At 43.2% G+C, this 57,372-nt stretch carries 54 protein-coding genes, 1 tRNA gene and 2 rRNA genes (1 of these 57 running past the window's edge); 32 read left to right on the top strand and 25 right to left on the bottom strand.

Annotation, left to right across the window (positions count from 1 at the left end):
- The 6 genes from DK415_RS03795 to DK415_RS03770 form a co-directional block, all read left to right on the top strand.
- A 23S ribosomal RNA gene (locus DK415_RS03795) occupies positions 1-181 on the top strand; the annotation flags it as partial.
- A 150-nt stretch (positions 182-331) separates the two neighbouring features.
- Positions 332-447 (top strand): 5S ribosomal RNA (gene rrf / locus DK415_RS03790).
- 187 nt (positions 448-634) lie between these two features.
- On the top strand, positions 635-1,561 hold the full coding sequence (locus tag DK415_RS03785) for an SPFH domain-containing protein (protein ID WP_109432533.1): 927 nt from the start codon (positions 635-637) through the stop codon (positions 1,559-1,561).
- Between the two features lie 19 nt (positions 1,562-1,580).
- A complete protein-coding gene (locus DK415_RS03780) occupies positions 1,581-2,027 on the top strand; it encodes an NfeD family protein (RefSeq protein ID WP_109432532.1) in 447 nt (148 codons plus the stop codon).
- A gap of 8 nt (positions 2,028-2,035) precedes the next feature.
- Positions 2,036-2,647 carry an NAD(P)H-dependent oxidoreductase gene (locus tag DK415_RS03775; RefSeq protein ID WP_109432531.1) on the top strand — a complete coding sequence of 204 codons (612 nt, stop codon included), beginning with the start codon at positions 2,036-2,038 and terminating at the stop codon, positions 2,645-2,647.
- Positions 2,647-3,207 (top strand): TorD/DmsD family molecular chaperone, encoded by a 561-nt coding sequence (locus DK415_RS03770; protein ID WP_109432530.1) that lies wholly within the window; start codon positions 2,647-2,649, stop codon positions 3,205-3,207. The genes DK415_RS03775 and DK415_RS03770 overlap by 1 nt, the downstream gene beginning before the upstream one ends.
- Before the next feature lie 50 nt (positions 3,208-3,257).
- Here DK415_RS03770 and DK415_RS03765 read toward each other — a convergent pair whose 3' ends face one another.
- On the bottom strand, positions 3,258-4,193 hold the full coding sequence (locus DK415_RS03765; RefSeq protein ID WP_109432529.1) for a Kdo(2)-lipid IV(A) acyltransferase: 936 nt from the start codon (positions 4,191-4,193) through the stop codon (positions 3,258-3,260).
- Positions 4,194-4,310: 117 nt separating this feature from the next.
- On the opposite strand from DK415_RS03765, the gene hldE reads away from it, so the two are divergent.
- The gene (hldE, locus tag DK415_RS03760) at positions 4,311-5,741 is read left to right on the top strand and encodes a bifunctional D-glycero-beta-D-manno-heptose-7-phosphate kinase/D-glycero-beta-D-manno-heptose 1-phosphate adenylyltransferase HldE (RefSeq protein WP_109432528.1); all 1,431 of its coding nucleotides are present in this window, start codon (positions 4,311-4,313) and stop codon (positions 5,739-5,741) included.
- 37 nt (positions 5,742-5,778) lie between these two features.
- Here hldE and DK415_RS03755 read toward each other — a convergent pair whose 3' ends face one another.
- The 4 genes from DK415_RS03755 to DK415_RS03740 form a co-directional block, all read right to left on the bottom strand.
- Positions 5,779-6,159, bottom strand: a complete 381-nt coding sequence (locus DK415_RS03755) for a SufE family protein (RefSeq protein ID WP_109432527.1) — start codon at positions 6,157-6,159, stop codon at positions 5,779-5,781.
- On the bottom strand, positions 6,156-7,355 hold the full coding sequence (locus DK415_RS03750; protein ID WP_109432526.1) for an aminotransferase class V-fold PLP-dependent enzyme: 1,200 nt from the start codon (positions 7,353-7,355) through the stop codon (positions 6,156-6,158). The genes DK415_RS03755 and DK415_RS03750 overlap by 4 nt, the downstream gene beginning before the upstream one ends.
- A gap of 5 nt (positions 7,356-7,360) precedes the next feature.
- On the bottom strand, positions 7,361-7,837 hold the full coding sequence (locus tag DK415_RS03745) for a thermonuclease family protein (protein WP_109432525.1): 477 nt from the start codon (positions 7,835-7,837) through the stop codon (positions 7,361-7,363).
- Positions 7,838-7,950: 113 nt separating this feature from the next.
- Positions 7,951-8,036, bottom strand: a tRNA-Leu gene (locus DK415_RS03740).
- A gap of 249 nt (positions 8,037-8,285) precedes the next feature.
- On the opposite strand from DK415_RS03740, the gene DK415_RS03735 reads away from it, so the two are divergent.
- From DK415_RS03735 to DK415_RS03700, 9 genes are all read left to right on the top strand, one after another.
- Positions 8,286-8,696 carry a CidA/LrgA family protein gene (locus tag DK415_RS03735; RefSeq protein WP_109432524.1) on the top strand — a complete coding sequence of 137 codons (411 nt, stop codon included), beginning with the start codon at positions 8,286-8,288 and terminating at the stop codon, positions 8,694-8,696.
- Positions 8,693-9,388: a CidB/LrgB family autolysis modulator gene (locus DK415_RS03730; protein WP_204098394.1), complete on the top strand. Its 696-nt coding sequence runs from the start codon at positions 8,693-8,695 to the stop codon at positions 9,386-9,388. Before DK415_RS03735 ends, DK415_RS03730 begins: the two co-directional genes overlap by 4 nt.
- A gap of 1 nt (position 9,389) precedes the next feature.
- Positions 9,390-10,742, top strand: a complete 1,353-nt coding sequence (locus DK415_RS03725; RefSeq protein WP_109432522.1) for an anti-phage deoxyguanosine triphosphatase — start codon at positions 9,390-9,392, stop codon at positions 10,740-10,742.
- 103 nt (positions 10,743-10,845) lie between these two features.
- Positions 10,846-12,789 carry an ABC transporter ATP-binding protein gene (locus DK415_RS03720; RefSeq protein ID WP_109432521.1) on the top strand — a complete coding sequence of 648 codons (1,944 nt, stop codon included), beginning with the start codon at positions 10,846-10,848 and terminating at the stop codon, positions 12,787-12,789.
- 221 nt (positions 12,790-13,010) lie between these two features.
- The gene (locus DK415_RS09455; protein ID WP_162540462.1) at positions 13,011-13,262 is read left to right on the top strand and encodes a hypothetical protein; all 252 of its coding nucleotides are present in this window, start codon (positions 13,011-13,013) and stop codon (positions 13,260-13,262) included.
- Between the two features lie 18 nt (positions 13,263-13,280).
- Positions 13,281-13,550: a PTS sugar transporter subunit IIB gene (locus tag DK415_RS03715; protein ID WP_109432520.1), complete on the top strand. Its 270-nt coding sequence runs from the start codon at positions 13,281-13,283 to the stop codon at positions 13,548-13,550.
- 17 nt (positions 13,551-13,567) lie between these two features.
- Entirely contained in the window at positions 13,568-14,923 is a 1,356-nt protein-coding gene (locus DK415_RS03710; protein ID WP_109432519.1) for a PTS ascorbate transporter subunit IIC, read from the top strand.
- A 10-nt stretch (positions 14,924-14,933) separates the two neighbouring features.
- Complete coding sequence (locus DK415_RS03705; protein WP_109432518.1) at positions 14,934-15,758, top strand: transketolase; 825 nt, start codon at positions 14,934-14,936, stop codon at positions 15,756-15,758.
- Entirely contained in the window at positions 15,748-16,692 is a 945-nt protein-coding gene (locus DK415_RS03700) for a transketolase family protein (protein WP_109432517.1), read from the top strand. The genes DK415_RS03705 and DK415_RS03700 overlap by 11 nt, the downstream gene beginning before the upstream one ends.
- Positions 16,693-16,740: 48 nt before the next feature.
- On the opposite strand, the gene DK415_RS03695 is transcribed toward DK415_RS03700, so the two are convergent.
- From DK415_RS03695 to argR, 10 genes are all read right to left on the bottom strand, one after another.
- A complete protein-coding gene (locus DK415_RS03695; protein ID WP_109432516.1) occupies positions 16,741-18,111 on the bottom strand; it encodes a sodium-dependent transporter in 1,371 nt (456 codons plus the stop codon).
- Positions 18,112-18,127: 16 nt separating this feature from the next.
- Positions 18,128-18,763: an endonuclease III gene (gene nth / locus DK415_RS03690; RefSeq protein WP_109432515.1), complete on the bottom strand. Its 636-nt coding sequence runs from the start codon at positions 18,761-18,763 to the stop codon at positions 18,128-18,130.
- 211 nt (positions 18,764-18,974) lie between these two features.
- A complete protein-coding gene (locus DK415_RS03685) occupies positions 18,975-19,682 on the bottom strand; it encodes an electron transport complex subunit E (RefSeq protein WP_109432514.1) in 708 nt (235 codons plus the stop codon).
- Entirely contained in the window at positions 19,682-20,293 is a 612-nt protein-coding gene (gene rsxG, locus DK415_RS03680; RefSeq protein ID WP_109432513.1) for an electron transport complex subunit RsxG, read from the bottom strand. The genes DK415_RS03685 and rsxG overlap by 1 nt, the downstream gene beginning before the upstream one ends.
- A 10-nt stretch (positions 20,294-20,303) precedes the next feature.
- The gene (gene rsxD / locus DK415_RS03675) at positions 20,304-21,395 is read right to left on the bottom strand and encodes an electron transport complex subunit RsxD (protein WP_109432512.1); all 1,092 of its coding nucleotides are present in this window, start codon (positions 21,393-21,395) and stop codon (positions 20,304-20,306) included.
- 9 nt (positions 21,396-21,404) lie between these two features.
- Positions 21,405-23,942 carry an electron transport complex subunit RsxC gene (gene rsxC / locus DK415_RS03670; protein ID WP_109432511.1) on the bottom strand — a complete coding sequence of 846 codons (2,538 nt, stop codon included), beginning with the start codon at positions 23,940-23,942 and terminating at the stop codon, positions 21,405-21,407.
- A complete protein-coding gene (gene rsxB / locus DK415_RS03665; protein WP_109432510.1) occupies positions 23,943-24,536 on the bottom strand; it encodes an electron transport complex subunit RsxB in 594 nt (197 codons plus the stop codon).
- Positions 24,536-25,117 (bottom strand): electron transport complex subunit RsxA, encoded by a 582-nt coding sequence (gene rsxA / locus DK415_RS03660; RefSeq protein WP_006718494.1) that lies wholly within the window; start codon positions 25,115-25,117, stop codon positions 24,536-24,538. Before rsxA ends, rsxB begins: the two co-directional genes overlap by 1 nt.
- 153 nt (positions 25,118-25,270) lie before the next feature.
- Complete coding sequence (locus tag DK415_RS03655) at positions 25,271-26,164, bottom strand: TIGR01777 family oxidoreductase (protein ID WP_109432509.1); 894 nt, start codon at positions 26,162-26,164, stop codon at positions 25,271-25,273.
- 24 nt (positions 26,165-26,188) lie between these two features.
- Positions 26,189-26,656, bottom strand: a complete 468-nt coding sequence (argR, locus tag DK415_RS03650; protein WP_109432508.1) for a transcriptional regulator ArgR — start codon at positions 26,654-26,656, stop codon at positions 26,189-26,191.
- Between the two features lie 254 nt (positions 26,657-26,910).
- Here argR and mdh point away from each other — a divergent pair, with 254 nt between their 5' ends.
- Positions 26,911-27,846: a malate dehydrogenase gene (gene mdh / locus DK415_RS03645; RefSeq protein ID WP_109432507.1), complete on the top strand. Its 936-nt coding sequence runs from the start codon at positions 26,911-26,913 to the stop codon at positions 27,844-27,846.
- A gap of 115 nt (positions 27,847-27,961) precedes the next feature.
- On the opposite strand, the gene DK415_RS03640 is transcribed toward mdh, so the two are convergent.
- Complete coding sequence (locus DK415_RS03640) at positions 27,962-28,981, bottom strand: branched-chain amino acid aminotransferase (RefSeq protein ID WP_006718485.1); 1,020 nt, start codon at positions 28,979-28,981, stop codon at positions 27,962-27,964.
- Between the two features lie 459 nt (positions 28,982-29,440).
- On the opposite strand from DK415_RS03640, the gene DK415_RS03630 reads away from it, so the two are divergent.
- The 6 genes from DK415_RS03630 to yfbR all read left to right on the top strand — a co-directional run bounded on the left by DK415_RS03630 (position 29,441) and on the right by yfbR (position 34,766).
- The gene (locus DK415_RS03630; protein WP_109432506.1) at positions 29,441-30,346 is read left to right on the top strand and encodes a transcriptional regulator GcvA; all 906 of its coding nucleotides are present in this window, start codon (positions 29,441-29,443) and stop codon (positions 30,344-30,346) included.
- Complete coding sequence (rlmM, locus tag DK415_RS03625) at positions 30,339-31,427, top strand: 23S rRNA (cytidine(2498)-2'-O)-methyltransferase RlmM (RefSeq protein WP_109432505.1); 1,089 nt, start codon at positions 30,339-30,341, stop codon at positions 31,425-31,427. The genes DK415_RS03630 and rlmM overlap by 8 nt, the downstream gene beginning before the upstream one ends.
- A 133-nt stretch (positions 31,428-31,560) precedes the next feature.
- Complete coding sequence (gene nrdR, locus DK415_RS03620; protein ID WP_006718479.1) at positions 31,561-32,013, top strand: transcriptional regulator NrdR; 453 nt, start codon at positions 31,561-31,563, stop codon at positions 32,011-32,013.
- Positions 32,013-33,137 (top strand): bifunctional diaminohydroxyphosphoribosylaminopyrimidine deaminase/5-amino-6-(5-phosphoribosylamino)uracil reductase RibD, encoded by a 1,125-nt coding sequence (ribD, locus tag DK415_RS03615; protein ID WP_109432504.1) that lies wholly within the window; start codon positions 32,013-32,015, stop codon positions 33,135-33,137. Before nrdR ends, ribD begins: the two co-directional genes overlap by 1 nt.
- 7 nt (positions 33,138-33,144) lie before the next feature.
- Positions 33,145-34,158 carry an outer membrane-stress sensor serine endopeptidase DegS gene (degS, locus tag DK415_RS03610; RefSeq protein WP_109432503.1) on the top strand — a complete coding sequence of 338 codons (1,014 nt, stop codon included), beginning with the start codon at positions 33,145-33,147 and terminating at the stop codon, positions 34,156-34,158.
- An 11-nt stretch (positions 34,159-34,169) separates the two neighbouring features.
- A complete protein-coding gene (yfbR, locus tag DK415_RS03605) occupies positions 34,170-34,766 on the top strand; it encodes a 5'-deoxynucleotidase (protein WP_109432543.1) in 597 nt (198 codons plus the stop codon).
- 106 nt (positions 34,767-34,872) lie between these two features.
- On the opposite strand, the gene DK415_RS03600 is transcribed toward yfbR, so the two are convergent.
- Positions 34,873-35,652: a TOBE domain-containing protein gene (locus DK415_RS03600; RefSeq protein WP_109432502.1), complete on the bottom strand. Its 780-nt coding sequence runs from the start codon at positions 35,650-35,652 to the stop codon at positions 34,873-34,875.
- A 205-nt stretch (positions 35,653-35,857) separates the two neighbouring features.
- Between DK415_RS03600 and modA the strand changes: the two genes are divergently transcribed.
- The 3 genes from modA to modC all read left to right on the top strand — a co-directional run bounded on the left by modA (position 35,858) and on the right by modC (position 38,466).
- On the top strand, positions 35,858-36,622 hold the full coding sequence (gene modA / locus DK415_RS03595; protein ID WP_109432501.1) for a molybdate ABC transporter substrate-binding protein: 765 nt from the start codon (positions 35,858-35,860) through the stop codon (positions 36,620-36,622).
- Positions 36,623-36,689: 67 nt separating this feature from the next.
- Positions 36,690-37,418 carry a molybdate ABC transporter permease subunit gene (gene modB, locus DK415_RS03590; protein WP_109432500.1) on the top strand — a complete coding sequence of 243 codons (729 nt, stop codon included), beginning with the start codon at positions 36,690-36,692 and terminating at the stop codon, positions 37,416-37,418.
- The gene (gene modC, locus DK415_RS03585; protein WP_109432499.1) at positions 37,405-38,466 is read left to right on the top strand and encodes a molybdenum ABC transporter ATP-binding protein ModC; all 1,062 of its coding nucleotides are present in this window, start codon (positions 37,405-37,407) and stop codon (positions 38,464-38,466) included. Before modB ends, modC begins: the two co-directional genes overlap by 14 nt.
- Before the next feature lie 116 nt (positions 38,467-38,582).
- On the opposite strand, the gene DK415_RS03580 is transcribed toward modC, so the two are convergent.
- From DK415_RS03580 to fdnG, 3 genes are read right to left on the bottom strand one after another with little or no spacing between them, the layout of a single operon-like run.
- Positions 38,583-39,296 (bottom strand): formate dehydrogenase subunit gamma, encoded by a 714-nt coding sequence (locus tag DK415_RS03580; protein WP_109432498.1) that lies wholly within the window; start codon positions 39,294-39,296, stop codon positions 38,583-38,585.
- Positions 39,289-40,221: a formate dehydrogenase subunit beta gene (gene fdxH, locus DK415_RS03575; RefSeq protein ID WP_109432497.1), complete on the bottom strand. Its 933-nt coding sequence runs from the start codon at positions 40,219-40,221 to the stop codon at positions 39,289-39,291. The genes DK415_RS03580 and fdxH overlap by 8 nt, the downstream gene beginning before the upstream one ends.
- A gap of 1 nt (position 40,222) precedes the next feature.
- Positions 40,223-43,306: a formate dehydrogenase-N subunit alpha gene (gene fdnG / locus DK415_RS03570; RefSeq protein ID WP_162540461.1), complete on the bottom strand. Its 3,084-nt coding sequence runs from the start codon at positions 43,304-43,306 to the stop codon at positions 40,223-40,225.
- Between the two features lie 236 nt (positions 43,307-43,542).
- Here fdnG and fdhD point away from each other — a divergent pair, with 236 nt between their 5' ends.
- Together fdhD and gntR are read left to right on the top strand one after the other, a co-directional pair.
- The gene (gene fdhD / locus DK415_RS03560) at positions 43,543-44,367 is read left to right on the top strand and encodes a formate dehydrogenase accessory sulfurtransferase FdhD (RefSeq protein WP_109432494.1); all 825 of its coding nucleotides are present in this window, start codon (positions 43,543-43,545) and stop codon (positions 44,365-44,367) included.
- 50 nt (positions 44,368-44,417) lie between these two features.
- Positions 44,418-45,416 (top strand): gluconate operon transcriptional repressor GntR, encoded by a 999-nt coding sequence (gene gntR / locus DK415_RS03555; protein ID WP_109432493.1) that lies wholly within the window; start codon positions 44,418-44,420, stop codon positions 45,414-45,416.
- 61 nt (positions 45,417-45,477) lie between these two features.
- Here gntR and DK415_RS03550 read toward each other — a convergent pair whose 3' ends face one another.
- Positions 45,478-45,996 carry a gluconokinase gene (locus DK415_RS03550; protein ID WP_109432492.1) on the bottom strand — a complete coding sequence of 173 codons (519 nt, stop codon included), beginning with the start codon at positions 45,994-45,996 and terminating at the stop codon, positions 45,478-45,480.
- Between the two features lie 213 nt (positions 45,997-46,209).
- On the opposite strand from DK415_RS03550, the gene DK415_RS03545 reads away from it, so the two are divergent.
- Positions 46,210-47,559 carry a GntP family permease gene (locus DK415_RS03545; protein WP_109079691.1) on the top strand — a complete coding sequence of 450 codons (1,350 nt, stop codon included), beginning with the start codon at positions 46,210-46,212 and terminating at the stop codon, positions 47,557-47,559.
- Positions 47,560-47,727: 168 nt separating this feature from the next.
- Positions 47,728-49,902, top strand: coding sequence for a DNA helicase II (gene uvrD / locus DK415_RS03540; RefSeq protein WP_109432491.1), 2,175 nt, complete (start codon positions 47,728-47,730; stop codon positions 49,900-49,902).
- Positions 49,903-49,951: 49 nt separating this feature from the next.
- Here the strand turns inward: uvrD and DK415_RS03535 are convergent, their stop codons facing one another.
- The 4 genes from DK415_RS03535 to sfsA all read right to left on the bottom strand — a co-directional run bounded on the left by DK415_RS03535 (position 49,952) and on the right by sfsA (position 54,644).
- Complete coding sequence (locus DK415_RS03535; RefSeq protein WP_109432490.1) at positions 49,952-51,403, bottom strand: glycoside hydrolase family 32 protein; 1,452 nt, start codon at positions 51,401-51,403, stop codon at positions 49,952-49,954.
- Between the two features lie 72 nt (positions 51,404-51,475).
- Entirely contained in the window at positions 51,476-52,402 is a 927-nt protein-coding gene (locus tag DK415_RS03530) for an aminoimidazole riboside kinase (RefSeq protein ID WP_109432489.1), read from the bottom strand.
- Between the two features lie 89 nt (positions 52,403-52,491).
- On the bottom strand, positions 52,492-53,679 hold the full coding sequence (gene tyrS, locus DK415_RS03525; RefSeq protein WP_109432488.1) for a tyrosine--tRNA ligase: 1,188 nt from the start codon (positions 53,677-53,679) through the stop codon (positions 52,492-52,494).
- 233 nt (positions 53,680-53,912) lie between these two features.
- Positions 53,913-54,644, bottom strand: coding sequence for a DNA/RNA nuclease SfsA (gene sfsA / locus DK415_RS03520; RefSeq protein WP_109432487.1), 732 nt, complete (start codon positions 54,642-54,644; stop codon positions 53,913-53,915).
- A gap of 299 nt (positions 54,645-54,943) precedes the next feature.
- On the opposite strand from sfsA, the gene pntA reads away from it, so the two are divergent.
- Positions 54,944-56,479 (top strand): Re/Si-specific NAD(P)(+) transhydrogenase subunit alpha, encoded by a 1,536-nt coding sequence (gene pntA, locus DK415_RS03515; protein ID WP_109432486.1) that lies wholly within the window; start codon positions 54,944-54,946, stop codon positions 56,477-56,479.
- Between the two features lie 10 nt (positions 56,480-56,489).
- A protein-coding gene (pntB, locus tag DK415_RS03510) for a Re/Si-specific NAD(P)(+) transhydrogenase subunit beta (RefSeq protein ID WP_006718444.1) crosses the window boundary here: on the top strand, positions 56,490-57,372 show its 5' portion. Its footprint extends 542 nt past the window's final position; 883 of the gene's 1,425 nt are visible here — the first part of the coding sequence; the start codon lies at positions 56,490-56,492; the stop codon falls past the right edge of the window.

The following is a 57,372-nucleotide window of genomic DNA, read 5'->3' as shown; positions in this document are numbered from 1 at the left end:
TAGCTACATGCGGAAGAGATAAGTGCTGAAAGCATCTAAGCACGAAACTTGCCAAGAGATGAGTTCTCCCTGTCTTTAAGACAGTAAGGGTTGTTTAAGACTAAGACGTAGATAGGTGCGGTGTGTAAGTGTAGTGATACATTGAGCTAACGCATACTAATTGCCCGAGAGGCTTAGCCATACAACGCTCAAGTGTTTTTGGGGTTACCCTGGACATGAGCGAGTTGGAAGGATAACAGTTAAGAGAGTGGACGTAGAAGAGAGAGTTAAGAGAAGGCTTGTTTTTAGATTAAGAAGACGCGAATAAGAAGAGATAGAAATCATAAAGAATATTGGCGGCGATAGTGCGGTGGGCCCACCTGACTCCATACCGAACTCAGAAGTGAAACGCCGTAATGCCGATGGTAGTGTGGGGCATCCCCATGTGAGAGTAGGTCACCGCCAAGCCTAATATGAACCCCTGATGTGAGAGCATCGGGGGTTTTTGCTTTTGGGGGAATAGGAAAGAAGATAATAATAAACAGAAGAAGATAGTATAACTGCAGACAATAAAACCTAGCTGAATTGTTATATACAAATTTTATGCTAATTGTTATTCTTTAACGGATGCTATTGATGCTTTAAGGAGAAAATTATGTATTTTTTAGATGGCTTACCAATTGCCGCTATTGTTTTTGTCGTTCTTGTTGGCGTTGTGCTCTATTCTACGCTTAAGACTGTTCCTCAGGGATATAACTGGACTATTGAGCGTTTTGGTCGTTATACCCGTACTTTAATGCCTGGTTTGAATTTTGTTGTTCCATTCGTTGATCGTGTAGGTCGTAAAATTAATATGATGGAACAGGTTTTAGATATTCCATCACAAGAAGTTATTTCAAAAGATAATGCCAACGTCGCTATTGATGCGGTATGTTTCGTTCAAGTTATTGACGCACGTAATGCCGCTTATGAAGTAAATCATCTAGAGCAAGCTATCATTAACCTTACTATGACGAATATTCGTACAGTATTAGGTTCTATGGAATTGGATGAAATGTTATCTCAGCGCGATTCTATTAATAGCCGATTACTGTCTATTGTGGATGAAGCCACAAATCCTTGGGGAATCAAAGTCACCCGTATTGAAATCCGTGATGTTCGTCCTCCACATGAACTGATTGCAGCGATGAATGCTCAAATGAAAGCAGAACGTAATAAACGTGCGGATATTTTAGAAGCAGAAGGTGTTCGTCAAGCAGAAATTTTGCGAGCAGAAGGGGAAAAACAATCTCGTATTCTGAAAGCAGAAGGGGAACGACAAGAGGCATTCTTACAGGCTGAAGCCCGTGAACGTGCAGCTGAAGCAGAAGCAAAAGCGACTCAAATGGTATCTGATGCGATTGCTAATGGTGATACTAAAGCAATTAATTACTTTATCGCACAAAAATATACTGAAGCATTGAAAGAAATTGGTGGTTCGGATAACAGTAAGGTTGTTTTAATGCCTTTAGAAGCGGGTAATTTAATCGGTTCAATTGCAGGAATTTCTGAGCTATTAAAATCCGATAAAAAAACAAATTAATCATAAAGTAGAGGTTGGTATGGAATGGTTAACAGACTGGGGGGGTTGGCATTGGCTTATTCTTGGTTTTGTCTTGCTTATTGCTGAAATTTTAGTGCCTGGTGTTTTTCTTTTATGGTGGGGATTATCTGCCATTGTGATTGCAGTTATTACAAAATTGATTCCTACGCTACCTCTTTCTTTTCTTGCGGTAATGTACGCCGTTATTGCTAGTATTTTCAGTATTATCTGGTGGCGTTATCAACATGGTAAAGATCAAATCGATCAATCAAAAAGTGTTCTTAACCAACGGGATCATGCAATGATAGGGGCGCAGGGCAAAGTTTTGGAAATTGGTGAAAATGGTATTGGTAGAGGCGCTTTTGGCGATACTACTTGGCGAATACAAGGACCTGATTTAGCGGTGAATGACATTGTTGAAGTAACCGCTGTGGATAGTATTACATTAAAAGTTAACAAGATTTAAGGACGTTAATGAACCATTTAATTATTTTTGCTCACCCTAACCAACAAAGTTTTAATCGAGCTTTAGTAGAACGTATTGTTCAGGCATCGCATGAAATGAACGTCGAAACGATTGTACGAGATCTTTATACGTTAAATTTTAATCCCATTTTGTCTTGGGATGAATTAGGTGCTTGTCAGGCTGGCATTGTACCGGAAGAAGTGAAATTTGAACAAAGTCTGATAAAACAAGCTGATTTGATTACGTTGTCCTATCCACTTTGGTGGATGGGATTCCCGGCAATTTTGAAAGGCTATTTGGATCGAGTTTTGAGTTATGGCTTTGCTTATCAAACTGAAAATGGTTGTTCGGTAGGTTTATTGAGCGATAAGAAAATGCAGCATTTTATCACCATGGGAAATAATCTTGAGCGTTACCAAAGTCTGAATTTTGATAAAGCGTTGCAAACCTGTTTGGTTGATGGTTTATTTAATTTCTGCGGTATTACGGATATTCAGCATGATATTTTTGGCGATATACATTTATTAAATGAAGCAGGTTATTTGAATATTTTGAATCGTGCGACACAAAAAACGCAAGAAAATCTGACTGCACTTTTAGCGAAAGAGGATAAGGCATAATGCAAGAGAACCTACAATTAAATAACTTTTCTTTGATTAGTCGATTATTTGGTAATTTATTTTATCGTCAGCCGACAGATCCTATTTTATCCAGTGTATTTGCTTGGCTAAATCAAGGTAATTTATCTCAAGTTTGGGCATTAAACGAAGATAATGACAGCCAAAAGGCGTTAGATTCATTACAAATGGCAATTGATTTAACCTTGTTAGATAAAGAATACCAAAAGCTTTTTGGTGAATCCGGAAATGTTGCAACGGAAATTTCTGCGTATGACATTTCTGTTGAAGAGTTTCATGATTTTCGCCAAGTTCGTGGTTTGCCTGAAGCCGAGAATATCGAGCATTTTGCCATGTTATTGTTAACCGCATCTTGGTTGGAAGATAATGCGGATTCTTTAAGCGCTCAACAGGAATTATTTGAACGTTTTCTTCTGCCTTGTGCTGCCAAGTTTTTAGTGAAAGTTGAAACACAGGCTACACTGCCGTTTTATCGTTCTTTGGCTTATTTAACGCGTGAAATTCTCTCTGCGATGGCTGATGAGTTAGATTCGGAAGCATGATAAAAAATCATTCAAAATAAAGGTGAGCTTGCGGCTCACTTTTTTTGTATCTAGTCTTTATATAAATGATTGTCTTCATTCGGTTGTGTTTTAAAGCGGCGATGGAGCCACATATACTGTTCAACGCCTTTCATAATTTCTGTTTCAATCACTTGGTTCATTCTTGCCGCAATTTCAGCTTCATCATGTAGATCAGAAAAATCGACCGGCGGAGAGATGGTGACCGTATAGCCGGAATTATCTGCGTTTCTAAGCGGCGCGAAAGGAATCACTTTACTGTTTGGAGAAGACTTTAATAAGTAATAACTACCGGTTGTTGTTGCAGCGTGAGGAACCGCAAAAAACGGCACGAAAACGGCATTTTTTCGACCATAATCGTGATCTGGGGCATACCAAATGATATCGCCGTTTTTTATTGCCTTAATCATGCCACGGAGATCTTTACGATCCAGCATCGCTTTATTGGAGCGTAATCTCCCTTGTGTTTGAACCCAATCAAACAATGGATTATCGTTGGGGCGATAAACGCCAATGCCCGGTTGATGAATGCCAACAATACGAGCGCCTAATTCAAGCGTTAAAAAATGCACGCCAACGAAAATGATGCCATCGGCTAAATTGTCTTTTAAATAACTAAGTCCTTCAATTTTTGACCATTTTTTTATACGGCGATCAGACCAAAACCACGCCATGCCGGTTTCAATAATCGCCATACCAGTAGAGCGTAAATTGGCGTGTAAAATCTGATGAATTTGTTGTTCAGACCAGTCAGGAAAGCAAAGTTCCAGATTACGTTTCGCGATCTTAGCGCGTCTTTTACCCACACCGGTTTTAGCAAACAGCCAACCTAATCCATTGCCAATTTTGCATAAAATAGGGTAAGGCAGCAGTAGAATTAAGCGGAAAATACCGAGTGCGAGCCAAAAGCCCCAGTGTTTTGGATGGAGAAATTCAATTTTAAATGTCGGAAGAACTGATTTTGCCATAAGGATTACAGGGTGACTTCAATTGGTTTTTAGTTTAACGGAATTTTTAGGAAATAGCATTTCCCTTGTGGTAATATTAGCAAAATTTTTTATTTCAATAAGTTAAGAGAAAATCAAATGGGTCAATATTCTGCACAATTTAATCAGGCAAAAGTTTTGGTATTAGGCGATGTGATGTTGGATCGCTATTGGTTTGGTGCGACCAATCGAATTTCGCCGGAAGCGCCGGTGCCGGTGGTACGCGTTCAGAAAAATGAAGAGCGTGCGGGCGGTGCAGCAAACGTGGCGATGAACATTGCGTCATTAAATGTGCCGGTACAGTTGCTTGGTTTGACCGGTCAGGATGAGGCGGGTGTTGCATTAACCGCATTATTACAACAACAAAAAATCGATTGTAACTTTGTCCAATTATCTACCCATCCAACGATTACCAAGTTACGTATTTTATCCCGTCATCAACAGCTTTTACGTCTTGATTTTGAAGAAGGCTTTCAAAATGTGACAAGCGAAAATTTATTACAAAAATTAGAAAGTGCGGTCAAAAATTACGGTGCTTTAGTGCTTTCGGATTACGGCAAAGGCACCTTAAATGATGTACAAAAAATGATTCAAATTGCGCGCAATGCCAATGTGCCGGTATTGATCGATCCGAAAGGGACTGATTTTGAACGTTATCGCGGTGCAACCTTGCTAACGCCGAATATGTCGGAATTTGAAGCTGTCGTGGGGAAATGTCATTCCGAACAAGATATTATCGACAAGGGGCTGAAACTCATTTCAGACATCAATCTCACCGCACTTTTGGTGACACGTTCTGAAAAAGGCATGACCTTATTGCGTCCAAATCAACCGGTATTCCATTTGCCGACAGAGGCAAAAGAAGTCTTTGATGTAACAGGGGCCGGCGATACGGTGATCAGTGTACTTGCAATCGCGTTAGCAGATGGGCGTAGTTTTGAAGAAGCCTGTTATTTATCCAATGTAGCCGCCGGTATTGTGGTGGGTAAATTGGGCACATCAACCGTTTCAACTGTCGAGTTGGAAAATGCGATTCATGGACGAACTACCACCGGTTTTGGTGTGATGACTGAAGATGAATTGAAACAAGCCGTTAAATTGGCAAAAGATCGTGGCGAGAAAATCGTGATGACAAACGGGTGTTTTGATATTTTGCATCCTGGTCACGTGTCTTACTTAGAAAATGCCCGTAAGCTAGGTGATCGTTTAATTGTTGCTGTGAATACGGATGAATCGGTAAAACGCTTAAAAGGTGAAGAACGACCGATTAATCATTTAGCCTCGAGAATGGCTGTGCTTGCCGGTCTTTCTTCTGTGGATTGGTTGGTTGCCTTTGATGAAGATACGCCGCAACGTTTAATTGGTGAAGTATTGCCTGATTTATTGGTGAAAGGCGGCGACTATAAACCGGAAGATATAGCCGGTAGCAAAGAAGTCTGGGCAAACGGTGGCGATGTGAAAGTGCTGAATTTTGAGAATGGTTTTTCCACATCGAACGTGATCAAGAAAATTAAGCATTTGGAAAAATAACTCAAACAAAAAGCGCGGTTTATTCGCGCTTTTTTATTTATAAGTGATGCAAAATTTTTTCAATATGCTTCAAACCATTTAATCGAGTGGAACTTAACCGTTGAGCAATGCCTAATGCATTGAAATAAGCGGTTAGGTCAAATTGGCGTAAAACCTCTGCAGGTTGATTTTCAATACGTTGCAACAAAATCCACAACAAGCCATTCATAATGCGTGCTTCGCTGTAAGCTTGAAAGTGAAAAGTGCGGTCCGTTTTTTCGGTGAATTTAAACCAGACTTGCACTTCACAGCCCGGAATGCTTTGCATCGTTGCCAATTCTTCTTCGTTTGGCTCAGGAAGGTTTTTTCCAGCTTGAATAATCAAGCGATAGCGATCTTCCCAATGTTTTGTTTCAACTAATTGTTGTTCAATATTCATCTTAATAATTCTAAACTTTTATCTAATGCGTTAAAGAAGGTTTCGACCTCTGAGGCTACATTGTACGGCGCAAAAGATAAGCGTAGCGTAGCTGTTTGCCCTAATCGCGCCAAATAAGGCTGTGCACAATGCTCTCCAACGCGTAGCGCAATCTGTTGTTCTGCGAGTAAGGTGGCTAAATCGGAAGCATTAATGTCTTCAAAAACGAAACTGACCACCGAACTTGGTTGTGGCGAATTAAAGAGTTTACATTTTTCATACTGGCTTAAGCGCTTGCGGGTAATTTCTGCTAAATGTACAGCGGAGGATTCCATTTCTGCAATATCCCATTGGCTTAGCCACGCTAACACTGCGTTGAAACCAATGACGGCGGAAATATTGGGAGTGCCGGCTTCTAAACGGTAAGGCAACGCTGAAAACGTAATTTGCTCTTTGCTGACTTTGCTGATCATTTTACCGCCATATTGTAGCGGTTGTAGCAAATTGAGTGAGGATAATTTTCCGCTTAACACGCCAAGTCCGGTTGGTCCGTAAATTTTATGGGCGGAAAAAGCAATAAAATCGGCATCTAATTCAGCTAGGTCGATTTTAATGTGGCTAATCGCTTGCGCGGCATCTAACAAAACTAAGGCAGAACTCTTGTCTCGAATGTGCTGAATCAGTTGTTTGACAGGTTGCTGAGTACCGGTGACATTCGATGCAAAATTTAACGCCACTAGTTTAGTGTTTGGATTTAATTGTTTTAGCAAGGTTTCGGTGTTAATTAACCAACTATCATCAATCGGTAATACATGAAGTTTTGCCCCGCTTTTTTCGGCAATTTGATGCCAAGTAACGAAATTGGCGTGATGATCCGCTTCACTAATAATGATTTCATCGCCTGTCTTTAGATGTGGCAATAAGCCATTTGCAACGGTATTAATCCCTTGAGTAGTGCCAGATGTCCAAATGACCGCTTGTTCATCTTCCGCATTAATGAGGTGTTTTACACGAGTACGAGCTTGCTCGTAAAGTGCGGTCTGTTTTTCATCATATTGGCTACGGTGCACCGAACCGGCAGACCGGTAAAAATCCACCGTGGCATCAATGAGACATTGTGGTTTTAATGTTGTTGCAGCGTTATCTAAATACACCACCGCATCGTTATGCGTGAAATAAGGAAAATATTGACGAAATGTCATAGGCTCAAAATTCATGTAATTTACCTTTTGGAATGACGCCATAAGTGCGGTTCAATTGGAGAACGATCCTGCCATAAACCAAGGCGTTTATTTTGGGCAATTTGTTCGGCTTGGGCATAAATGGGTGTCGTCGCATATTGTTTATATGCCCAGGCCATGCCTTGCTGCACCATGATTAAATTGACATTTTGCCTTTGGGAATTATATACCGTGGCTAACGTGCGATGATAACGATCTTCTCCTGTAACCGCCAGTTTGACATGTCGTTGGTGAATGAGTGAAGCGAGTCGTTGACGAGATTTTTTACCGAAAGGTTGGTTATGCTCAGGGGCGTCAATTTCGGCTAAACGTACTTTTATCTGTTGGTTATTTGTGGTTAGGCAGCTAAAGGTGTCGCCATCAGTGATGCCTACAACACGACAAGTAAGCGTTTTTGCCTGAAGTGTAAAAGAGAGTAGCAACAGTAGAATGCAGAAAAATCCTTGTGGCATAATCATTAGCACATTAAAAGTGCGGTCGTTTTTCTCGGTAAATTTTAAGCGGAAGGGAAGATTCAGTTACAAAAAAAGCTGCGTTTTACCGCAGCTTTCATTTTTCAGAAACTTATCATTGGTGCCTAGGGTCGGACTCGAACCGACACGTTTATTCAACGGCGGATTTTGAATCCGCTGCGTCTACCAATTTCGCCACCCAGGCAACACTGATAAGTCTCGTAAAAACGAGCGGTATTATAAGGGATTGTATTTCAGTTGCAAGTAAAAACTTTGTAATTTTATTTAACTGTATAAAATTCAACACATTTGATGATTTTTTATCTGTGAAATGTTCACCGCACTTTTTTCTTTTTCTGGCGTTACTCCCTCCACGTTTTGAATAAAAAATTCCCCTCCTAACTAAATAGGAGTAAAATTATTTTAAAGTTTAAAAAAAAGTTGAGTTTTTATAATGTATCGGAAAGTTTTTGATTTAGTCAGATCGTTGCTTGTATTGTATTTCATGTTGTATTTGGGCGAACTTATCGCCCATTACGTTCCTATTGGTATTCCATCGAGTATTTGGGGATTATTGTTACTGTTTACCTGCTTGATGTTACGTATCGTCAAAGTGGAGTGGGTGATGTTTTCCTCCCGTCTTTTAATTCGTTATATGGCGTTATTATTTGTGCCGGTCAGTGTGGGAATCGTCAAATATTCCGGCTTGCTCATGGATCAAATGAAAGAATTATTAGTGCCGAATATTGTCAGTACTTGCGTGACCTTGGTTGTGATCGGTTTAGTGTCTGACTATCTGTTTTCCCTCAAATCCTTTACACATCTCAAACATAAAATCATGAAAAAACGGGTGAAGGAGGAATGATGTCTTATTTTGTTTATGCTTATACATTATTGACAATTCTTGCTTTTGTTTTGGCGGTGAAAATCAATCAACGTTGGAAATCGGTGGTATTAAATAGCTTTGTGTTAACCGTGCTAATGTTAGTGGCTATCTTGTTGGCATTTCATCTGCCTTATGACACCTATATGGTCGGTAATGCGCCGCTGAATAATTTATTGGGCGTGAGTATTGTTGCGTTGGCGGTGCCGTTATATGAACAAATTCGTCAAATTGGTCGTCATTGGCAAATCATTTTGATTACCACCGTCTCTGCTTCTCTTTTATCTATGATTAGCGGCGCCGTATTGGCATTACTTCTGGGGGCGAAACCGGATATTGTGGCGACTATTTTACCGAAATCTATTACTACACCGATTGCCATGGCAGTATCTGAAAATTTGGGCGGGATTCCTTCGGTGGCCGCTGTTGGGGTCGTCGTTGCCGGTTTGCAAGGATCCATTTTCGGCTATTTACTCTTAAAAAAAATTGGCTTAAAAAATCAAGAAGCGATCGGTTTATCCGTTGGGGCTGTTTCTCATGCGTTAGGCACGGTCAGTTGCATGGAAAATAATGCAAAAGCAGGGAGTTACAGTTCCATTTCTTTAGTATTGTGCGGTATCATTAGCTCAATTTTGGCACCTTTTGTCTTCAAATTGATCTACGTATTGGTATAGCATGAAAAATCAAATTAATCCCTGTTGGCAGCAACGTTTTATTGACGATAAACCACGGGAAAAAGACCACCGCCCGCCGTTTCGTCGTGATCGCGGGCGTATTCTTCATTCCGCCGCTTTTCGTTGTTTACAAGCAAAAACGCAAATTCATGCCGTGGGCGAAAATGATTTTTACCGCACTCGATTAACCCATTCTTTAGAAGTGGCACAAATTGGCAGCAGCCTTGTGGCGCAACTGAAATTTGCTGAAGCCTTTGCTACCTTGGCACAACAACTGTCTCAGGATAAAAGCGAGTTGCAAAAGCAACTTAGCCCTTTGTTGCCCACCAATGATTTAATCGAAAGTTTGTGTTTTGCGCACGACATAGGCCATCCGCCTTTTGGGCATGGTGGCGAGGTCGCACTGAATTATATGATGCGCAATAATGGCGGTTTTGAAGGCAATGCGCAGACCTTTCGGTTGCTCACCAAGCTTGAACCTTACACGCCTAATGCCGGCATGAATTTAACCCGTCGCACCATTCTTGGCATTGTGAAATACCCGACCATTTTGGATGTCTCTTCCGCGCAATATGATCAATTCGCTGAAAGCCAACACAGTGATCCTCGTTATGTCAAAATCGCTGACTGGCGGCCCGGGAAAGGATTATTCCGTGACGATCTTGACATGTTTAACTGGTTGCTCGAGCCGCTTTCTGAAAGTGATCGTGCGTTATTCGGTTTACTCCAAAAAGTGCGGTCAAATCCGCAAGAGATTTTAAAGACTCGTTTTAAATCCCTCGACTGTAGCATTATGGAGCTAGCGGATGACATCGCTTATGGCGTGCATGATTTGGAAGATGCCATCGTCGTCGGTGTGGTCAATGTACAGCAATGGCAAGAGGCCTTGAATGCATTGAAAGACTGTCAATCAGATTGGATGCGACAATATATTGAAGATATCAGTACAAAACTGTTTTCCGATCAACATTACTTACGCAAAAACGCTATCGGTGCGTTAGTAAATTATTTCATCACTAATGTGCGTTGGAAAATTCAGCCTGAATTTACCGATCCGCTGTTGCGTTATAACGCCGAATTACCGTCGGAAGTGGTGGATGTATTGAAAGTGTTCAAAAATTTTGTCCAGAAATACGTGATTAATAACGTGGAAACTCAACGTGTAGAATACAAAGGTCAGCGTATTTTGACGGAACTGTTTCAAATTTTTGATTCAGATCCACAACGCTTACTCCCAACCAACACCGCCAACCGCTGGCGGAATGCAGAAGAAAACGGCAAAAAACGCGTGATTTGCGATTACATTGCCGGCATGTCGGATGCGTATGCATTGAAAGTGTATCAGCAACTTTAAAGTGCGGTCGTTATTTATCATAAATGTGAAATGGCGGTTGCTGAGCTTGTCGAAGCATAAGCCATTTCATCACTCTTTTTCTCATTTTTTATAGGATTTTTTTGTGGCACTTATCAGCTTAACCAACGGATATCTTTCTTTCAGCGACGCCCCTTTATTGGATCATGCGGAGTTACATATCGAACCTAACGAACGCGTCTGTTTAGTCGGCCGCAATGGCGCAGGCAAATCTACGTTGCTTAAAATTATTGCCGGCGATGTCATCATGGATGATGGCAAAGTGCAGTATGAAAAAGACTTGGTAGTGTCCCGCTTAGAGCAGGATCCGCCGCGCCATGCAGAAGGCAATGTGTTTGATTATGTGGCGGAAGGGATTGAGCATTTGGCGGATTTATTGAAGGAATACCATCATATTTCCGTGCAGCTAGAGCAGCATTACAGCGATCAGACGTTAAATCAGCTTGCCCAAATTCAAGCTAAATTGGAACACGCTAACGGTTGGCAATTTGAAAATAAAATCAATGAAGTGTTACAAAAATTGGAATTAAATCCGAATACGAAACTTGCTGATTTATCCGGTGGTTGGTTGCGTAAAGCTGCTTTGGCGCGTGCCTTGGTGTGTAATCCGGATGTACTGTTGTTGGATGAGCCGACTAACCACTTGGACGTGGATGCCATTGAATGGCTAGAAAATTTCCTGATGGAATTTGGCGGGAGCATTGTGTTTATTTCTCACGACCGTTCTTTCATTCGCAAAATGGCGACTCGCATCGTGGATTTAGATCGCGGCAAATTGGTTTCTTATCCCGGTAACTACGATTTATATCTCACCACTAAAGAAGAAAACTTACGGGTAGAAGCGTTACAAAATGAGCTATTTGATAAACGCTTGGCACAAGAAGAAGTATGGATTCGCCAAGGCATCAAAGCCCGTCGCACCCGTAACGAAGGACGCGTACGCGCGTTAAAAGCCATGCGCGAAGAACGTCGCCAACGTCGTGATGTGATGGGCACCGCAAAATTGCAATTAGACACCTCCAGCCGCTCCGGCAAAATCGTGTTTGAAATGGAAAACGTCAGTTACAACATTGACGGCAAACAATTACTTAACGATTTTAGTACCACCATTTTACGCGGCGACAAAATCGCTTTAGTCGGCCCGAACGGGTGTGGTAAAACCACCTTTATCAAATTGCTGCTCGGTGAAATTCAACCCACAAGCGGCTCCATTCGCTGTGGAACCAAATTAGACATTGCCTATTTTGATCAATATCGTGCCGATCTTGATCCGGAAAAATCCGTGATGGATAACGTCGCCGATGGCAAGCAGGACGTGGAAGTCAACGGCATCAAACGCCATGTGTTGGGTTATTTGCAAGATTTCTTGTTCCCACCGAAACGCGCCATGACGCCGGTAAAAGCCCTTTCCGGAGGTGAACGTAACCGCTTGTTATTGGCAAAATTATTATTGAAACCGAATAATTTATTGATTCTCGATGAACCGACTAACGATTTGGACGTAGAAACCTTAGAGCTTTTGGAGGAAATCCTCACAGATTACCAAGGCACATTGCTCATCGTCAGCCACGACCGTCAATTCATCGACAACACCGCTACGGAATGTTACATCTTTGAAGGCAACGGTGTGTTGAACAAATACGTTGGTGGCTTCTTCGATGCCAAACAGCAACAAGCCAATTATTTTGCTCAAAAAGCAGAACAGAATACTGCGGCACAGAAAAAAGTGACGCCGAAAAAAGAAGAAAGTGCGGTGGAAAATAAATCGGTTTCCAATAAACCCAAATCCGTTAAACTTTCTTACAAAGAACAGCGTGAACTGGAACAACTTCCGCAACTGTTGGAAGATTTAGAAGAAAAAATCACCGCACTTCAAACCGAAATCGGCGACCCGAATTTCTTCCAACAATCTCACGATGTCACGGATGCCAAACTGAAAGGGTTGGCAGATGCCGAAGCAGAACTGGAAACCGCGTTTATGCGTTGGGAAGAATTGGAAGAAAAGAAAAATTTGGCGGAAGGGAAATAGTCAGTTTCCGTGTATTTAATGCAAGAAAAGTGCGGTCATTTTTCGGGGCGTTTTAACGCGCTGGAAATCTTGACCGCACTTTTTTGTTAATTTAGTGTTGCTATATCACCGTATTCTCTTATCAAAATGTTGCTCCGATCACAGTTTTAGAACCTATGCATTGATCAATAGCATCATTCCACAATAGACTGGATTCGATTATCCAGGAACAGGGATGAACTATGCTAAAAGATCATTTGCCCCTTTCTCTAATTCAATTCTCGAATACTGCTGAAACATGGCAGCAGACAGAGCTAATCGCTACAAAATCGCGACACAAATCTACGTTGATAGCATCCCCCTATCTTGAACGACGTTCCCCACTTTATGATGAAAGTGAGTCTTATTTTTTAAGTACACCACCAGTTGTGATGAAACATTTCGCTAATTCTTTCGATGTGTCAGCTATATCAGAAGTCATTAATTATGATTAACCCAATAGGAGAAAAATTATGAAAATAATGGCAGTTTGCGGTTCCGGTTTAGGAAGCAGCTTTATGATGGAAATGAATGCTAAAAAGACACTCGCTAAATTGGGGATTGATGCTGAAGTGGCTCATACGGATTTGGCATCGGTGACAGTAAATGATGCGGATGTGTTTATTATGGCGAGCGACATTGCACAAAGCAGTTCAATTCCGATGGAAAAAATCGTCATCGTGAAAAATATTGTGAGTGTCAGTGAATTTGAAGAAAAATTGTCTGCCTATTTTAATCGATAACTGAAGGAGGAAGGGCTATGGACTCTCTACTTTTCTTTATTTTAGACATCTTAAAAGTGCCTTCTATTTTAGTTGGTCTTATTGCTTTGGTTGGCTTATTGATGCAGAAAAAATCCTTTCCTGATGTGGTGAAAGGCACAATTAAAACTATTTTAGGTTTTATTGTTTTAGGTGGCGGTGCCGGCGTATTGGTTGGCTCGCTTGCACCACTGGGGGGCATGTTTGAGCATGGCTTTAATGTGCAAGGGATCATTCCGAATAACGAGGCTATCGTTTCCATGGCGGTGGAAAAATATGGTACGGCGACCGCACTTATCATGGCGTTTGGTATGGTGGCAAATATTTTAGTCGCGCGTTTTACCCGTTTAAAATTCATTTTCTTAACTGGACATCATACGTTTTATATGGCTTGTATGATTGCGGTGATTTTAACGGTTGCGGGTTTAGAGGGTGTCGAATTAATCTTTACCGGTTCCTTGGCGCTAGGTCTTGTCATGGCATTTTTCCCGGCGATTGCTCATTTTTATATGAAGAAAATTACCGGTAGTAACGATGTGGGATTTGGGCATTTCGGCACTTTGGGCTATGTGCTTTCCGGCGCGATTGGTCAAGCTGTGGGCAAAGGCTCTAAATCTACAGAAGAAATGGATTTGCCAAAAAATTTAAGCTTCCTGCGTGACAGCTCCATTTCCATTTCACTGACTATGATGGTGATTTATTTCATTCTTGCCATCGCTTCCGGTAGCGAATATGTCACGACACAATTCAGTAACGGACAACATTATTTAGTGTATGCCGCGATTCAAGCGATTACTTTCGCAGCCGGGGTGTTCATCATTTTGCAAGGTGTGCGTTTGATTTTGGCAGAAATCGTGCCAGCCTTTACAGGGATTTCTGAAAAACTCGTGCCGGAGGCTAAACCGGCATTGGATTGCCCGATTGTCTTCCCATATGCACCAAATGCTGTGCTTATCGGCTTTCTTTCCAGTTTTGTGGGAGGAATTGTCGGCTTGGCATTGTTAAATCAATTAAACTGGGTTCTCATTCTACCTGGTGTTGTACCGCACTTTTTCTGTGGTGCAACGGCTGGCGTGTTCGGTAATGCTACTGGCGGTCGTCGTGGCGCGATTTTAGGTGCATTTGCTCACGGCTTGTTGATTACCTTCTTGCCGGTCTTTTTATTGCCGGTGTTAGGTTCGCTTGGCTTTGCTAATACTACTTTCTCTGATGCAGACTTCGGTGGTGTCGGTATTTTATTAGGTTACATGGCACAATATTTCTCTAAAGAAATGATTTTAATCTCTGTAGTGAGTGTCTTTGCGTTGCTAGTAGGCTATAACTACATTGCGAAAAAACCAACAATGTCAAAATAAGGTGAATAAGATGAATACGGCAGAACTTCAACGGTTTGCTCAGAAAATTCGTCTTAACACATTAAAATCGCTAGTGCATCTAGGCTTTGGCCACTTCGGTGGTAGCCTTTCCATTGTGGAAACCCTTGCCGTGTTATACGGCAAGGTTATGCGCCTGAATCCGAGAGAACCTCACTGGGAAGAACGCGATTATTTTGTGTTATCCAAAGGGCATGCAGGGCCCGCTTTATATGCCACCCTTGCCTTAAAAGGCTATTTTCCTCTTGAGCAACTTTTTACTTTAAATACTGACCGCACTTTTTTGCCAAGCCACCCAGATCGTTTGAAAACGCCGGGTGTGGATGCTACCACAGGATCTTTGGGGCAGGGAATTTCTATCGCGGCGGGCATTGCCCTTTCTCATCAATTACGCGGTAAATTAAATCGCACGTTTTGTATTGTCGGCGATGGTGAATTGAATGAAGGCCAATGTTGGGAAGCTTTCCAGTTTATTGCCCACCGTAATTTGACGAATTTGTGCGTGATCGTGGATTACAACAAATTGCAATTAGACGGCTGCTTAACGGACATCATCAATCCATTCAGTTTGCAGGAGAAATTTGCAGCCTTCGGTTTTGCTGTGGAAACGGTGAAAGGAGATGATATTGAAGCGCTTTGTCGCGTACTTTCCGCCGCTTCAAGCCGTCCGTTAGCCGTGATTTTAGATTCTAAAAAAGGGCAAGGTGTGCCTTATATCGAGAATCTTGCTAACAATCATCACTTGCGTTTAAACGATGAAAGCCGTGCGCAGATTCTGTTGGCAATAGATAAATTGGAGGCGGAATATGGCGATTAAGTTAGAGCGCGATGCGTTAGAAATGCGCAAAATTTACGCCAACACCTTGCAAGAATGTATGCAAGAAAATCCGTTGGTGACTGAATTGGATGCCGATTTAATGAGCTGCATGACCATGGATACCGTGCAGAAAAAACTGCCGAATCAAGTGATTAACTGCGGTATTATGGAGGCCAATGTGGTGGGTATGGCAGCAGGGCTTGCTATTGCCGGACATATCCCGTTCTTTCATTCCTTCACTTCTTTTGCCAGCCGTCGTTGCTTGGATCAATTGTTTATGTCGGTAGATTATCAACAGGCGAACGTGAAAGTGATTGCATCCGATGCGGGTGTCACGGCGGTGTATAATGGCGGCACGCATATGTCTTTTGAAGATATGGGGATCATTCGTGGATTGGCGCATGCCAAGGTGTTGGAAATTACCGACGGCACCATGATGAAAAATATTGTTCGGCAGCTGGTGGCGTTAAAAGGCTTTTATTGGGTACGTACCATCCGTAAAAGTGCGGTCAAAATTTACGATGAAAATGAAACCTTCACTATTGGCAAAGCAAAAGTGCTCCGTGAAGGCAAAGACATTACGTTAATTGCCAATGGCATTATGGTAGCGGAAGCCTTGAAAGCCGCGGATATGTTGGCAGAACAAGGCGTTGAAGCTACGGTGGTGGATATGTTTACGCTTAAACCGTTGGATCAGGAATGCGTTATTCAATGTGCTAAGAATACAGGCAAGATTGTCACTTGCGAGAATCACAGCATTCAAAACGGCTTAGGTTCGGCTGTGGCGGAAGTGTTAGCGGAGCATTGTCCAACCCCAATGCGCCGAATCGGTATTAAAGAACGCTACGGACAAGTCGGTTCGTTAGACTTTTTGATGAATGAATACGAACTTACGGCAGAGCACATTGTAAGACAGGCGTTAACGTTGTTTTAGCCATAATGAAAGAAAAAAGTGCGGTGAATTTTCACCGCACTTTTTTTGTTAAATCAGATTACTAATAAAAATCACCAAAATAATAAACGGCACCACAAATTTTACATAGTTAAACCAAACCTTGGTAAAGAGAGAGTTGGGTGTCGGAGAGAGTTCTTTTTTCGCTTCGTCTTTTAGCACGAAACCAACGAAAAGGGCGCAACCGAGGGCGGTAAGCATAAACAGAATATTGCCGCTGACGAAATCGAAGGCATCGAAAATGCTTTTACCGAAGAAAGTCACGTCTTTCCACAGATTGTCGCCTAGAATTGCCGGCACGTTACCTAAAAGGAAAATCCCGCCGAGGGTTAAGATAATGGCTTTGCTACGACGCATTCTGAGTTTTTCTTGCAGGGCTGTAATAATCACTTCGTAAATGGTGATAGATGTCGTTAAAGCAGCGATAAGCAATAAGCCGAAGAAGATAATCGCAAAGAATTTTCCTGCCCATAAATGGGAGAACACAATCGGCAAGCTTTGGAACACTAAGGTTGGGCCTGCATTGGGTTCAATACCGAAGGTAAACAAGGATGGGAAGATCATAAAGCCGGCTAACACGGCGATAATGGTGTTAGTGAAGCCGGTGATAACTGCCGTTTGGATTAAATTTTCTTCTTTATTTAAGTAACTGGATAGGGTGATTAACACACCGAAACCTAAGCTTAAAGCGAAGAACACTTGACCTAATACAAAAATAAATAATTCAGCGGTGATTTTGGAGAAATCCGGTTTGAGGTAGAACGTAATCCCTTCCATGGCGCCCGGTAAGGTCACGTTACGAATAACCATACCAATTAAGAAAATGAAGAGTAGAGGCATGAGGTATTTCACTGAGCGCTCAATGCCTCCAATAATGCCTTTTGCCAAAATAATGTAATTCACCAACACGAAAAGTGCGGTGTAAATGATGATTTCCATCGGACTATTACTGATGTGTAAATCGTAGAAATCTTTAGCTACATCTTTGGTGATAGGCGCAGAAATATCGAGGGTGCCACTGATGAGATTGACGATATAGGTAATCACCCAGCCGCCAAGCACCATGTAATAAGCCATGATCCCAAATGCACCCAATAAACCCATGTAGCCGATGATTTTCCAGTATTTTGAAATACCTTTGCTTTTATCGTGGATTTTGTCACCGAAGGCATCAATGGAGTTGACACGTAAACGACGACCAATCACGTTTTCCACTAAAATCATCGGGATCCCAATTAAAATCATGGCTAAACAGAACAGCATGACATAGGCGCCGCCGCCGTGTTCTCCCACTAAATAAGGAAAGCGCCATGTTGCGCCAAAGCCTACGGTTGCACCGGCAACGGTAAGGACATAAGTTAAGCGACTGGACCAAGTTTGTCTTTCTGATTTTGTTGTCATAAGTTTTCCTGTATTTTTAATATTCTGTTTTATTTTTATATTCACATAAATCTTCAATCATGCACGCACCACAGCGAGGTTTACGGGCGACACAGGTGTAACGTCCGTGCAAGATTAACCAATGGTGGACGTCTACTTTAAATTCGGTGGGCACGACTTTAATCAATTTTTCTTCGACTTTCACCACATCTTTGCCGGGGGCAAACGCAGTACGATTGCAGACGCGGAAAATATGGGTATCCACGGCGATAGTCGGGTGTCCGAATGCGGTGTTTAACACGACATTCGCGGTTTTTCTTCCTACGCCGGCAAGTGCTTCTAACGCTTTGCGATCTTCCGGGACTTCGCCGTTATGTTTTTCAATTAAGTCACGGCAGGTTTTAATGATGTTTTCTGCTTTGCTGTTAAATAAGCCGATAGTTTTAATGTATTCCTTTAAGCCATCTACACCTAAAGCCAAAATCGCTTGTGGCGTATTGGCGACAGGAAACAGCTTATCCGTCGCTTTATTCACCCCTTTATCGGTGGCTTGTGCCGACAAAATCACCGCAATTAATAATTCAAAGGGCGAGCTGAAATTCAGTTCCGTTGTTGGGTGCGGATTGGCCGCACGCAGGCGTTTTAGAATCTCAATTCTTTTTTCTTTATTCATACTTTTCCTTCTACTTTTTTGCTTGTGCAAAAAAGTAGCAAAAAACACACCCCAAGCTAATTTGCTTGTCTGAGCTTGGTGAGAATTTTTTTTACGGAAAATTTAGAACTCGCAACTAGGTTGCTCAAACAAGCTAAATTTTCCTAAAAATTCTCAGTCGCTCAGGCAAATTAGATGGGGATGAATTATATGAGCATTATTTATTTTTAAACTACTTTTTTGTATCTATGATATTTTTTAACGCTAATAGCAACGCTAAACCGATAAATGCACCGGGGGGCAAAATTGCCAGTAGCAGATTACTGTCGCTATGGAAAAACTCAATTCGCATAAATGCAGCCCAATCGCCTAGCAGATTTTCAATGCCGTCAAACAGGGTGCCGTTGCCGATAATTTCACGGATAGCACCGAGGGCGACTAAACCAAGCAACATGCCCAATCCCATAGAAAAACCGTCCCATGCAGAATGGGCTATGCTGTTTTTAGAGGCGAAAGCCTCCGCACGACCGATCACAATACAGTTGGTGACGATAAGCGGAATGAAAATGCCGAGCGATTGATAAAGTTCGTAAGTATAAGCGTTCATCAATAATTGCACCACCGTTACTGTGCTGGCGATGATCATGACATAAATCGGAATACGAATTGCATTTGGAATGTGTTTACGGAAAATGGATACCACCGTGTTGGTACAAGTAAGCACCAGCATAGTGGCTAAACCTAAACCCAAAGCATTGGTGACGGAATTGGAGACTGCCAATAATGGACACAATCCAAGCAGTTGTACCACCGTGGAGTTGTTGGTCCAAATGCCTTGAACGAAGATTGTTTTCCAAATGTTGTTTTTATCTGAAATATTCACCGCACTTTGAGTGTCATTTGCTTGTGAGGTTTCTACGGTCTCATTTAATTTATCCATTATTCTTTCTCTTTCGGCAAGTTATCCAACATGGCAAGTGCCGCCCGTTTTACTTGGTTGACAACGGCACGCGGCGTAATCGTGGCGCCGGCAAATTGATCGAATTTCCCACCGTCTTTTTTCACCGCCCATTCTGCAGCTTTCTCTTGGCTGATGACTTGATGATCAAAACTCAAAATCCAATTGGAAATGCGCGTTTCGATTTTATCGCCTAAACCCGGTGTTTCATGATGTTCTGTAATACGCACGCCAAGCACTTCGCCGTCCGGTTTCATGCCGACTAAAATACGAATATCACCGGAGTAACCGTCATGTGCCACGCTTTCAAAAGCATAAGCGGTGATTTTGCCGTCTTTTTTGGCTGTACAGATTTTTTGAATCGCGACATTTTGCAATGCATCAATTTTCGGTACATCACAATCTTGCGTTAAATCATTGGTAAAATAATCCTGTGGAATCACTTGTAATAACAACGCCCGTTGTTGCTCTTGCATTGCTTGAGCGATTTTATCTTTAGTTAAAAAATAAACCCCACTGGATATTGCCGTGCAACAAAATGCCACGAATGCCAACAACATGGCGGATTTAGAGGTAACTTTAATGGTTTGCATGGCGAAGTCCTTATTTCCGATGGCCGGCAACGCGCGGACGGGTGTAGTGGTCAATTAATGGCACACAAATGTTGCTGAGTAAAATGGCGAATGCGACACCGTCAGGATAATTGCCGTAAAAACGGATTAAATATAGTAAGCTCCCCACGAGAACACCAAATACCAGTTTGCCTCGTGGTGTAATAGAGGCGGTAACCGGATCGGTGGCGATAAAAAATGCGCCGAACATCATGGCACCGCTGAATAACTGTGCTGGTACGGTTAAGTGTGCACCGCTGCCGAAGAGTTCGGTGAGTAAGCTCAATAGCGCAAAACTGCCTAGCATCGCCACCGGAATTTGCCAGTGAATCACCTTTTTCAGTATTAAAAAGATGCCACCCAGTAAAAAGGCCAAGTTAATTTGCCACCAACCTTGCGCAAAATCCCAACCGTTTTGCGTGAAAATCGGTAAGTTAGTCAATTCATAAAATGCCGCTTCGGAACATATCGCATCGGTTATGCAGGAACTAGCAGAAGAATAAAAGGTTCGTACGGTATCTAACGGTGTCGCTTGCGTAATGCCGTCAATGGACGCCGTTAATTGATGAAGACTAAAACCGTCGGAAGTCAGTCCGGAGAAAATCAACAATACCGCATCATGAAAGGTCGGCGGCTCCGCCAATAACGCAATGGGCGGCATCCAAGTGGTCATTTGTAATGGGAACGACACGAGCAGCACCACATAACCTACCATAGCAGGGTTAAACGGATTTTGTCCCAAACCACCATAAACATGCTTGCCGAGAATCACCGCACAAAATGTGCCAATAAGAATAATCCAATAAGGCGCATAAGGCGGAATCGCCACAGCAAGAATCAGTGCGGTTAAAATGACGCTAAAATCAGAAATATCGCTCAGTGCCGGTTTTTTGCGTAATAGCGAAACGCTCCATTCCAGTAATAACGCCAGTCCGATGGCTAACGCTGATTGAATCAATACGCCAAATCCAAAATAATAAATTTGCAAAATGATTGCCGGAATCATGGCGAGAATCACCCAAAACATCACGCGCGCCGTGAGTTTACCTGAATGGGTGTGGGGTGAACTGATCATCTTAAACATGTATATTCCTTAATCCTGTTCATTTTGTTGTGCCTGTTGTGCGGCCTTTTTCGCTTTAGCACGTGCGATAGCGGCAGCAATAGCGGCTTTGCGCGGATCTGTTTCCGCTGGATTTTCATCTGAAATTTGAACCGCACTTTGTGCTGTTGCAGGTTCGGTAGAGGTTACGAGTTCCCCTTGCTGCGCCGCTTTTTTCGCTTTAGCACGTGCGAGCGCGGCGGCAATAGCAGCTTTGCGTGGATCCGTTTCCGCTGATTTTTCATTTGAAATTTGAACCGCACTTTGGTCTGTTACCGGTTCAGTTGAAGCTACGGTTTCCCCTTGCTGCGCGGCTTTCTTCGCTTTAGCACGTGTGATAGCCGCCGCAATGGCGGCTTTGCGCGGATCCGTTTCTGCCGGATTTTCATCTGAAATTTGAACCGCACTTTGTGCTGTTGCGGGTTCGGTAGAGGTTACGAGTTCCCCTTGCTGCGCCGCTTTTTTCGCTTTGGCACGCGCGAGCGCGGCAGCAATCGCAGTTTTGCGCGGATCCGTCTCTTCTGATTTTTCATCTGAAATTTGAACCGCACTTTGGTCTGTTGCCGGTTCGGTAGAGGCTACGGTTTCCCCTTGCTGCGCGGTTTTTTTCGCTTTGGCTCGCGCGAGTGCGGCAGCAATCGCAGCTTTGCGCGGATCCATTTCTGCCGGATTTTCATCTGGAATTTGAACCGCACTTTGGGCTGTTGTCTGCTCGGTAGAGGTTGCGGTTTCCCCTTGCTGCGCCGCTTTTTTCACTTTAGCACGTGCGAGCGCGGCAGCAATCGCAGCTTTGCGCGGATCCATTTCTGCCGGATTTTCATCTGAAATTTGAACCGCACTTTGAGCTGTTGCCGGTTCGGCAGACGCTACGCCTTCCGCTTGACGAGCTAATCTACGAGCCTTGCGTTGTGCCATGATGTCGCTATTGTCAGGCTGGATATGACCTTTTTCATCAATAAGGGTTTTTTGCTCAATTTGCGTATTTTCTGCAGCTTCAGCTTTTTTCGCTTTTAAACGTTCTAAGGCAGCGGCGACCGGATCGACGCCTTTTTGCTGTGCTAATTCTTCACGGCGTGCTGCGGCGGCTCGTTGAGAACGCGCTTTGCGTTCTTGTTCTTCCCGTTCTAGGCGGGCTTGGCGTTGTTCAAAACGGTTCTTCGCTTCTTCTGCTAATTTTGCTTTATGTTTAATTTCCCAAATTTTGGCTTTTTCTTGGCGGAAATATTGAATAAGCGGAATGTGGCTTGGGCAAACATAGGCGCACACACCACATTCAATACAGTCTTTGAGAGAATATTCTTCTGATTTTTCGTGATTTTCGCTTCGCGCAAACCAATAGAGTTGCTGCGGCATCAGTTTTACCGGGCAAGCGTCGGAACAGGCTGAACAACGGATACAGCTTTTTTCCGGTTCCGGTGGCGCATATTCAAAATGATCCGGTGCCAATAAGCAGTTTGCCACTTTGGTCATTGGCGCATTTAAATCAGGTAGAATGACGCCCATCATTGGACCACCCATGAAGACCGGGAAGCGGTTGTCATATTGGTAGCCCGTTTCGCGCAATAAATGCGAAATTGGGGTACCGAAGCGTGCCCAATAATTGCCTTTATTAGGAATTTTATCGCCGGTGAGGGTGACAACGCGCTCAATTAAAGGCTCGTCATCAAGTACGGCACGTTTAATGGCAAAGGCGGTTCCCACGTTTTGCATGAGTACACCAATGCTATAAGAGCGTTGTCCGCTTGGTACTTCCATGCCGGTCAGTACTTGAATGAGTTGTTTTGCCGCGCCGGAAGGGTATTTAGTCGGAATGACGCGGATTTCAATATCATTCGCGCCATGTAACGCACGTTCTAAGGCAGATACGGCTTCAAGTTTATTGTCTTCTATGGCGATAACGACTTTTTCAGGGCGTAAAATATAACGCAAAATACGCACGCCCTCGATGATTTCATTGGCATAATCGCGCATTAAGCGATCATCGCAGGTGATGTAGGGTTCACATTCTGCGCCGTTAATAATCAGCAGTTTAACCTGTTTTTCAGCAGAGTGAATTTTGGCGGCTGTCGGGAATACCGCGCCACCCAAGCCGGCAATACCTGCTTGATAAATTTTTTCAATCAGCTGTTCCCGAGTTTGGGTGAAAAAATCCTCGATTGGCATTTGTGGTCGCCATTGATCCAAGCCGTCTGCTTGAATATGTACGCAGGTTTCTGTCAATCCGGATGGGTGCGCTGCGACATAAGGCCCTACGGCAATGACCGTACCGGAGGTTGGCGCATGAATAGGTAAGGTGCGCCAGCCATCACCTTGTGTCAGTGGTTGTCCTTTGAGTACGCGATCACCGGGTTTTACCAATAGGTTTCCTGCTGTCCCGGCGTGTTGTTTTAGCGGGACATAAAAATCATCGGGCAGGGGGAGCGTGCGAATGGGCGTACCATTAGATTGGGACTTCATATCCGGCGGATGAATGCCGCCGTCAAATTCCCAAAGTTTGCCACTGTTGAAACGTGTTAATACATCCGCCATTTATTTCCCCACAATGATTTTCTTTTCAGCCGATGTGGTATCAACAATCGGAATCACTAAATTAGGATCGAATTTCCAATCCCAAGTATCAATATTTTTTTCTACTTTAATCATGGAAATACAGCTCGTTGGGCAAGGCTCAACACAAAGCTCGCAACCGGTACATAAATCAGGAATGATGGTATGCATGAGTTTATTGCTACCGATAATGGCATCCACCGGACAAGCCTGAATACATTTGGTGCAGCCGATACACATATTCTCGTCAATAAAGGCGACTTTCGGTGTAGGATCTTCTGCTAAATCGTCTGTTTCCGGTGGTTCAACACCAAGGAGTTCGGCAATTTTAATGACAGTTGGTCTGCCGCCCGGAATACATTTCGTAATTACCTCCCCGTTGGCAATAGCTTCTGCGTAGGGTTTGCAACCTGGATAGCCACATTGTCCACATTGGCTTTGCGGTAAAATCGCATCGATTTTTTCGACAATAGGATCCGCTTCGACTTTCAGTTTTACGGATGCAAAGCCCAAAATGGCGCCGAAAATCAGCGCCAATACAACAATGGCAATGAGAACATAATAGAAAGTCGCCATTATAGTTTCACCAATCCGGTAAAGCCCATGAAGGCGAGAGACATTAAGCCTGCCGTAATCAAGGCGATAGACGCACCGCGAAATGGCATCGGCACATCAGCGGCAACCAGACGCTCACGCAATGCGGCAAATAAGACTAAAACTAAGGCAAAACCGGCAGAGGCACCAAAGCCATAAGCCACCGATTCCGTTAAATTATGCGCAAGATTAACGTTTAATAACGCCACGCCAAGCACGGCACAGTTGGTGGTAATGAGCGGTAGGAAAATCCCTAATAAACGATATAACATTGGGCTGGTTTTATTGATCACCATTTCGGTGAATTGTACCACCACGGCGATCACCAAAATAAAGACGAGTGTCCGTAAAAAAGTCGCATTTAATGGCGCGAGAATATAATTATCCACTAAATAGGAGCAAAGCGCCGCCACTGTCAGCACAAAGGTTGTTGCCAAGCCCATGCCGATAGCGGTTTCGATTTTTTTTGAGACGCCCATAAAAGGGCAGAGTCCAAGGAATTTCACCAACACGAAGTTATTAATTAATGCCGTGCCGATGATCAGTAGAATGTAATGTGTCATAGCGTTCAATTCGTTCGTATAAGCGGTGTATTATCGCCATTTATGGGCTTAAGAACAATAAAAAATTGGGAGAAATTCTAGCAAAAACCACCGCACTTTTTTATACGTCGAAAAGCGTATTTTGGAAAAGTGCGGTGGAAAATTCGAGAGATTTTATTTAACGGTGATTTCTTTCTGGAGGAATTGAGCAAGATCAGGATGTTCAAACTGAAACCCTTGAGCTAGCAAATGTTGTGGTACGAGATTTTGACTGTCGAGTAATAAATTTGCACGTTCGCCGAGTAACATTTTCAACATAAACGCCGGAGCGGTTGCCATGTGAGGGCGGCGCAAGGTTTCACCTAATAACACATTAAATTCGGCGTTACGTATTGCATGTGGTGCAACGAAATTAAATGCGCCCCTGCAATCAGCATTTTCCAATAAAAATAAAATCCCACGCACCATATCTGCCAAGGCAATCCAACCCCAGAACTGTTTGCCGGAACCCAGTTTTCCACCTAAGCCACAACGATATAGCGGCAATATTTTTGCCAATGTACCACCTTTTGTACCAAGCACCATGCCGGTGCGCACGAGGCAGACTCGTGTCTTGGCTTTTAAGGCGGAGCCTTCCCACTGTTGGCATAAGCGCGCGGCAAAATGATTTGCCGGTGGCGTATTTTCATCAATCTGTTGTTCACCGCAATCACCGTAATAACCTGTAGCTGAACCGGAAATAAAACATTGCGGCGGATTGTCGCTACGATTTATCAGGTGTGCCAGTTTTTCTGTTAATGAAATGCGGCTAGATTCTAACCGCTCTTTTTGTGTGGTTGTCCAGCGACGAGAAAATATTGGTTCTCCAGCTAAATTAATGACAGCATCAAATTGATTAAAATGCTGAAAGTAATCCAATGTATTAATGAATTCAATGGGATAGGGGAGTTGTTGTTTGGCTTTTGCCGGATGGCGCACCAAGGCGGTAATTTGATGATTTTTCGCCAATAACGAAGGAATCAATGCGCTTCCGATAAAACCGGTGGCGCCAGTAATGAGAATTTTCATGCAGTTTTTCTGTTTTTGTCGCACTTAAAGGGTATTTTCGAATAACTCTTGAATACGCAACATTAAGTTATTGATGTCGGTTTCTTTGGTTGGTGTCACAAAAATGGTGTCATCCCCAGCAATATTGCCCAAAATGCCTTCCATTTTACTCACGGAATCCAGCAGACGCGCGATAAGTTGTGCTGCGCCCGGTGTTGTGCGAATGACGATCAGCATATTGTTATGATCAATGTCTAACACTAAATCTTTTAAGGAACTCCGCGTATTTGGCACGCTTAACTCACTTGGCAAGCAATAGACCATTTCCATACGGGTATTACGGGTGCGGACCGCCCCAAATTTACTGAGCATACGGGAGACTTTCGATTGATTAACCGTGCTAAATCCCATTTTGTGTAATTCGGTGACAATTTCACTTTGTGAACCGTATTTTTCTTGGCGCAATAGATCTTTGAATGCTTTTGTCAGGTTATCCGGATTTTCGTTTAACATGAGCCTTTCTCTTATCAGATTAAAGTGACTGAATTTTGCATAAAAATAGCGTTTTTAGCAAATAAATATTTACTTTATAAGGTGAAAGTGCGGTGGAAATTTAAGGCGTTTTTTATGACCTTTTTTACGGGGAAAAAGAAAAAATTTGAGTTAGATCGCACATTTGAATTTGTCTGTTTGAATTTAAACGTTGGTAGGCGTACAATTTTTACAAATTTTTAACTACCCATTTCTTACTACATGAGGAGAATGAAATGAAAGTTGCAGTTTTAGGTGCCGCAGGCGGTATCGGTCAAGCATTAGCATTATTGCTGAAACTACAGTTGCCGGCAGGTTCCGAGCTATCACTTTATGATATTGCACCGGTAACCCCGGGCGTTGCTGTGGATATCAGCCACATTCCGACCGCGGTTAAAGTGGAAGGTTTTGCCGGTGAAGATCCGACACCTGCATTAAAAGGCGCGGATGTCGTGCTCATTTCTGCCGGCGTCGCACGTAAACCGGGAATGGATCGCTCAGATCTATTCAACATTAACGCAGGCATCGTACGCAACTTAATTGAAAAAGTCGCTGTGGCCTGTCCGAAAGCATGCATTGGGATCATTACCAACCCGGTAAATACTACCGTTGCGATTGCAGCAGAAGTCTTGAAAAAAGCCGGTGTTTATGACAAACGTAAATTATTTGGCGTGACCACATTAGACGTGCTTCGTTCTGAAACCTTTGTTGCCGAATTAAAAGGCTTAAACGTTTATCGTACAACCGTGCCGGTGATTGGCGGACACTCCGGCGTGACCATCCTTCCTTTATTGTCTCAAGTGCCATACGCTGAATGGAAAGAGGAAGAAATTGAACCATTAACTAAACGTATTCAAAACGCCGGTACTGAAGTGGTGAACGCTAAAGCCGGTGGCGGTTCTGCAACCTTATCTATGGCTCAAGCCGCCGCCCGTTTTGCGAATGCCGTAGTACGCGGATTACAAGGCGAAACGATGGTTGAATGTAGCTATGTCGAAGGCGATGGTAAATATGCTCGCTTCTTTGCTCAACCGGTTCGTTTTGGTAAAGAAGGCGTAGAAGAAATTCTGCCAATTGGTAAACTCAGCGCATTTGAGCAACAAGCGTTAGATGCTATGTTGCCGACATTACGTGCAGATATTGAATTAGGCGAAAAATTCGTTAATCCATAATTCAACTGGAAAATAAAAAATCCCCGTAGCCCTAAGGTTATGGGGATTTTTTGTCGGATGTAAATAAAAAGTGCGGTCGAATTTGACCGCACTTTTATCCTTTGGAAAGCAGAAATTAATCTACTTTTACAATCCAGCCTTCCGGCGCTTCTACGTCACCGAACTGGATGCCGGTAAGTTCTTCGTAAAGGCGTTTAGTGATTGGACCCACGTCAGTTTCTGAATAGAAAACGTGGAAGTCATCGCCATATTGAATGCCGCCGATAGGTGAAATAACAGCAGCCGTACCGCAAGCGCCCGCTTCGGCGAATTGGTCTAATTCATTGATATAGACATCCCCTTCAATGGTTTCCATGCCTAAGCGTTCTTTGGCCAAATAAAGCAGTGAGTATTTGGTGATACTTGGCAAAATGGATGGCGAAAGTGGCGTGATGAATTTGTTATCGCGTGTGATACCGAAAAAGTTTGCCGCGCCCACTTCTTCAATTTTGGTATGGGTTTTCGGATCAAGATAAATGGCATCGGCAAATTTGCGTTCAGCGGCAAGTTCATGTGGTAATAAACTTGCAGCATAGTTTCCGCCCACTTTGACGCCACCGGTACCATGTGGTGCAGCGCGGTCATAATCGGTTACCAAGAAATTAGACGGTTTCATACCACCTTTGAAATAGGCGCCTACCGGGCAACAGAAAACGGAGAAAATGTATTCCGGTGCGGGGCGTACGCCGATGTTTTCACCGACACCGATAACGAATGGACGAAGATAAAGTGTGGCCCCGCTACCATATGGCGCAAGCCATTTTTCGTTGGCTTTGACCACTTCTTTACAGGCGCGGATAAATAATTCTGTCGGAACTTGTGGCATTAACAGGCGATCGCAGGTGTTTTGCATACGTTTCGCATTTTGATCAGGACGGAAAAGGTTGATTGAACCGTCTTTGCAACGGTAGGCTTTTAATCCCTCGAAACATTGTTGTCCGTAATGCAGAGCGGTGGAACCTTCGTGAATGTGCAATGTGCTGTCGGTGGTTAATTCACCATTGTCCCATTTACCATCTTTCCAATGAGCGATAAAGCGATAATCTGTTTTGATATAACTGAATCCGAGATTTTTCCAATCAAGTAAGTCTGACATGGTTTTTCCTTAATGTAGGTTGCAATTTAAGTCGTTTTTAATCTACACCATTCCATCAGGATTGAAAATATTTTAGTCGTAAAAACAAATGAAAAGTTTAAGTGGGAAGACTCTCGTTTAGGGGAGAGGAATAGGGCAGGAAATAACAGCAGAACTATGTTAAAATCGCCCATAAAAAACACCGCTCTTTTGGGAGCGGTGTCTGGCGAAAATGCCGAATATACAGGAAATGAAAAGAAAAAGTAACTTTCGTTACTTTGGTTTGGAAAAACCAAACAATATGCAAACACAACATCATACTTAATTCGAAAATCTTAACAGTTAAGAAATTGTGACTTAAGTATGGTTTCATTTTAAGTAGAATAAGTATAACGGGCAAAAGAGATTTTTTTATTAGATTGATAAAAAAAAGTAATCTGATTTAAATTTTTTCTAAGAAATGAATCATTGGGAAATAACATGTATAAACGTTTGCCACCTTTAAATTCGCTAAAAGCATTTGAGTCTGCCGCGAGATTTTTAAGTTTCACGAAAGCGGCAGATGAATTATTTGTGACGCAAGCAGCGATTAGCCATCAAATAAAAATTTTGGAAGATTTCTTAGGCGTTACGTTATTTAAACGTAAAAATCGTGCGCTGGAATTAACCGATTTTGGCAAAGCCTACTATGCGGACATCACCAAAATTCTGCACCGTTTAGCGGAGGCGACGGATAAATTATTCGCCTTAAAAAATGATAAACATTTAACCATCAGCGTGCCGCAAACCTTCGGTATTCAATGGTTGGTGCCACGTTTAAGTGAATTTAATAAATTGTATCCCGACATTGAAGTACGTTTAAAAGGCGTCGATCAAGATGAAGGCTTGCTTAGCCAAGACATTGATATTGCGATTTATTACGGCAAAGGCAACTGGGATAACTTACAAGTGGATCGTTTGGTGGAAGAGGATTTATTGGTGCTTGCCGCACCGAAATTATTGGCACAAAAACCGATTCATCAGCCACAGGATTTAAAACATCATACCTTGTTGCACATTCATACTCGCGATAATTGGCAACACATGGCGAATTATTTGGCATTGGAAGAATTGAATATTCAGCAAGGCCCAATATTTAGTCATACTTTCATGGCGTTGCAAGCGGCAATTCATGAACAAGGTATTGTGCTTGCCAATCGTATTTTAGCGCAACAAGAGCTGGACAACGGCAATTTACAACCGGTATTTGATACCCATTTGCGGGATCCGAAATCCTTTTACGTGGTCAATCATTTAGATAACAGTAATGATGAGCGCATTGTGGCGTTCCGTTCCTGGATTATTCAAACCATTAACCAAGAAGAAAATAAACAAGAAAATGAATAAGTTGGCATTATATTGTCGAATGGGATTTGAGCGCGAGTTGGCGGCGGAAATCACCGATAAAGCAGCAGAAAAAGGCGTCTTTGGCTTCGCCCGTGTGACCGAAAACAGCGGCTATGTAATTTTTGAATGTTATCAGCCCGGCGAAGCGGATTTATTAGCGCGAGAATTGCCCTTTCAACAACTGATTTTTGCCCGCCAAATGATCGTGGTTTCCGATTTGCTGACGGATTTACCACAGCAGGATCGTATTACCCCGATTCTTCAACAATATCTGCAAATTGCGGAAAGCATTCCGTTAACAAACAGCAATGAATTATGGGTGGAAACCGCCGATACGAATGAAGCGAAAGAGTTACTTGGATTTTGCCGTAAATTCACTGTACCACTGCGCCAAGCGTTGAAAAAGCAAGGCTGGCTAAATGCAAAATGTAACTTAAAGAGCGGTCTGACATTGCATGTTTTTTTCTTACAAAATAATACTTGTTATGTGGGCTACTCCTACAATCACAATCATGCTGCGCACTTAATGGGCATTCAACGCCTAAAATTCCCTGCCGATGCACCAAGTCGCTCTACATTAAAATTGGAAGAAGCCATTTTGAGTTTTATTCCGCGCCAAAAAGAAGCGGAATTGCTTAACGAAACCATGTATGCCGTGGATCTCGGCGCTTGCCCGGGCGGTTGGACATATCAGTTAGTGAAACGTGGTTTATTTGTATATGCCGTCGATCACGGCAAAATGGCAGCCAGTTTGCATGATACGGGACGCATTGAGCATTGTGCGGAAGACGGCTTTAAGTTTCAGCCGCCGAAACGACGTAAAATTGATTGGCTGGTGTGTGACATGGTGGAGCAGCCAAGCCGAATTGCCGAGTTAATGGTGAAATGGCTGTTGAACGGTTGGTGTCACAGCATGATCTTTAATTTGAAGCTACCCATGAAAAAACGCTATGCGGAAGTGCAACAATGTCTGCAATTTATTGCGGATAAATTGTCGCAGCAAGGGTTAAAATTCCAGTTACAGGCAAAACACCTGTATCACGATCGGGAAGAAATCACGGTTTACTTGCGTTTGCTATAAACGATTAGCGTGAAGTAAAACTTAAAAATTTTTGTTTTTTATACCGCACTTTGTGCAAATAATTTGTAAAATAACCGCGCTATTTACGCCAAAGTGCGGTTGTTTTTTTCGCTATTTATGATGGGAGACAAGTATGCGTTGTCCTTTTTGTTCGACAGAAGAAACCAAGGTGATTGACAGTCGTTTGGTTTCTGACGGTTTTCAGGTGCGCCGCCGTAGAGAGTGCGGTCAGTGTCACGAACGTTTTACGACCTTTGAAACGGCAGAACTAATTGTGCCGAAAGTGATTAAAAATAACGGCAATCGTGAGCCGTTTAATGAAGATAAATTACGTCGAGGCATTCAACATGCCTTGGAAAAACGCCCTGTGAGTGCGGACGATGTGGAAAAAGCCATTAGCCGTATTATTCATAAATTGCGCGCGACCGGTGAGCGCGAAGTGCCGAGTAAATTGGTGGGGACGTTAGTGATGGAAGAATTAAAGAATTTAGATAAAGTGGCGTATATCCGTTTTGCCTCCGTCTATTTGAGTTTTGATAACATCAACGAATTTAGCCAAGAAATCGAAAACTTAAAGGATCATTGATGAACAAACCATTTAGCCCGCAAGATGCCGCTTTTATGCAACTGGCGCTTGATTTAGCCAAACAGGGCGAATTCACCACAACGCCAAATCCTTCTGTGGGTTGCGTCTTGGTGAAAGACGGCGAGGTTGTCGGCAAAGGATTTCATGCTAAAGCCGGTGAGCCGCATGCGGAAGTGATGGCATTACGTGAAGCCGGTGAAAATGCCCGTGGTGCAACAGCTTATGTCACCTTAGAGCCATGTTCTCATTTTGGGCGTACGCCGCCTTGTGCGAAAGGCTTGGTTGAAGCAGGCGTGAGTAAAGTGATTGCTGCGATGTGCGATCCGAACCCACAAGTGGCGGGCAAAGGGTTACAGATTTTAAGCGATGCAGGCATTGAAAGTGCGGTGGGATTATTGGAAGAAAATGCCGAACAGCTAAACAAAGGCTTTTTGAAACGCATGCGTACCGGCAAACCTTTCGTACAGTTAAAACTGGCCATGAGTATTGATGGCAAAACCGCCATGGCAAGTGGCGAAAGCAAATGGATTACCGGAGCACAGGCAAGAGCGGATGTGCAGCAATATCGTGCCAAAGCTTCCGCGATCTTATCGACTTCACAAACGGTGCTGGCGGATGATCCCAGCTTAAATGTGCGTTGGGAAGAATTACCGTCTGACGTAAAAGCCGACTATCCGCAAGAAAAATTACGCCAACCGGTGCGTGTGATTTTGGATTCTAGCCATAAAGTGCGGTCCGATTTTAAGGTGTTTTCAACGGAATCACCGGTTTGGTTGGCGGGAGAAGAGGATTATTCGCTGACAGATTTTCCGCCTTTTACTGATTATTTAAAATTAAATCGACACCAAGGCGAAAGCCGCTTGCAGGCATTAATGGCTGAGTTAGGCAAACGCCAAATTAACACCCTTTGGGTGGAAGCGGGCGCGACGTTGGCGGGCGCATTAATTGCTGAAAATCTGGTGGATGAACTGATTATTTACATGGCGCCAAAATTACTAGGCGATCAAGCCAGAGATTTATGCCATTTGCCTAATTTAACTCAACTAGCTGATGCGCCTTTATGGCAACTACAATCTTGCGAGCCTGTTGGCGATGATCTCAAATTAATTTATATAAGAAAATGAGGAACTGATGCTAAAGAAACTTTTTCATTCGGCGATTATCGGCTTGGCTTCTGCTGCCGTGATTTTATATGTCATGCCTAAAATCACTGACTCTCAACATGATGTTGCTTCTTATCGGGATGCTGTGCGTATTGCCTCGCCTGCCGTGGTGAATGTTTATAATCAAGCCTTTACTTCCTCTTCCTCTCAGTTTCAAGTGAATAACTTGGGGTCCGGCGTGATCATGTCGAAAGACGGCTACATTCTGACTAATAAGCACGTGATTCAAAATGCCGATCAAATTGTGGTGGCATTGCAAAATGGCAATATTTTTGATGCGGCATTAATTGGTTCCGATGCGTTAACGGATTTAGCTGTGTTAAAAATCAAAGCGGATAACTTATCCACGATTCCACAAAATCCTAATCGACCTGTGCATGTGGGCGATGTGGCGCTGGCCATTGGTAATCCATACAATTTGGGGCAAAGTGTGTCGCAAGGGATTGTTAGTGCGGTAGGGCGTAGTGCGGTCGGTGAAGCGCTGGGGCGCCAAAACTTTATCCAGACCGACGCGTCCATTAACCGAGGTAATTCCGGCGGTGCGTTAATTAATTCTGCCGGTGAGCTATTGGGTATCAGCACCTTGAGTATCGGCAAAACCGCCAATGAAATTGCGGAAGGCTTAAATTTTGCCATTCCCATTGATTTGGCAAACGACGTTATGAAAAAAATTATTCGTGATGGACGTGTCATTCGTGGCTATTTTGGCGTACAAACGGATATTTTATTTAGCAATGGGCAAGGGGCATCTGCGCAAGGTGTGCTTATCACCAGCATTATTCCGAATAGCCCGGCAGCAAAAGCCGGGTTACAGGCAGGCGATATTATTCTGAAAATCAATGAAGTTGAGGCACGTTCACCGGCAGAAATGATGAAACTTATCGCGGATGTGCGTCCGAATACACTGGTTCAGGTTGAGATTTCCCGCTTGGGCCAAGTGTATAAGATTCCGGTAGTTATCGAAGAATATACTTTTAATTAATGGGTTGTGACATGGAACAAATTAAAACCAGTCATTTTTTCGCCTGTTTGGATCGCTTAAGATTGATTCAGCGCTGGTCGCTTATGCGTAATATTGAACGAGAGAATTTGGCGGAGCACAGCTTGCAGGTGGCATTTGTTGCCCATGCGTTGGCGCTGATTAAAAACCGTTTTTACGATGCCCAACTCAACGCGGATCGTATTGCCGTGATGGCGATGTATCACGACACCTCGGAAATTTTCACCGGCGATTTGCCTACACCAATCAAATATTTCAATGAAGAGATTACGCACGCCTATAAACAGATTGAAACAGCGGCTGAGTTGCATTTAATGAGTTTACTGCCGGAAGCATTACAAGCCGATTTTTTACCCTATTTGGATACTCAATGTTTTGCTGAGGAAGAAAAGCACATTGTGAAACAGGCGGATTTAATTTGTGCTTATATTAAGGTGAAATTTGAGCTGGAAAACGGCAACCAGGAATTTAAATCGGCTAAAGTGCGGTTAGAAAAATTGATGGATCAATGGCAAAGCCCCGAAATGGATTATTTTTTGCAGGTATTTGTGCCGAGTTTCGGCAAATCCATTGATGAAATTACGTTGTAAATTTGATGTACAAAAAATCTCCGACCAAGTAAAAAAGCGGAGATTTTTTTATTACCTTGCTCGCAAAAGTGTGGTGAAAAATCACCGCACTTTTTGTCTTTAGAGATTAATAAAGCGTCGCAATAATCACCTGTTCCGGATCAACAGAAGCCCAAACGGACTGATTGATTTCCACATGTTGATCTTTTGTGAGCGTTGCACAGAACTCGATGTTCGAGCCTTCTAACACTAAAATCGCTTCACCGGCTTCACCTTTGTCAATAATGGAGGTGACCTTGGCTTTAAATTGATTTGGCAAATTCTCTTGCGGATTGGCGGTAATTTTGACCCATGGCGCCTTAAACATCACCATTACTTCTTTATCAGATTCAAGTTTTAAACGCACCGCACTTTTTTCTGTGATAGAGACAGTCAGAGGTTTGTCAAAATCTTCTAAAAGAATGTCAACAAAACAGTGAATATTTTCAAATCTTAATGCTTGCACTTTGCCGAAAAATTGGTTTCTGGCACTGGTTTGTAAAGAAAAACGCGCCATGGCAGAGAGCAAACTGTTTAACGGCACTTTTTCATCATGCAAAATATCAAAGGCTTTTTCTTGGGTTTGTTCTAGCAAATCATAAAGTTTCAATAAGCGCTGTGCATAAACGGTTAATGCTGTTCCGCCACCATTTCGCCCACCAATATTGCGTTCTAGCAATGGTTTGGGGCTAATTTGGTTCATTGCCTCAAGATGATCCCAAGCGCTTTTATAACTGACATTGGCATTTTTAGCCGCTTGATTGATGGAGCCGCATTTTTCAATTTCTTGTAATAAACGGATACGTTTAGGATCGGCGAAAAGGGTTTCTTTTAGTTTGATGGTGAGTAAAATTTCTGTTCCGTTCATTGTGTTCCTCAAAATTGCGCTGACGACTATATGCGGCACATCATACTATATTTCTAAAAGAATAAGAATGTTTAACCCTACCTCCGAAAGGTTAGGATATATTTTGTTTTTTAAATAATGGATTATACGCCTTTTATTTCTCTATTTTCGTTGTATAATTTGCGCTATATATAACTTATTAACCAACCAAAACGGAGTTTTTACTATGTTTAAATATTCAAAAATCGCTGCCGGTTTAGCGGCGGCTTGTTTAGCATTCTCTCTTTCTGCACAGGCGAAAGTGACTGTGTTTGCTGCTGCTTCAATGACCGATTCATTAAAGCAAGTGGCAGAAGACTACAAAAAAGTGAATCCAAAAGAAGAAGTGGTATTTTCTTTTGCTTCCTCTTCAACCTTAGCAAAACAAATTGAAGAAGGTGCACCAGCGGATTTATTTATTTCAGCCAGTACAAAATGGATGAAATACCTTTCAGAAAAAGGGTTAACCGTTAAAGAAACCGAAAAATTATTAGTGGGTAATGAACTAGTTTTAATCTCACAAAAAGACAGCAAATTACAAAACGTTGATATCGCAAAAGGTGAATGGATTAACCAATTAAAAGATGCTTATTTGTCTGTAGGTGACCCTGCACACGTACCTGCAGGTCAATATGCGGAAGAAGCGTTAACCAAATTAAACTTATGGGATCAAGTCAAAGACAAATTAGCTCGTGCCAAAGACGTGCGTGCGGCATTAGCCTTAGTTGAACGTGGTGAAGCACCTTTAGGTATTGTGTATGCAACTGATGCGAAAGTGAGCAAAGAAGTGAAAGCGATTGGCGTGTTCCCACAAGATTCTTACAAACCGGCGGATTATCCGGTTGCGATTTTAAAAGATCACAACAATGCGGAAACGCAAGCATTCTTGAAATACTTAGAATCGCCTGAAGCGAAAAAAGTATTTGTGGATTACGGTTTCTCTGTAAAATAAGCAGACTCGCTTTGACTCATTAAGCGTAGCCATTGTGCTACGCTTTATTTATATAGGGAATTGAATTTTGTTTACAGAGTTTCTGGTGTTATTAGGCTTGAGCCCATTAGAAATCGATGCCATTCGCTTGAGTTTGGAAGTCTCCGTCAGTGCGATGGTATGGAGTTTGCCTGTTGCTGTTTTGGTGGCATGGCTTTTGGCACGAAAAGATTTTTATGGCAAATCCATTGTGGGCGGGATTATTCACTTGCCTTTGGTGTTGCCGCCGGTTGTCATTGGTTATCTTTTATTGGTTGCTATGGGACGCAATGGTTTTATCGGCAAGTATTTGTATCAATGGTTTGGATTGACCTTTGGATTTAGTTGGAAAGGGGCTGTATTAGCTTCTGCGGTGGTGGCATTCCCTTTGGTCGTGCGTGCCATTCGCCTTTCCCTTGAAAGTATCGATTTAAAATTGGAACAGGCCGCCAGAACACTGGGGGCTTCTGCGTGGCGGGTATTTTTAACTATCACCTTACCGTTATCTTTACCGGGCATTCTTGCCGGCATTGTGCTCGGTTTTGCGCGTTCTTTAGGGGAATTCGGCGCCACCATCACCTTTGTGTCCAATATTGCCGGCGAAACCCAAACCATTCCCTTGGCCATGTATTCCTTTATTCAAACACCGGGAGCGGAAGAACAAGCGGCCAGATTATGTGTCTTTGCTGTGATTTTATCGCTGATTTCTTTATTGTTATCGGAATGGTTGGCAAAACGTATGCAAAAAAGATTAGGACAAAGCGATGCTGCACATTGATGTAAAAAAACAGTTAGGTACTTTACCCCTAGAAGCGCATTTAGATATTCCATCGCAAGGTGTCACCGCACTTTTTGGTTTGTCAGGTTCGGGGAAATCTTCCCTCATTAATCTTGTTAGCGGATTGATTAATCCGGATGAAGGCGTGATTTCGTTAAATGATCGTGAATTGTTCAATTCGGCAGAAAATGTTTGTGTGCCGACCAATCAGCGCAATATTGGCTATGTTTTTCAGGATGCCCGCTTATTTCCTCACTATACGGTGAATGGTAATTTGCGTTATGGCATGAAAAATACCAGCAAAGATGAATTTAACTATATTGTTGAGTTGCTAGGTATCGGCCATTTGTTAAAACGCTATCCGATAACCTTATCCGGTGGTGAAAAACAACGGGTTGCTATTGGGCGGGCATTATTGACGGATCCGGAAATTTTATTAATGGATGAACCCCTTTCTGCCTTGGACTTACCGCGCAAACGTGAGCTGATGAATTATCTGGAACGGCTATCGAAAGAAATTAACATTCCGATTTTATATGTCACTCACAGTCTTGATGAATTGTTGCGTTTAGCTGAGCGGGTTGTATTGCTGACTAACGGCAAAGTGGAAGCTTATGATGTGTTAGAAAGTATTTGGGAAAGTCCGCTGTTTCTTCCTTGGAAACAGGAAAATGAACAAAGTGCGGTGCTTTCTTTGCCTGTTTTTATGCATAATCCGTCTTATAAAATGACCGCACTTTCGATTGGCGATCAGAATATTTGGATTAATCAAGTTGAGGTGCAGATCAATGAGAAAGTGCGAATTTGCATTCATAGTTCTGATGTGTCGATTAGTTTGAATAAAGTAGAACAATCGAGTATTCGCAACACGTTGTATGGACGGATTGTTAAGATTTTAGAGCTGGAAAATCGAGTAGATTTAAAACTGGATATTGGCGGAAAACACCTTTGGGCAAGTATCAGTAAATGGTCTTTCCATGATTTAGCGTTACAACTGGGACAGCTGGTTTATGCGCAAATTAAAGCGATTTCCGTGATGTCGGCATAATTTTATTTATACATACAAAAACAGCACCTTTAAGGTGCTGTTTTCTTTTCTTTAATGGTTTGCTTCAACAAGAAGTGCGGTCAAAATTTATTGCGTTTTTTAACCGCACTTTTAGATTAGCTAAATTTCTTAAAGATGACTTTCGTCTTTTCGCCTTTCTCTTCCCGTACAACGTCTTTTTCTAACTCAGGAAGAACTTCTTCGCGATACCATTTCGGGTGGTGTTTTTTCGCCCAGCGAACGGTTACCCAGCCTTCAACGACACCACGAATGGAGCCTTTCACCCAGAATGCCATGTACATGTGTACTAGGATACCGGTGAACAACATAAAGGCACAAGCAGAGTGCAATAAGATGGCGATACGCAACACCGGAATAGAGAAGTGGTGCGAGAAGTATTGACGCCACATGATGATACCGGAGCCCATTAAGGTAAACATGGCAAGGATCAATGTCCAGAACAACATTTTTTGACCCAAGTTATATTTACCGTTATCAGCAACAGCGTGCTCGTTACCTTTTAAGACTTCAAGCATTCCTTTCGCCCAACGAATATCGTTTTTCTCCGGAATGTTATGGTGCCAGTAGAGTGAACATAAGAACACAAAGGCAACAAACATTAAAATACCGGTGAACGGGTGAATCGCACGAGCAAGCTGTGGTGTACCAAGAATTTCCGTTAACCATGCAAAGTCAGGGAAGAAAAACGCTACCCCGGTAAACATGGTTAAGAAGAAACTGATTACCAAGAACCAGTGACTTAGACGCGCCGGGAGTTTGTGACGAATGATACGGGTATCATTGGTAATCTCAAATTTACCTTTACTCATCTTTTTTGCCTCCCTCTTCATCTTCAAATTCTTTGTGATGATCTTCTACATCTTCTTCCTCATTCGGACCTACAGTGAGGTAGTGACCGATTTCAGCAAGTGCAAGACCACCCATGGCAACCGCAGCAACCGGTTTCAGGATGTCTTTCCATAATGTAACGGTTGTGTCAATTTGCGGATCTTTCGGTAAACCGGAATACAATTCAGGTTTATCTGCATGGTGTAATACATAGATTACATGCGTACCACCGACGCCTTCCGGATCGTAAATACCGGCATTTTCATAGCCGCGCGCTTTAAGATCTGCAACACGTTGTTCCGCGTAGAGTTTAATTTCTTCTTTAGAACCGAAACGAATTGCTCCGGTCGGACAGGTTTTCACACAAGCCGGTTCTTGACCCACAGAAACACGGTCGACACAAAGGGTACATTTGTACACACGATTGTCTTCCGGATTCATGCGTGGAATGTTGAACGGACAACCTGCGATACAGTAACCACAACCGATACATTTGTCAGATTGGAAATCCACGATACCGTTCGCATACTGGATGATCGCACCCGGTGCCGGACAAGCTTTTAAACAGCCCGGCTCTTGACAGTGCATACAACCATCTTTACGGATTAACCATTCTAAACGATCATTTTCTTCCACTTCATTGAAGCGCATCACCGTCCATGCTTTTGCATTGAGGTCAACCGGGTTGTCATAAATCCCCAAACATTGGGCATTCACATCAGAACGAATATCATTCCATTCCGAACAACCTACCTGACAGGCTTTACAACCAATACAGGTGGATACATCAATGAGTTTTGCCACTTCAACTTTGTGATCACGCGCACGTGGCGGCTCAGTTAAGCCTGATGTAGCGGAGATCTTGATAATGTCTTGCGTTTGAACGCCTTGAGCAGTTCCAGCCATGTTATACCTCCGCCTTCTCAATATTAACTAGGAATGTTTTGTATTCCGGGGTTTGTGTGACTGCTTCACCCCAAGATGGCGTTAAGGTGTTGGTGGAGAAACCACGGTTACCTTTACCATTTAATACTTTCATATTCCAGTGAATTGGGATACCTACATGGTGTACTGTTCTTCCGTCAACTTCTAACGCTTTCAAACGTTTTGTCACCACAGCAACAGCTTTGATATAACCACGACGAGAGGTAACTTTTACCATATCGCCTTTTTGGATGCCTTTTTCTGCTGCAAGTGCCTCACCGATTTCCACAAATTGTTGTGGTTGCGCGATGATGTTTAATGCCGCTTGTGCCGTCCAGCTGTGGAAGTGCTCGGTTAAACGATAAGTTGTTGCGACAAACGGATACTCTTTATTTGAACCGATAAACTCACGGTCTTCTTTATAAATACGTACCGTTGGATCGGTCACAACACTTGGGTGTAACGGGTTAGTATCAATTGGGCTTTCAATCGGTTCATAATGCTCCGGTACGGGTCCACTATTGACTTTATCAACAGCGAATAAACGACCAACACCTTCAGCAGACATGATAAACGGACCTGCATCAGAACCTGGTGGTTGTGTGCCATAGTCAGCAATATCAAACCAGTTCCAGTTTTTGCCGTTCCATTTGATTAACTGACGATGTTTATCCCATGGATTACCGTTAATGTCTAAAGACGCACGGTTATAAAGCACGCGACGGTTTGCCGGCCATGCAAAGCTCCAACCTAAGTTACAACCTAAACCGGATGGATCGGAATTATCACGGTTTTCTGTTTGGTTACCTTTTTCAGTCCATTGACCTACATAAATCCAGTTACCGGAGGACGTTGTACCGTCATCACGTAAGTGTGCAAAGGAGTTAAGTAGTTGACCTTTTTTATACATTAGGTTGCCATTTGCGTCATAAAGATCTTCCAAAGCATAGCCGTTAACTTCTTTAGCCAGTTCAGATGATGATGGCGCATGTGGAATATTATAGTTCCACGTCATGGCTTCAAAGGACTCAATACCGCGACCACCTTCTTTCTTATAAAGCTCATGCATTTCTTCACGGAGCATAGATAAAATCTCTACATCCGGTAAGGCTTCGCCTGGTTGATCGCAAGATTTTTGGTGCCATTGCACCCAACGACCGGAGTTAGCGATAGAACCATCTTCTTCCGCGAAACAGGTGGTTGGTAAACGGAACACTTCTGTTTGGATTTTGGACGGATCTACATCGTTCGCTTCCCCAAAGTTTTTCCAGAATTCGGAACTTTCGGTTTGCAATGGATCCATAACGATTAAGTATTTCAACTTACTCATACCTGCAACAGTTTTGTTTTTGTTCGGTAATGAGTTTAATACGTTGAAACCTTGTAAAATCCAACCGTTCAATTCACCGTCATGCATCATTTTGATATGAGTAATCGGGTCATAGACGCGATCGACTTTTGGTAAGAAGTTAAAGCCCCAACCGTTTTCTTTTGTCGCGTTATCGCCATAGAAAGTCTTCATCATACTGGTGAAGAATTTTGATGTATTACGATAATAGTTTGTTTGGTTTGGCACGATGTCTTTCGGCGTAATTGCATTCATGAATTGGTCGAAGGACGTTTCTTTGTCTGTCGGTAAACGCATATAGCCAGGTAACATTGTCGGTAACAAGCCCATATCGGTTGTACCTTGTACGTTAGAGTGACCACGTAATGCGTTAATACCACCACCCGGCATACCAATATTACCCAAGAGCAATTGGATCATCGCCATGGAGCGAATATTTTGCGTACCGATTGTGTGTTCAGTAAAGCCAAGCGCATATAAGTGCGTCATGGTTTTATTTGGTGCCGATGTTTTACCGATTTCTTCACAGATTTGTAGGAAGGTTTTTTGTTTTACACCGGTAACTTTTTCAACCATTTCCGGGGTATAGCGGGAAACGTGTTCTTTTAATACGTTAATGACACAACGTGGGTGTTGTAATGTCATATCACGTTTAGCATGACCATTTTCATCAAATTGGTAGTTCCAAGTTGATTTATCATACTTACCTTTTGCTTCGTCAAATCCGGAGAATAAACCGTCTTCGAACTTATAGCCTTCGTTCACTAAGAAGGATGCATTGGTATAGTGTTTAACGTATTCGTGTTGAATTTGATTGGTTTCCAATAAGTAACGGATCACCCCCATTAAGAAGGCAATGTCAGAACCGGAACGAATTGGCGCGTGAAGGTCAGCTACGGAAGCTGTACGGTTAAAGCGCGGATCGACAACGATGATTTTCGCACCGTTTTTCTTCGCTTCAATGACCCAACGGAAGCCAACAGGGTGAGCTTCAGCAGGGTTACCGCCTTGAATAAGAATAAGATTGGCGTTTTTGATATCAACCCAGTTGTTTGTCATGGCACCGCGACCAAATGATGGAGCAAGACTTGCTACCGTTGGTCCGTGTCAAGTATTCGCTTGGTTACATACCGGAAGCATCCCTAACATGCGAATCCACTTATGGGTTAGCAATGCGGCTTCATTACTGATTGCCGATGCTGTCATAATCCCCGTGGTTGTCCAACGGTTGACCGTGTTGCCTTCAGCATTTTTCTCAACGAAGTTGGCATCACGGTCATCTTTCATCAAGCGGGCAATACGTTTAATCGCATCTTGCCAAGAAATACGTTCCCATTTATCGGAACCCGGCGCGCGGTATTCTGGATATAAGTTACGGCTTTCGCTATTGATAAAGTCTAATGCACCGGCACCTTTAGGGCATAATGCACCACGGCTGATCGGATGATCCGGGTCGCCTTCGATATGGAATAATTTAGAACGGGTATTTGTCGCGGTGTGACCACTTATGGTATTAGATGGTGTACCTGTACTGTACATTAACATGCCGCAACTTACCGAGCAGTATGTACAGGTTTGACGCGATTCTTTCGCACGCAATAGTTTGTATTCGCGTGGCGCAGCTAAGGCCGTAGCCGGAGCAAAGCCTAACATCGCAACCGATGTTCCTGCCATACCGCCGGCACAGACCTTGAAGAATTTTCTTCTTGAGATCTGCATAAACACTCCCCACAATCAACAAAATTTGTTGTTTTCAGTTTGATAGTTTTAAATTTGTATTTAACTAGATAATCTGATGGTCGTTTTTGTTAAATTTGTATTAAAATTTAGCGAAACGATGCTGAGTAGTTATGTAACAATTAAAATACATAGTTACTTGACTAGTAGCGGCGGGTAGAATACCTATTTTTTGTACAGAAATCCATAATTAATAATGGCTATAAGGATAGAAAATTTTGAGTTGGATCAAAAAAAAATTAATTCACTTTATTAAAAAATTAACAAATGAGCAACAAAGCGCTAACAAGATTGCTATTTCTGAGAAACAAGAAATTTTAGCCACTGAAACGCCAGTGGCGTTGGTTTATAACGATATTTCTCACACAGTGATGATGTGTTCTCCACGAGATTTGGAAGATTTCGCCATGGGGTTTTCTTTATCGGAAGGAATTATTGATAAACCTAGTGATATTTATGGCATTGATATTGAAGAAGCCTGCAATGGCATTGAAGCGAGAATTGAGTTGGCGACCCGCTGTTTTGTGGCATTGAAAGATCATCGACGCACCTTAACCGGACGAACCGGTTGTGGCATTTGTGGTGCGGAACAGATTCAACAGGTTTATAAAAACGTTAAAAAATTAGACCGCACTTTAACCTTCCGTGTGGCACAACTAGACGATTGCTTACAGCAATTACAAGAGGCTCAGGAATTAGGTAAACAAACGGGCTCCACGCATGCGGCGGCATTTTTCTCCATGGAAGGTAAATTACTCGCCATTCGTGAAGATGTCGGTCGCCATGTGGCGTTGGATAAATTATTAGGTTGGCATGCCAAAGCGGACAAGCCCCAAGGGTTTATTGTGGTGACCAGTCGCGCCAGTTATGAAATGGTGCAAAAAACAGTATCTGCAGGCATAGAAATGTTAGTCGCAATTTCGGCTTCAACAGATTTGGCGGTAGAAATGGCAGAACAATACAACTTAACGTTAATTGGTTTTGCCAGACCGGGGCGTGCGACGGTTTATAGTGGTAGAGAACGTTTAGCAATTTGTGATTGATTTTGCCTTAGTCTAAAATCATCTTATTTATTCTTTAGGCTTTTTTCTTTATGACAAAAAATAAACGCCCGACATTACAAGATATTGCCGATTACCTTGGCATTACGAAGATGACCATTAGTCGCTATCTACGCAATCCTGATTCAGTGGCGAATGGTACACAAGCGCGCATTGCCGAAGCCATTGAACGTTTCGGCTATATTCCTAATCGCGCACCGGATATCTTGTCTAATGCTAAAAGTCGGGCAATTGGTGTGTTGGTACCGTCGTTGACCAATCAGGTGTTCGCTAATGTGATTCGTGGTATTGAGCAAATTACCGATAAAGCGGGTTATCAAACCATGTTGGCGCATTACGGTTACAGTGAAAAGAAAGAGGAACGTCGTATTGAAAGCCTGCTGTCTTACAACGTGGACGGCATTATTTTGTCGGAAAGTCAGCATTCCGAAAAAACTAAAAAAATGCTCAAAGTGGCGAATATTCCTGTGATTGAAATCATGGATACCACCGAGGTTGGTATCCAACAGGTTGTCGGTTTTGACAATATCGCGGCGGCACAAGCGATGGTGGAAACCATGATTAATCGAGGGCATCGCAACGTAGTTTATTTTGCGGCGCGTCAAGATAAACGCACGCGTTTACGTCAGCAAGGCTATGAAAACGCCATGGCAAAGTATCAATTAACACCACATGTGATCGCCACTAAAGAACATTCTTCTTTTACGCTAGGCGGCGAATTGTTGCATCAGGCACTTGAAATATTTCCGCAAATTGACGGTATTTTTTGCACTAATGACGACATCGCCATTGGCGCTATTTTTGAATGCCAACGGCTAGGCATTCAAGTGCCCAAGCAAATTGCTGTTGCCGGTTTCCACGGACACGATGTAGGCCAATCGATCACGCCACAACTTGCCACGGTGATCACGCCGCGTTTAGACATTGGGCGTATTGCTGCACAGGAATTACTGGCCCGAATTGACAATATTCCCGCGCAAAGCGCTATCATCAATTTAGGCTACCAGATCCATTTAGGGGAAAGCATATAAAAGTGCGGTGTTTTTTTTAGACGTTTTAAAATACTTGAAAAATAGACCGCACTTTTTTGTTTTAAGAGAGATAAGGTTTCAGCGCCTGAATACAACGTTCAACCACTTCGTCAAAAGGCGCATTAATATCAATAGGAATCACATCAGGTTCATCTGCACCCGGTACTTCCAGCGTTTCAAACTGGCTTTTCAGCATGCTTTCTTTCATGTAGTGCCCTTTGCGTTGGCGCATACGTTCCAAAATTACATCATAAGAACCGTGTAAAAATAGGAATTTTACATTGCTGTTGCCGTCACGAATTTGATCACGATATTTCTTTTTCAATGCCGAACAAACAATAATGCCTACCTCGCTTTTATGCTCCAAGCTAAATGCTGCATCCCGAATGCGTTCCAACCAAGGCGCGCGATCTTTATCGTTTAATGGATGGCCTTCACCCATTTTGATGATATTGGCGCGCGGATGCAGATCATCTCCGTCAATCAGTTTTATTCCTAGACGATGCGCCACTTCCGTCCCCACAGACGTTTTACCGGTGCTGGATACACCCATTAAAATAAAACTTTTACCTGCCGCCATGTGTTTCTCCTTCTCTGATTTTTAATAGACTTAGCTTAGCGTAAAAATGTTATCGGTAACAATCCTTTTAGGCTATAAAATGTTCGATTTTGCAGATGAATTAAGCATGGATATATTTTTTGTGATTGTGATCACAGTTATAAATGATATTTATTTACCAATTTTGCGATAAGGAGTATGTTACCAGTAACATTTTAAGCGTGAGGACGAATTATGTTAATTTTCATCATGATCGTAGCTGTACTTTTATTATTGCTACTTATCATTAAATTTAAAATGCATGCCTTTGTTGCATTGGTTTTAGTCAGTTTATTGACCGCACTTGCAGCAGGTATTTCTGTTGACAAGATTTTGCCGACGCTATTAACCGGCTTCGGCAATACGTTGGCATCGGTTGCCTTGTTGGTTGGCTTGGGTGCCATGATTGGTCGTTTGCTTGAAGTGACTGGTGGGGCCAAAGTACTTGCCGATACTTTAATCAATAAATTCGGTGAACAAAAAGCACCTTTTGCCCTTGGGGTTGCCGCCTTATTATTCGGTTTTCCGATTTTCTTTGATGCCGGTTTGGTCGTGATGTTGCCAATCGTCTTTAGCGTGGCAAAACGCTTTGGCGGTTCCGTCTTACGTTACGCCTTCCCGGTTGCCGGTGCTTTCGCCGTCATGCACGCCTTTTTACCACCGCATCCAGGTCCGGTTGCTTCCGGAGATTTGCTCGGTGTAAATATGGGGTTGATGGTGCTTGTCGGGTTAATTTGTGCTATTCCAACTTGGTACATCGGAACATATTTGTTCAGTATGTACATCAGCAAAAAATTCTTTGTGGAACTGCCGAAAACCTTTTTGAATAGTTCTGCCATTAGCGAAACTTCCGTTCAGAACCCGCCACCCTTCGGACGCGTATTATTTATTTTGGTTTTACCGATTTTCTTAATTCTGTTTGATACCGGTTTAAATACGCTCAGCGTCGCAAAAGTCATCGATGGTTCAGCTTTGTGGGTGCAAAGCTTGCGTTTAATTGGTAAAACGCCTATTGCTTTATTGATTACGTTATTAATCGCCATTGCTTTATTGCGCGGTGAACGTAGCTACGAACAAATCGAAAGCCTCTGCAACAGTGCGCTTGGGCCGATTTGCTCCATTATTTTGGTCACCGGGGCGGGTGGTATGTTCGGTGGCGTATTACGTGCCGGTGGTATCGGCGATGAATTGTCCGCCATGTTATCCAATACCGGTATGCCGATTATTATTGCCGCCTTTATTATTTCCATGGCATTGCGCGTGGCACAAGGCTCGGCAACGGTAGCATTAACTACCGCCTCCGCATTAATCGCGCCGACCGTTGCTGCGGCGACCGATCTTAGTCAATTAGACTTATGTTTTATCGTGATCTCCATTGCCTCAGGTGCCACGGTGTTCTCTCATGTGAATGACAGCGGATTCTGGTTGATGAGTCGCTTCTTGGAAATGGATACCAAAACCACGTTAAAAACCTGGACTATGTTGGAAACCTCAATCGGCTTTGTCGGTTTTATCATTGCATTAATCGGTAGCATTATTTTCTAATACTTCCGGTTTGACTAAAGCGCATCTTTTACGGTGCGCTTTTTTATGAAAAAACATCAGAAAAAAACCACCGCACTTTTTCTTCTTTTCCCTTTCCTTCATTGAGTTTTTAGCAAAAATCGCTATAATTTCGCCTGTACAAAAAAACAGTATTTGTGAGTGAAAATAATGGATTTCGCAGAATTATTAGATGGTTTAAACGATAAACAACGGGAAGCGGTGAGTGCGCCGTTGGGCAATTATTTGGTGTTGGCGGGCGCGGGGAGTGGTAAAACCCGCGTATTAACGCACCGAATCGCGTGGTTGATTGGTGTTGAAGGTGTCTCCGAAGGCAGCATTATGGCGGTGACCTTCACCAACAAAGCTGCGGCAGAAATGCGTCATCGCATTGAATCCGTCTTGTCCGACGGCAATCAGCGTTTGTTTGGGATGTGGGTCGGCACCTTTCATAGTATTGCTCATCGACTTCTGCGTGCCCATCATCTTGATGCGGATTTGCCGCAAGATTTCCAGATTTTAGATTCGGAAGACCAATTGCGTTTACTCAAACGCCTCATGAAATTACATCATTTTGACGAAAAAAGTTTCCCGCCAAAGCAAGCCGCTTGGTATATCAATAATAAAAAAGACGAAGGCTTGCGCCCGAATCAAATTGATGATCATCACGATCGTCAAGAACGAGAATGGATTCGAATTTATCAGATTTATCAAGATGCTTGCGATCGTGCAGGCCTAGTGGATTTTGCTGAAATTTTATTGCGCTCGTACGAATTGTTTTTACATAAGCCACTGATTTTGCAACGTTACCAACAACGTTTTCAGCATATTTTGGTGGATGAGTTCCAAGACACCAACAAAATTCAATATGAATGGATTCGTTTGTTGGCAGGCAAAACAGGCAAAGTGATGATTGTGGGCGATGACGACCAATCTATTTATGGCTGGCGTGGTGCAAAAATCGAAAATATTCAGTTATTTTTGAAAGAGTTTGCCAATGCACAAACCATTCGATTAGAGCAAAATTACCGTTCTACCATGAATATTTTGCAAGCGGCGAATGAGCTGATTTCCAATAACAACAATCGACTCGGGAAAAATTTGTGGTCGGAAGGCAATCAAGGCGACCCTGTAGGCATTTATGCTGCCTTTAACGAATTGGATGAGGCGCTGTTTGTTGCCTCACAAATTAAAACCTGGATTGAAGATGGCGGCAAACTCAACGATTGTGCCATTTTATATCGCAGTAACAGTCAATCACGGGTGATTGAAGAAGCGTTAATTCGTTCACAAATTCCGTATCGTATTTATGGCGGCATGCGCTTCTTCGAACGTCAGGAAATTAAGGATGCGTTAGCCTATTTGCGCTTAATTGCTAATCGCCAAGATGATGCCGCCTTTGAGCGCGTTATTAATACGCCACCACGGGGCATTGGTGATCGCACGTTGGACACCTTGCGTAATCTGACTCGTGAACATCAAATCACGTTATGGCAAGCCACAAATTTGGCATTGCAGGAAAATAAACTGGCAGGTCGTGCCGCGACCGCCTTGCTTCGCTTTATGGAATTAATCAATTCTCTGCAACGGGATACGGAAGAAATGCCATTGTTTGCACAAACGGATTTTGTCATTAAACATTCCGGTTTGTATGAAATGTATAAACAGGAAAAGGGCGAAAAAGGCGAAGTGCGTATTGAAAACTTGGAAGAGCTGGTCTCTGCCGCACGCGAATTTATCAAGCCTGACGAAGCGGAAGACATGACAGAGCTTACGGCGTTCTTGACGCATGCTTCATTAGAAGCCGGCGAAGAACAAGCGGCACCGCATCAAGCCTGTGTGGAAATGATGACCCTGCACTCGGCAAAAGGCTTGGAGTTTCCTCGGGTGTTTATGATTGGCGTGGAAGAGGGGTTATTCCCAAGTTTTCGTTCCTTTGAAGAAGCGGGTCGTTTGGAAGAAGAGCGTCGTTTGGCGTATGTGGGGATTACCCGTGCCAAACAAAAACTCACCGTTTCTTACGCAGAAAGCCGCCGTTTATATGGCAAAGAAGAACGCCATTTGCCTTCTCGTTTTATCTCCGAATTGCCGCAACAATGTTTGCAGGAAATCCGTTTACGCGGCACAGTTACTCGTGCTTTAAATCAAGCCAAAGTAGGTAGCGTTTCGCCTATTGTCAATGAAAGCGAATGGAAAATGGGGCAAAAAGTGAAACACGAAAAATTCGGTTTTGGTACGGTGATTAATGTAGAAGGTGCGGACAATAATTTGCGCTTACAAATCGCGTTCCAAAATCAAGGGATTAAATGGCTGATAGCACACTTAGCAAAACTGGAAAAGGTTTAGGTTTGTCGGGATAAAATAAAAAGTGCGGTGAAATTTCACCGCACTTTTTTTATCGATATTGAATGGCTTTTGGGTAACCGATCTGTAACGTTAATTTTCGATTGCTTTCCACAACGTTTTTCCGTGATTCAATAAAAAAGCGCGAGGTCATGGTTTTTTCACCGTGATTGAGAAAAATTTCCACGACAGAATAATCAAAGAAAATTTCTACTGTTTGCAGATTCTCAATTTCACAGAAACGTTTACTACCGAATTTTTCCATCAATGCGGTTTGTTCACTTTGGCTACGATCTAAACAAACCAATCCGTTTTCATAAGAAAGACGCAATGATTGTCCTTGTTCATTTTGGAAGAAGGCTAAATCAAAAGCTTGATTATTCGACTCAAATTTTATGTAGGCACGATCTAAGTCTGCAATTTTGGCTTTGCCATCAAGATCAAACGTAGAAAGTGCGGTCAGATTTTCATATGTTTTTGCAATGGGGCATTGGTGGATTTTGTTGCCTTCTAAGCGCAATTCTCTTGGTAGCGTTAAAGCCGAATGCCATTTGAATTGGTCTGTCGGATAGGTTAAGTCCGGCAATCCGATCCAACCGAACAGGATGGCATTTTCTGTCTTGCTAAGACCTGCAAAAGTTTGTGGTGCGTAGAAATCAAAGCCTTGATCCAGTTCGGCGATGTGTTCGGCGTGAAAGGTTAAGCCCTCGAATTTGCCGACGGCATACACAGCGTGGTAGTTATTTTGAAATTGATGAGCTTCCCGTAATTTGCCTTGTGGCGACCAAATAAACACGTCTTTGCCGCCTAATTTGAATAAATCCGGGCATTCCCACATGAATACTTGGCGATTATCAAAGACAGGGATATTTAATTCGCCCAATAAATGTGGTTCGGCGTTTAAGTCATCCATTTCGTATAACAATGCGGTACCACTGAGATCTTCTCGTTGTGCACCAAGTACAAAACGAATTTTACCTTCTGCCGTGACAAAAGGTTTTGGATCGCGGACGTGTTCGGTATAACCTTTCGGCGCTTGATTAAGCAGACAACGTTTGGAGAGCAATTTCCCTTCTTTAGAAAAGATTGCCATATTTTGATGAGGAATGCGTTGGTTTTCCGCATTGCGTGTGTTGCCGGTGTAAAAGGCGACAATTTGTTCCTGCCAAATAATGGCACCACCTGAATAACAGCCGTGCGATTCAAAAAGTTCGCAAGGAATGAGATCATCAGCGGATTGATAATGTTGGAAATCTTTGGTGATCAAATGTTTCCAATGTTTCATACCGTGTATGGCATCAAAAGGAAACCATTGATAAAAAAGGTGATATTTCACGCCATCAAAGATGAGACCGTTAGGATCGTTCATTAGCCCTGTTGGTGGCGCAATATGAAAGTGCGGTCGGAAATTTGTGTCTTTTTGTACGGTTTGAGCAATTTCCGCAAGCTCACAGGATGCTGCCGCAAGGATGCTTTTGTATTTTCCGTTATTGAAAATAGGCATAAGGATTCTCCCTCTCTGTTGGGGCAGGTGGCACGCATCACGAGACGCGTGCTATCGGATTGAATTAAAAAACTAGTTCACCAAAAAATCGGCTAATTGCATTTTATTCGGTAGGGCAGACATTGCCCCTTTTGCGGTAGTCGCTAACGCGCCACAGGCATTAGCTTGACGGATAATTTGCTCAAGCACAGCGGTTTCTTGCCAATTTACATGTTGTGAAAGGCCGGAAAGAAGACCACCAACGAACGCGTCACCTGCGCCAGTGGTGTCAACCGGTTTCAAGGCTTTGCCGGCAACGATGTCTTTCTTACCCGCTAGATGGTAGAGGGCACCGTCTTTGCCTAGTGTGACGATAATCAATTTTTCCGGATAAAGTGCGGTGATTTTTTCAAACGCTTCGTCTAAGGTTTGTGTGTCAGTGAGGAGCGTTAATTCTTCTTCTGAAAACTTCAACACATCCGCCAATGCTACCGCCTGCATCACCGTTTCTTTCATGTCTTCAAAACTTGACCACAGGGATTCGCGTAGATTCGGATCAAAAGAGAAGAATCCGCCTGCGGCTTTAATACGACGAATGGCTTCAAAAGTCGTTTCACGGGAAGGATTGTTGATTAATGCAATCGAGCAACAGTGTAGCCATTCATTCGCTTGGAAATTCGGTAAGTCTGCCACTTGCAAAAACTGGTCGGCACTTGGATTCACCATGAAGGTAAAGCTGCGTTCGCCGTTATCTAATCCAACGACAACCGTTGACGTGCGTTGTTGCGGATCAAGAATCATGTAGTTGGTTTGTACGTTTTCCTGTTGTAGGGTTTGTTGCATAAATTCGCCCAAGGGATCTTTGCCCACGCGACCGATAAATGCACTTTCACCGCCTAAACGGGAAATACCTACCGCCACGTTTGCCGGCGCCCCGCCCGCACAGCGCAAGTAATGATTTTCTCCGTCGGGGATTAAATCCACCACGGCATCACCTAATACCCAAATTTTTTGGCTCATCTTTTGCTCCTCGTGTTAACCCTAAAAAACGTGGATAAAAATAACCGCACTTTATGATGTCATAAGTGCGGTTCATTTTTATGATGTTTTTATTTCACCGTGACCTTGGCGAATTTGCGTTTACCCACTTGGTAAACCGCAGTAGAAGCGCTGATAACCAGTTTGGCATCTTCTACTTTTTCACCGTCAATTTTCACGCCACCTTGTTGTACCATGCGGTTGGCTTCTGAAGTCGAAGCAACCAAGCCGGCTTCTTTTAACAAGTTGGCAAGGCCGATTTCACCTTCAAAGGTAAATTCAGGCATCTCATCAGGCATCGCGCCTTTTTGGAAACGGTTGATAAATTCTTGTTCAGCCGCATCTGCAGCCGCCTCATCATGGAAACGGGCAATGATTTCTTTGGCTAATAAGATTTTTACATCTCGTGGATTTTTGCCGTTCGCCACATCTGCTTTCAGTTGGGCGATTTCAGTTAATGGACGGAAAGAAAGCAAGTTGTACCAATCCCACATTAAATCATCGGAAATGGACATGATTTTGCCGAACATCTCACCCGGTGCTTCGGTAACACCGATATAGTTGCCAAGGGATTTGGACATTTTCTTCTCGCCATCCAAGCCCACTAATAACGGCAGGGTAATCGCCACTTGTGGTTTTTGACCGGCAGATTTTTGTAATTCACGACCCACTAATAAATTGAATTTTTGGTCGGTTCCGCCTAACTCAACATCGGCTTCCAACGCAACAGAATCATGACCTTGCAAGAGCGGGTAAATAAATTCATGAATCGCAATTGGTTGATTGTTAGAGAAACGTTTTTTGAAATCATCACGTTCCAACATACGGGCAACAGTGTAGTTGCTCGCTAAACGAATCATGCCTTCGGTGCCTAATTTACCTAACCATTCAGAGTTAAATACGATACGGGTTTTTTGCGGATCGAGAATTTTGTAAATTTGTTGTTTGTAGGTTTCCGCATTGCGTAACACATCTTCGCGGCTAAGCGGTGGACGAGTCGTGTTTTTACCGGACGGATCGCCTACCATGCCGGTGAAGTCACCGATTAAGAAATAAACTTCGTGGCCTAATTGTTGGAATTGACGTAATTTGTTTAATACCACAGTGTGACCTAAATGAATATCCGGTGCGGTTGGGTCTGCGCCGAGTTTCACGCGCAATGGGCGATTTTCTTTAAGTTTTTCAATTAAATCCTGTTCAGAAAGAATTTCATCTACGCCGCGTTTTAGTTCCGCGAGAACGGTATTCATATCAGTCATGTATTTTCCTAATGTTATTCAATTTACCGAAAGGCTACATTATAGAGGTTATTCGACAAATTTGAATTATTTTTAAGGAAAAGGCCGGATTTCAGGCGAAAAAAACGCCTCTTGTGGGGGATGAGGCGTTGAAGTTGGAGTGATTATCTATAATTTGTTTTGGTGATTGAATGATAATTATTCTCAAAAATAATGTCAAGCACTTTAATGAAAATAATTCTCAAATAATTTGCTTAAATGGAGTTTATCTTAAGTGGTACGACCTTTGTGAGATGAAGTGCGGTCGGAATTCCCTGCGTTTTTTCAAATTCAGCGGCATATGCATAGGCTTCTACGCCTTCTTTGAGGGCTTGCTGGAAAAGCGCGTCATATTTGGCGTCAATGTGTTTTGCGATTTGAAAATGATCGAAGCCATCGTGTAAGCCACAGAAGAAAATCACCGCACGATGGCCTTGTTTTTTCATTGCGATCAATTCGCGCAAGTGTTTTTGTCCGCGTGTCGTGACGGCATCAGGAAACATCCCGAGTTTTTTGGCGTTATCCACATACGTGATGGATTTCACTTCCACATAACAATCGGGCAGATCTTTGCCTTTTAGCAGAAAATCAATGCGGCTGTTTTCCTCGCCGTATTTCACTTCCGGATGAATTTCGTCATACATAGCCAGTTCAAGGATGTGTTTTTTTTGTAAGGCATCAAAGGTGAGCTGATTAGAGCGGTGGGTGTTAATGCAAACCATATTGCCATTTGCTAATTGCGTTAATTCCCATGAGCTTGGGTATTTCCGAGTGGCACTGTCGGAGGTGGAATACCAGACGGTGTCGCCTTCTGCACCACAGCCGATCATGGCGCCGGTATTGGCGCAGTGTAGCGTGGTGATGTCGCCGTTTGGCAGTTGTACATCTGTTAAGAAACGTTTGTAACGGCGGATTAAGGTGGCGGATTGTAGAGGTGGTAATTGCATTGTGTTTGACCTTGAGCATCAAAGTGCGGTTAAGTTTTTCCGTGTTTTTTAACTGACCGAGTGTGAAGCGGCAGCCAAAATATTCGCGCGCTAAGATAGCAAAGCGGGGGAGGAATTTCTAATTTTTTTATGTGCTACCATAAATTGTAATAGGGATCACATATTGAATAAAAAGCCGAAAATTTTTTTTCGTTTTTAGGGGAACAATGATAGAGTGAGGGCTAATTTGACAGCCTAGAGGCGTCATTTCGGGCGGGTAAATTTGTTACCTACATCTTAATCAATCAAAGGGAATCATTATGTTAATTGGTGTACCTAGAGAACTGCTTGATAATGAAAGTCGTGTGGCGGCAACGCCGAAAACGGTTCAGCAAATTTTGAAGCTTGGCTTTGAGGTGATTGTTGAACATGATGCGGGTTTCAAAGCGAGTTTTGAAGATCAGGCATTTGTAGCTGCCGGTGCGAAAGTCGGTGATGCCGCACAGGTTTGGCAAGCGGACATTATTTTTAAAGTCAACGCGCCGACCGACGATGAAATCGCTTTAATTAAAGAAGGAGCAACCTTAGTCAGCTTCATCTGGCCTGCACAAAATCCGCAGCTCATGGACAAATTGTCAGCGAAAAAAATCAATGTGTTGGCGATGGATGCCGTGCCGCGTATTTCACGTGCGCAAGCATTGGATGCATTAAGTTCAATGGCAAATATTGCGGGTTATCGTGCCGTGGTAGAAGCCGCACATGAATTCGGCAGTTTCTTCACCGGACAAATTACCGCCGCAGGTAAAGTACCACCGGCAAAAGTATTGGTGATTGGTGCGGGTGTTGCCGGTCTTGCCGCGATTGGTGCAGCAAATAGCCTCGGTGCTATCGTACGTGCCTTTGACTCCCGTCCGGAAGTAAAAGAACAAGTAGAAAGTATGGGTGCAAGCTTCCTTGAAATCGATTTCAAAGAAGAAGGCGGCAGTGGCGATGGTTATGGGAAAGTGATGTCCGAGGAATTCAATCGTCGCGCGCTTGCCCTTTACGCAGAACAAGCGAAAGAAGTGGACATTATCATTACCACCGCATTAATTCCGGGCAGACCGGCACCGCGCTTAATCACCAAAGAAATGGTGGAATCCATGAAACCGGGTAGCGTGATTGTGGATTTAGCAGCGGCAACCGGTGGTAACTGTGAATTAAGTAAAGCCGGCGAAGTGGTGGTCACCGACAATCAAGTGAAAATCATTGGTTACACCGATTTACCAAGCCGCCTACCAACGCAATCTTCTCAACTTTACGGTACCAACCTTGTTAACTTATTGAAATTGCTTTGCAAAAATAAAGACGGTCAAATCGACATCAATTTCGACGACGTGGTATTGCGTGGCGTAACAGTGATTCGTGATGGCGAAGTCACATGGCCGGCACCGCCAATTCAAGTGTCTGCGCAACCGCAACAACAAGCGAAAGCCGCAAGTGCGGTCAAAAAAGAGGAAGAAAAACCAACGGATCCGCGTAAAAAATACGGCATTATGGCGGCAGTGGGTGTGCTTTTCTTATGGCTCACGTCTATTGCGCCAGCAGCTTTCCTTTCTCACTTAACTGTTTTCGTCTTGGCTTGTGTCGTGGGTTACTATGTGGTTTGGAATGTAAGCCATGCGCTACACACCCCTCTGATGGCGGTAACGAATGCGATTTCAGGGATTATTATCGTGGGGGCGTTATTGCAAATCTCACAAGGTAATTTCTTCATTAGTGTGTTGGCGTTTATTGCGATTTTAGTGGCAAGCATCAACATTTTCGGTGGCTTCCGCGTCACTCAACGTATGCTTTCCATGTTTAGAAAAGGCTAAGGAGAAAATCATGTCAGAAGGTTTTGTACAAGCTGCGTATATTGTTGCAGCGTTGCTCTTCATTATGAGCTTAGCCGGTCTTTCTAAACACGAAACGGCAAAAGCAGGGTGCTGGTATGGTATTATCGGGATGGGGATTGCTCTCATCGCCACCATCTTCGGGCCAAAATCCGAAGGCACATTGTGGATCATCATTGCGATGGTGATTGGTGGTGCGATTGGTATTCAGCGTGCATTAAAAGTCGAAATGACAGAAATGCCGGAATTAGTGGCAATCTTGCACAGCTTCGTCGGTTTAGCTGCCGTATTGGTAGGCTATAACAGCTACGGTTTGCATGATATCCCAACCATGCCGAGCGGTTTAAATGACGTAGAACAAGCGAAATTCCTTGCAGAACAAGCCGCACTTGCTAGCGTGCATAACGTGGAAGTGTTCTTAGGGATCTTCATCGGTGCGGTGACCTTCACCGGCTCTGTAGTGGCATTCGGTAAATTAAGCGGAAAAATTAATTCTAAAGCCTTAATGTTGCCACACCGTCATAAATTAAACTTAGCGGCGCTCATCGTTTCCGCCTTGTTAATGGTGGCGTTCTTAAGTGAACCGGAAAATATCTTCCCGGTATTAATCATGACCGTGATTGCCCTTGCTTTCGGTTGGCATTTAGTGGCCTCTATCGGTGGTGCAGACATGCCGGTGGTGGTGTCCATGTTGAACTCCTATTCCGGTTGGGCCGCGGCGGCGGCAGGTTTCATGCTTAGCAATGACTTGTTAATCGTGACCGGTGCGCTTGTGGGTTCTTCCGGTGCGATCTTGTCTTACATCATGTGTAAAGCCATGAACCGCTCTTTCATCAGTGTTATCGCCGGTGGTTTTGGTAATGACGTTCAAGTGT

The organism is Aggregatibacter segnis (assembly GCF_003130075.1).
Classification (GTDB): Bacteria; Pseudomonadota; Gammaproteobacteria; order Enterobacterales; family Pasteurellaceae; genus Aggregatibacter; species Aggregatibacter segnis_A.
Note: the sequence above shows the minus strand (reverse complement) of the source record. Positions and strands in the feature narration are given on the sequence as shown.

Bases quoted from the DNA above. Each gene is read 5' to 3' on its own strand.
- DK415_RS03725 (WP_109432522.1), top strand. From the start codon at position 9,390: ATGAAAAATCAAATTAATCCCTGTTGGCAGCAACGTTTTATTGACGAT.
- modA (WP_109432501.1), top strand. From the start codon at position 35,858: ATGTTTAAATATTCAAAAATCGCTGCCGGTTTAGCGGCGGCTTGTTTA.
- ribD (WP_109432504.1), top strand. From the start codon at position 32,013: ATGAACAAACCATTTAGCCCGCAAGATGCCGCTTTTATGCAACTGGCG.
- gntR (WP_109432493.1), top strand. From the start codon at position 44,418: ATGACAAAAAATAAACGCCCGACATTACAAGATATTGCCGATTACCTT.
- rsxC (WP_109432511.1), bottom strand. From the start codon at position 23,942: ATGGCGGATGTATTAACACGTTTCAACAGTGGCAAACTTTGGGAATTT.
- rsxG (WP_109432513.1), bottom strand. From the start codon at position 20,293: ATGCAAACCATTAAAGTTACCTCTAAATCCGCCATGTTGTTGGCATTC.
- DK415_RS03535 (WP_109432490.1), bottom strand. From the start codon at position 51,403: ATGCCTATTTTCAATAACGGAAAATACAAAAGCATCCTTGCGGCAGCA.
- rsxA (WP_006718494.1), bottom strand. From the start codon at position 25,117: ATGACACATTACATTCTACTGATCATCGGCACGGCATTAATTAATAAC.
- DK415_RS03750 (WP_109432526.1), bottom strand. From the start codon at position 7,355: ATGAATTTTGAGCCTATGACATTTCGTCAATATTTTCCTTATTTCACG.
- DK415_RS03755 (WP_109432527.1), bottom strand. From the start codon at position 6,159: ATGAATATTGAACAACAATTAGTTGAAACAAAACATTGGGAAGATCGC.
- mdh (WP_109432507.1), top strand. From the start codon at position 26,911: ATGAAAGTTGCAGTTTTAGGTGCCGCAGGCGGTATCGGTCAAGCATTA.
- DK415_RS03785 (WP_109432533.1), top strand. From the start codon at position 635: ATGTATTTTTTAGATGGCTTACCAATTGCCGCTATTGTTTTTGTCGTT.
- rsxB (WP_109432510.1), bottom strand. From the start codon at position 24,536: ATGGCGACTTTCTATTATGTTCTCATTGCCATTGTTGTATTGGCGCTG.
- DK415_RS03685 (WP_109432514.1), bottom strand. From the start codon at position 19,682: ATGGATAAATTAAATGAGACCGTAGAAACCTCACAAGCAAATGACACT.
- DK415_RS03730 (WP_204098394.1), top strand. From the start codon at position 8,693: ATGATGTCTTATTTTGTTTATGCTTATACATTATTGACAATTCTTGCT.
- degS (WP_109432503.1), top strand. From the start codon at position 33,145: ATGCTAAAGAAACTTTTTCATTCGGCGATTATCGGCTTGGCTTCTGCT.
- DK415_RS03775 (WP_109432531.1), top strand. From the start codon at position 2,036: ATGAACCATTTAATTATTTTTGCTCACCCTAACCAACAAAGTTTTAAT.
- DK415_RS03545 (WP_109079691.1), top strand. From the start codon at position 46,210: ATGTTAATTTTCATCATGATCGTAGCTGTACTTTTATTATTGCTACTT.
- DK415_RS03655 (WP_109432509.1), bottom strand. From the start codon at position 26,164: ATGAAAATTCTCATTACTGGCGCCACCGGTTTTATCGGAAGCGCATTG.
- DK415_RS03695 (WP_109432516.1), bottom strand. From the start codon at position 18,111: ATGACAACAAAATCAGAAAGACAAACTTGGTCCAGTCGCTTAACTTAT.
- DK415_RS03735 (WP_109432524.1), top strand. From the start codon at position 8,286: ATGTATCGGAAAGTTTTTGATTTAGTCAGATCGTTGCTTGTATTGTAT.
- DK415_RS03770 (WP_109432530.1), top strand. From the start codon at position 2,647: ATGCAAGAGAACCTACAATTAAATAACTTTTCTTTGATTAGTCGATTA.
- pntA (WP_109432486.1), top strand. From the start codon at position 54,944: ATGTTAATTGGTGTACCTAGAGAACTGCTTGATAATGAAAGTCGTGTG.
- DK415_RS03550 (WP_109432492.1), bottom strand. From the start codon at position 45,996: ATGGCGGCAGGTAAAAGTTTTATTTTAATGGGTGTATCCAGCACCGGT.
- DK415_RS03580 (WP_109432498.1), bottom strand. From the start codon at position 39,296: ATGAGTAAAGGTAAATTTGAGATTACCAATGATACCCGTATCATTCGT.
- sfsA (WP_109432487.1), bottom strand. From the start codon at position 54,644: ATGCAATTACCACCTCTACAATCCGCCACCTTAATCCGCCGTTACAAA.
- argR (WP_109432508.1), bottom strand. From the start codon at position 26,656: ATGTTAAACGAAAATCCGGATAACCTGACAAAAGCATTCAAAGATCTA.
- uvrD (WP_109432491.1), top strand. From the start codon at position 47,728: ATGGATTTCGCAGAATTATTAGATGGTTTAAACGATAAACAACGGGAA.
- hldE (WP_109432528.1), top strand. From the start codon at position 4,311: ATGGGTCAATATTCTGCACAATTTAATCAGGCAAAAGTTTTGGTATTA.
- DK415_RS03710 (WP_109432519.1), top strand. From the start codon at position 13,568: ATGGACTCTCTACTTTTCTTTATTTTAGACATCTTAAAAGTGCCTTCT.
- nrdR (WP_006718479.1), top strand. From the start codon at position 31,561: ATGCGTTGTCCTTTTTGTTCGACAGAAGAAACCAAGGTGATTGACAGT.
- DK415_RS03705 (WP_109432518.1), top strand. From the start codon at position 14,934: ATGAATACGGCAGAACTTCAACGGTTTGCTCAGAAAATTCGTCTTAAC.
- DK415_RS03745 (WP_109432525.1), bottom strand. From the start codon at position 7,837: ATGATTATGCCACAAGGATTTTTCTGCATTCTACTGTTGCTACTCTCT.
- modC (WP_109432499.1), top strand. From the start codon at position 37,405: ATGCTGCACATTGATGTAAAAAAACAGTTAGGTACTTTACCCCTAGAA.
- DK415_RS03600 (WP_109432502.1), bottom strand. From the start codon at position 35,652: ATGAACGGAACAGAAATTTTACTCACCATCAAACTAAAAGAAACCCTT.
- fdxH (WP_109432497.1), bottom strand. From the start codon at position 40,221: ATGGCTGGAACTGCTCAAGGCGTTCAAACGCAAGACATTATCAAGATC.
- DK415_RS03700 (WP_109432517.1), top strand. From the start codon at position 15,748: ATGGCGATTAAGTTAGAGCGCGATGCGTTAGAAATGCGCAAAATTTAC.
- DK415_RS03780 (WP_109432532.1), top strand. From the start codon at position 1,581: ATGGAATGGTTAACAGACTGGGGGGGTTGGCATTGGCTTATTCTTGGT.
- rsxD (WP_109432512.1), bottom strand. From the start codon at position 21,395: ATGTTTAAGATGATCAGTTCACCCCACACCCATTCAGGTAAACTCACG.
- DK415_RS09455 (WP_162540462.1), top strand. From the start codon at position 13,011: ATGCTAAAAGATCATTTGCCCCTTTCTCTAATTCAATTCTCGAATACT.
- nth (WP_109432515.1), bottom strand. From the start codon at position 18,763: ATGAATAAAGAAAAAAGAATTGAGATTCTAAAACGCCTGCGTGCGGCC.
- DK415_RS03640 (WP_006718485.1), bottom strand. From the start codon at position 28,981: ATGTCAGACTTACTTGATTGGAAAAATCTCGGATTCAGTTATATCAAA.
- DK415_RS03715 (WP_109432520.1), top strand. From the start codon at position 13,281: ATGAAAATAATGGCAGTTTGCGGTTCCGGTTTAGGAAGCAGCTTTATG.
- rlmM (WP_109432505.1), top strand. From the start codon at position 30,339: ATGAATAAGTTGGCATTATATTGTCGAATGGGATTTGAGCGCGAGTTG.
- DK415_RS03765 (WP_109432529.1), bottom strand. From the start codon at position 4,193: ATGGCAAAATCAGTTCTTCCGACATTTAAAATTGAATTTCTCCATCCA.
- DK415_RS03630 (WP_109432506.1), top strand. From the start codon at position 29,441: ATGTATAAACGTTTGCCACCTTTAAATTCGCTAAAAGCATTTGAGTCT.
- DK415_RS03530 (WP_109432489.1), bottom strand. From the start codon at position 52,402: ATGAGCCAAAAAATTTGGGTATTAGGTGATGCCGTGGTGGATTTAATC.
- yfbR (WP_109432543.1), top strand. From the start codon at position 34,170: ATGGAACAAATTAAAACCAGTCATTTTTTCGCCTGTTTGGATCGCTTA.
- tyrS (WP_109432488.1), bottom strand. From the start codon at position 53,679: ATGACTGATATGAATACCGTTCTCGCGGAACTAAAACGCGGCGTAGAT.